Genomic DNA, 57671 nt, shown 5'->3' with positions numbered 1-57671 from the left:
CGCGGGTGGACCATGCGCGCGGGCTCAGCGCGCTGACGACCGTACGGGCTTCGCGTGCGGCCGGGACGCAGCGGGCGGGCCGCGCCGGACGTGAGGCGCCGGGCGCGGTGTACCGGTGCTGGGACGAGGCGGAGGACGGGCGGCTCGCGCGGTTCCCTGCCCCGGAGATCAAGGTGGCGGACCTGACGGCGTTCGCGCTGCAGGTCGCCTGCTGGGGCGATCCGCAGGCGTCCGGTCTGGCGCTGCTCGACGCGCCGCCCGGCGGGGCGATGGCCGCGGCGCGGACCGTTCTGGCGGCGGTCGGCGCGGTGGACCCCGCGTCGGGGCGGGCCACGGAGCGGGGCGCCCGGCTCGCCCGGCTCGGGCTGCATCCGCGGCTCGGGCGGGCGCTGGTCGACGCGGCGCCGGTGGTCGGCGCGCGGCGGGCGGCGGAGGTGGTCGCCCTGCTGAGCGAGGAGCCGCCGCGGGAGTACGGGGACGATCTGGGCGGGGCGTTGCGCGCCGCTCGGCCCGGCGGAGACGCCTATGGCGCGCGCTGGCGTCAGGAGGTGCGGCGACTGTCCGGCCTCGCATCCGAAGCATCCGAGGTGTCCGAACCCGCTTCCGCGGCACGGGAGTTGTCGCGTCGGCCCGCCTCTCCCCGGGTGCCGGAAGGTGACCGGGGCGCCTCCGACGACCAGGTCACCGGCCTGGTCGCCGCCCTCGCCTTCCCCGAGCGCGTCGCCCGCAAGTCCGGCGGCTCGTACCTGATGGTGTCCGGGACGCGGGCGGACATCGGGGACGGGTCCGCCCTGCGGCACGCCGACTGGGTGGCCGTCGCCGTCGCCGACCGGCCGGTGGGGGCCGGGCACGCGCGCGTGCGGCTCGGCGCGGTCGTGGACGAGGAGGTCGCGCGCCGGGCGGCCGCCTCGCTGTACTCCGAGGGCGACGAAGTGGCGTGGGCGGACGGCGAGTTGGTGGCGCGCAACGTGACCCGCCTCGGAGCCGTCGAGCTGGCCGTGCGCCCGCTCAAGAAGGCCGCGCCCGCCCTCGTACGCGCCGCTCTGCTGGAAGGGCTGCGGCGGGAGGGGCTCGGGTTGCTGCGGTGGGACCGGGACGCAGAGGCGCTGCGGCAGCGGCTTGCCTTTGTGCGGCGGCACGTCGGGGAACCGTGGCCCGACGTGAGCGACGAGGGGCTGTACGCGCGCGTGGACGACTGGCTGGAGCCCGAGTTGAGCACGGCGCGCCGCCGGGCGGATCTGGCGCGGATCGACGCGGGGCAGGCCCTCAAGCGGCTGTTGCCGTGGGCGGGCGGCGTAGCGGCACGGTTCGACGAACTGGCGCCGGAACGGATCGAGGTGCCCAGCGGTTCGCGGATCCGCGTGGACTACTCCGAGCCTCAACAGGCCGTGCTCGCGGTGAAGTTGCAGGAGATGTTCGGGCTCGAGGAGACGCCGCGGGTGGCCGGTGTGCCGGTGCTCGTACATCTCCTCTCCCCCGCCGGACGGCCCGCAGCCGTCACCGCGGACCTGGCGTCCTTCTGGCGGGACGGTTACCTGGCCGTGCGGGCCGATCTGCGCGGGCGCTATCCGAAGCATCCGTGGCCCGAGGACCCGGCCGCGGCGGAGCCGACGCGGTACACGAACGCGCGGCTCAGGCGCTGAGCGGTTCCGGTTCCCGCGCCGCCGTGGCCTCCGGCTCCCCGGGCCGCCGGCCGCGGGCCTCCAGCCACAGGGAAAGGGCGAGCAACAGCATTCCGAGGAACAAAAAGCCCCAGGGCAGGTACGCGGTGAGCAGCAGGACCAGGGTGCGCTGGGAGTTGACCAGGTCGACGGTCGACTTGATGTAGTCCTCGCGCATCTTCACGTCACCGGCGAACGCGGTGACCTTCTCCTTGCCGCCGAGCAACGTGCCGCCGCGCATCTCCTCCTTGTGTTTCTCCTCGCCGTAGACGGGGGCACCGGTCGTCGGGTCGACCAGGAACGTGCGGACCGTCGTGTACCACATCTGCGTACCGGTCTTGGCGATGGATTCGGCGGTGATGCCCTGCACCGGGAGCTTCTTGGGGAAGGGGACCTTCGTCCAGGGGATGGTCTGCTCGAAGCGGTAGATCTTGACGCCGCGGAACTTCTCGGTGCCCTTGTAGTGGATGGGGCGCGTGATGCGGGCGCGCGCGTCGAAGTACTCGTAGTCCCGCTTCTCCGTCAGGAACGGCCACTTGAACTCGATGCCCTGCCGGGTGACCGGGTCGCCGTCGACGGATTCGCCGGTGGCGTGCACGGGTTCCTGGCTGTGCGCGTCGAAGATGTAGCGCTCGGGGATCTGGGAGACGAACTTGCCGTCGGGGCCCACGATGTAGCTGAGGCCGTCCCAGACGACGACGTCGCGCCCGGCGCTCCTCTCGATCTTCTCCGAGGCCTCGACGTCACCCTTGAGGGTCTGTACGACGGTGAGCCTCGGGACCGTCTTCGCCTGCATGGTGCCGTAGTCGATGAGGGTCGCGTTCTTCGCCTCCAGGACCATCGTCTGGTACTGGCTCGGCGGGATCTTCGCCAGGCGCGGGAACGCGTACCAGCGCATCAGCGGGGACAGCGCCGTGCAGAACACGGCGAAGGCGAGCAGGATCAGGCTGGCCTTGCGGCGCATCTCGGCGGCCCTCCTCAACTACGGTGACTGCGGTCGCGCTACGGGTGCGCGGGGACGGTCGTCAGAAGCGGTTTCGGCGATGTCTCGCCCGGCGGGGCGCCGATCGCCGAGATGGTGAGGACGAGGGCGAAGGCGGCGGCGAGTCCGATCGCCGCGGCGACGAGGGCACGCATGTCCGACCTCCTTGAACCGTGCGACAGACGGAATCTGATGAGGCGTCAGGCCTCGGAGTCGGTGCACCGTAGCAATGCCGGGCCCAGATGAGAACACGTTGCGCACACGACTGAGCCCTCCGGCCCGATGGGCCGGAGGGCTCTGCGCGACGGACGTCAGGCGGAGGGGCTCGCGGACTCCGACGGCGTCCCGGAGGCGCCGCCGGACGGTGCGGCGGTCACCTTCAGTTCGACGGTGAGCGTCGCGCCGCCGGTCAGGTTGATCCGCAGCAGGAACGTGCCGGCCGCGTCGTCCGCGTACAGCTTCGGGAGCTTGAGCAGGCCGTCGGCGCCGGTCTTGAGGTCCTTGAGGGTGCGGACCTGCTTGCCGTCCTTGTCCTTGAAGTAGGGGCCCTTGTCCGCTTCGGACGGGTCGAGGGCCGACGTGATGAGGGTGGCGGTCCCGGCGACACCGTCGGCGGCGGCGCCCCGGTACGTGGCCTTCACCTCGACGGCGTCCGCGAACTCCTGGCCCGCGACGCAGCTGAGCGCCTTGTCGCTGGTGCGGGTCAGCGCGTCGGCCGCCCGCGCGGTGACGGTCGCCTTGTAGTCGAGGCCGGTCAGGGAGCGGCCGACGACGGTGGCGCGGACCGTGAAGTCGCCGGTCTTCTCGCCCGCGGTGAGTTTGGGCGCGGTGGCCACCCCCGAGCTGTTCGTGGTGACGACGGTGCTCGTGGCGCCGCCGGCGAACTCCGTGTCCGTGTCGCCGACGATCGCGAACCGTATCCGGACCTTGGCCACGCCCTTGCCCTTGGCGTCCTGGGAGCGCACGGCGACCTGCTGGTCGAAGGTGTCGCCCGCCATGGCGCTCAGCTTGCCGATGCCCGCGTTCGTGAGCTTGGTGACGGACTCGGCCGGGGTCGGCGTGGGCGTGGTGGGCGGATCCGTCGGGTCCGTGGGGTGCGTCGGGTCCGTCGGGTGCGGGCTCCCGGGGGTGCCGCTGCCGCCGGGGTTCGGCGACGGGGTGGACGAACCAGGAGTCGTCGGTGTCGGGCTCGGCGACGGGCTCGACCCGCTGCCGCTGCCGCTGGGGCTCGTGGGCCGCACACCGGTGCCGTTGGGAACCTCGTGCGTGCCCTTGCGGTAGAACTCCAGCCAGGACAGGACGGTGGCGAGGTAGTCCGAGGAGTTGTTGTAGCTGAGGATCGCCTTGTTCAGGTCCTCGGCGTTGGACAGGTCCCAGCCGTTGCGGCACAGGTAGTGGCCGGCGCCGAGAGCCGCGTCGTAGATGTTGTTCGGGTCCTTCTTGCCGTCACCGTTGCCGTCGCGGCCCGCCCACTCCCACGTCGAGGGGATGAACTGCATGGGGCCGACGGCGTGGTCGTGGACCGTGTCGCCGTCGTAGGAGCCGCCGTCGGTGTCGGTGATCTTCGCGAACCCGTTGCCGTCCAGGGGCGGGCCGAGGATCGCGCTGATCGTCGTGCCGTTCGCGTCCACGTTGCCGCCGTCGGCCTGGCCCGACTCGACCTTGCCGATCGCGGCGAGCAGTTGCCACGGCAGATTGCAGCCGGGCTTGCTGGTCGCCAGCTCGGCCTCGGCCTTCTTGTACGCGTCCAGGACGGTGGCGGGGATGCCTGCCTCCGCCGTGGCGGTGCCCGAGCCCGCGCCGGGCGAGGCGGTGGGGCTGTCGGTGGGGCTGTCGAGCGGCGGCAGGTCCGTTATGTAGTCGGGCCCCGTCGCCGTGTCGGGCGTCGGATCGTCGTCGGAGCGGTCCGCGGCGGAGTGGCCGCCGCTCGCCTGCGGGGCGGTCACGCCCGGGGCCTGTGACGCCGAGAGAGCGGCCACCGCCGCGGCGGCGACCGCTGCCGTCATCGCACCCCTGCGCAGCCTCCTGCCGAATACCGCCGCCATGCCGCGAACCCCTCCCATATAGCCCGTCAAAGCCGCTCTGCCCGGCCCGCCCCGGATCACGGGGCATTCCGGATCCCCACACTCCCCAGCGCACGGACCCAGCCGACACTACGACAACTTCCGCCGCGCAGACACCTGTTCGCGCCCGTTATTCACCGATTGCTCATGTACGCGTCGTCGTGGACTGCCACGCTCGCACATTCTCATGCCGAGGAAGACGTACCGTTCGCCCGAGACGTCCGACAGGCGCTACCGAGGCGGCAGTTCGGGATCGTACGGCGGAGCCGAGCCGTCCGAGCGCTCGCTGATCTCATCGGCCGGGGTGAGACCGCGGGCGGCGGCGCGCCCCTTGTTGAGAGCGCGGTGGACTGCCTGGGCGACGCGCTCCACCGTGCGGACCCCGTACGCCATCGACGGGTTGTCGTGGGAGAGGACGGCGATGCGGTAGGTACGGCCGCCGCCGGTGAACGCGCCGATGCTGTGGACGCGCCAGCCGTGCTCGGCCCGGGGCAGCCAGCCGTTCTTGAGGTGGACGCGCAGGCCGCGCGGCACTCCGGCGCTCACGCCCCAGCGCTGGTCCTTCCTGACCTGGCTCATCAGCTTCAGTCCGTAGGAACGGGAGCGGGACTTGAGGAACGAGTGGCGGTTCGTGAGCACGCCGAGCAGGCGCAGCTGGTCGGCGGCCGTGGTGCGGGTCAGGCCCCAGTAACCGTACGGGCCGAGGCCGGTACGGGTGGTGCCGGCCCGGCGCAGAGTGGCGGCCAGGTAGGGATGGCCCAGGTCGTTCCAGAGACGGCTCGCGGCCGCGTTGTCCGAACTGCGGATCATCGGGCGGATGTTGCGCCGCTCCCAGCCGGTGAGGGGGCGATGGCGCTGCTCGGCGCGGCGCAGGGTGGCCTCCATCGTCAGGACCTTGACGATGGACGCCGCGTCGTAGCGGGTGCCTCCGCCGAGCGTGCAGCCGGCCTTCGTGCGGTCGTCGTAGAGCGCGAGGGAGACGGTGCCGCGGCGCGGGGCGAGCGCGGCGCGCAGGTCGCGGGCGAGCGCTTTGGCCAGGGCCGGGTTCTTGGGGGCGCGACAGATGAGATGGCGCGCTGTCGCGTCCGCGGGGGGAGCGGCACCGATGAGCGCGGCGCCGGCGAGGGCGGCGCCGAGGAGGGCGGTTCGGATGCGGCGGGGTCTGTGCGGCATTGGCCCATCGTGGGGGCGGGCTCTGCGCGGGGCGCGGCGTGTCGGCTGAATGGGCGGGCGGCTGCACGCCGTGAGCTGACCGGCTTCACCGCCGGGCACGGCTGCACGCCGTGAGCTGACCGGCTTCACCGCCGGGCACGGCTGCACGCCGTGAGCTGACCGGTTTCATCGCCGGGAACGGCTGCACGCCGTGGGCTGACCGGTTTCGTCGCCGGGTACGGCTGCACGCCGTGGGCTGACCGGTTTCGTCGCCGGGTACGGCTGCACGCCGTGGGCTGACCGGCTTCATCGGCGGGTACGGCTGCACGCCGTGAGCTGACCGGTTTCATCGCCGGGCACGGCTGCACTCCGTGAGTCGGCCCCGGGTTCGGTGGTGTTGCCGAGTGCCGGCCGGTGGGGGCTGGTCGCGCAGTTCCCCGCGCCCCTGAGATGCGCACTTCGTGCGCCATCTCAGCCTGGAGATGCCGCACGCAGTGCGCGTCGCCTTCGGGAGGCGCGGCGAAGCCGCCTGCCTCCGAGGGGAAGCGCGGCGAAGCCGCTGCTTCAGGGGCGCGGGGAACTGCGCGACCAGCCACGACGAGACCCGCACCCGGCACACGCTCAACCGAACAGAGCGGGGCGGCACCCATCGGCGCCGCCCCGCTCGACATCCCGCCCGCCGGAGGCTAATGCGCCGCGGACTCCCAGTCCGTGCCGAGCCCCACCGACACATCCAGCGGAGCCCTCAGCTGAACGGCGCCGGCCATCTCGCGGCGCACCAGTTCCTCCGCGGCAGCGGCCTCCCCGGGGGCGATCTCCAGGACGATTTCGTCGTGGACCTGAAGCAGCATCCGGGAGGTCAGCTTCGCCTCGGTGAGCGCCTTGTCGACGTTGAGCATGGCGATCTTCACGATGTCGGCGGCCGTGCCCTGGATCGGCGCGTTCAACGCCATCCGCTCGGCCATCTCGCGGCGCTGCCGGTTGTCCGAGTTCAGGTCGGGCAGGTAGCGGCGGCGGCCCAGCATCGTCTCCGTGTACCCGGTGGCCCGCGCCTCGTCGACGGCCCGGCGCAGATAGTCGCGTACGCCGCCGAACCGCTCGAAGTACGTGTCCATCAAGCCGCGGGCCTCGCCCGGGTCGATGTTCAGCTGGCCGGAGAGACCGAACGCGGAAAGGCCGTACGCGAGCCCGTACGACATCGCCTTGATCTTGCGGCGCATCTCCGCGTCGACCGCGTCCCGGGGGACGCCGAAGACCTGCGAGGCCACCGTGGTGTGCAGGTCCTCGCCGGAGGAGAACGCCTCCAGGAGGCCCTCGTCCTCGGACAGGTGCGCCATGACGCGCAGTTCGATCTGGCTGTAGTCGGCCGTCATCAGCGACTCGAAGCCCTCGCCGACGACGAAGCCGCGGCGGATCGCGCGGCCCTCGTCGGTGCGGACCGGAATGTTCTGCAGGTTCGGGTCCGTCGAGGAGAGGCGGCCGGTCGCGGCGACCGTCTGGTTGAACGTCGTGTGGATGCGGCCGTCCGCCGCGATCGTCTTGATCAGGCCCTCGACGGTGACGCGCAGCTTGGCCTGCTCGCGGTGGCGCAGCATGATCACGGGCAGTTCGTGGTCGGTCTGCGTGGCGAGCCAGGCGAGCGCGTCCGCGTCCGTCGTGTACCCGGTCTTCGTCTTCTTCGTCTTGGGCAGGTCGAGCTCGCCGAAGAAGACTTCCTGGAGCTGCTTGGGCGAGCCGAGGTTGAACTCGTGGCCGACGGAGGCGTGCGCCTCCTTCACGGCCTGCTGCACGGCGCCCGCGAACATCTGCTCCATCTCTTGCAGGTGCGCGCGGTCGGCGGCGATGCCGTACCGCTCCAGGCGGGCGAGCAGCACGGAGGTGGGCAGTTCGATGTCGGTGAGCAGCTCGGCCGCGCCGACCTCCTTGAGGCGCTCACCGAACGCCCCGCCCAGGTCGAGGATGGCGCGGGCCTGGCGCATGAGCGCGTCGGCCTCGGCCTGGTCGTCCTCGTCGGTGCCGAAGGCGAGCTGCCCGTCGGCGGCGGAGGCGGGGGCGAGCTCGCGGCCCAGGTACTCCAGGGACAGCGCGTCCAGGGCGAAGGAGCGGCGTCCCGGCTTGACCAGGTAGGCGGCGAGCGCTGTGTCCATGGTGATGCCGTGCACGGTCCAGCCGTGCTCGGCGAAGACGCGCATGACCGCCTTGGCGTTGTGCAGGATCTTGGGCTTGTCCGCGTCGGCGAGCCAGCCGGCGAGGGCCTTCTCGTCGGCCTCGTCGAGCATCGAGGGGTCGAACCAGGCGGCCTCTCCCCCGGCGGCGGCGAACGCGATCTCGGTGACCGAGCCGGCGCCGAGCGTCCAGGTGTCGACGGAGGCCAGACCCAGCACCGCGTTACCGTACTCGGCCAGCCAGGGTGCGATCTCCCCGGTGGCGAGGACCTTCCCGTCGAGCTCCACGCCGGGCTCGGCCGGCGTCTCCTCGGCCTCCTCCGCGCCCGGGTCGACGGCGAACAGGCGCTCACGCAGCGACGGGTTACGGATCTCCAGGGTGTCCAGGATCATCGCGATCGCCGTGCGGTCGTACGCCGCGCGCTCCAGGTCGGTGACCTCCTTGGGCAGCTCGACGTCGCGCACCATCTCGGTGAGCCGGCGGTTGAGCTTGACGGCGTCCAGGTGCTCCCGCAGGTTCGCCCCCGCCTTGCCCTTGACCTCCTCGGCGCGCTCCACCAGCTCCGCGAACGAACCGAACTGGTTGATCCACTTCGCGGCGGTCTTCTCACCGACGCCGGGGATGCCCGGCAGGTTGTCCGACGGGTCGCCGCGCAGCGCCGCGAAGTCCGGGTACTGGGCCGGCGTCAGCCCGTACTTCTCGAAGACCTTCTCCGGCGTGAAGCGCGTCAGCTCCGAGACGCCCTTCGTCGGGTACAACACCGTCACCTGGTCCGAGACCAGCTGGAAGGAGTCGCGGTCACCGGTGACGATGAGGACGTCGAAGCCCTCGGCCTCGGCCTGCGTGGCAAGCGTGGCGATGACGTCGTCGGCCTCGAACCCGTCGACGGCGAAGCGCGGCGTGTGCATCGCGTCCAGCAGCTCGCCGATCAGCTCGACCTGCCCCTTGAACTCGTCGGGGGTCTTCGACCGGTTCGCCTTGTACTCGGTGAACTCCTCGGAACGCCACGTCTTGCGGGACACGTCGAACGCCACCGCGAAGTGCGTCGGCGACTCGTCGCGCAGCGTGTTCGCCAGCATCGAGGCGAAACCATAGATCGCGTTCGTCGGCTGGCCCGTCGCCGTCGTGAAGTTCTCCGCGGGCAGCGCGAAGAACGCCCGGTACGCCAGCGAGTGCCCGTCCATGAGCATCAGCCGGGGGCGCCCACCTGCACCGGGGCCCGTCGCCTTCGTCGCGGTTGTCTTCGCCGTCTTTGCTGCTTTCTCTGCCACGTCCCCGATCCTGCCACGCCCCACTGACAGCCCCGTCCATCCCGGACCGGGCGGAGGCCCTGTCAGTCGTACGTGCGAGGATCGGAGACGTACTTCACAGCACGTCACAGCACGCTCGCAGGACCAGCTCGAAGGGGAGCCAGCCATGGCCAGCAAGCCGCCCGCGTCCGACCCCGTCCAGGACGCACCGCAGGTCGCCGCTCCGCAGCACCATGCCGCAGGGCTCCCCGCCGTCAAACACTCCCTCAAGATCGCCCGCGAGCAGATGGGTGTGAAGCGCACCGCCCTGACCCTGCTGCGCGTCAACCAGAAGGACGGCTTCGACTGCCCCGGCTGCGCCTGGCCCGAGCCCGAGCACCGGCACGCGGCGGAGTTCTGTGAGAACGGGGCGAAGGCGGTCGCCGAGGAGGCCACCCTGCGCCGGGTGACCCCCGAGTTCTTCGCCGCGCACCCGGTCGCGGACCTCGCGACCCGCTCCGGTTACTGGCTGGGCCAGCAGGGCCGCCTCACCCACCCCATGTATCTGGCGGAGGGCGCGGACCGGTACGAGCCGGTGACGTGGGAACGGGCCTTCGACATCATCGGCGAGGAGCTGACCGCACTCTCCTCCCCGGACGAGGCCGTCTTCTACACCTCGGGCCGCACCAGTAACGAGGCGGCGTTCCTCTACCAGCTGTTCGCCCGCGAGTTCGGCACGAACAACCTGCCCGACTGCTCGAACATGTGCCACGAATCGTCCGGCTCCGCGCTCACGGAGACCATCGGCATCGGCAAGGGCAGCGTCCTCCTCGAAGACCTCTACAAGGCGGACCTGATCATCGTCGCCGGGCAGAACCCGGGCACGAACCACCCGCGCATGCTCTCCGCCCTGGAGAAGGCCAAGTCGGGCGGCGCGCGGATCATCTCCGTGAACCCGCTGCCCGAGGCGGGACTCGAGAAGTTCAAGAACCCGCAGACCCCCAAGGGCCTCACCAAGGGCGCCTCCCTGACCGACCTGTTCCTGCAGATCCGGCTCGGCGGCGACCAGGCCCTCTTCCGCCTCCTGAACAAGCTGATCCTCGATACAGAAGGCGCGACCGACGACGCCTTCATCGCCGAACACACCCACGGCTACGACGAGTTCGCCGCCACCGCCCGCGCCGCCGACTGGGACGAGACCCTCAAGGCGACCGGCCTGTCCCGCGCCGACATCGAGCGCACCCTGGAAATGGTGCTCGCCTCCAAGCGCACCGTCGTCTGCTGGGCGATGGGCCTCACCCAGCACAAGCACTCCGTGCCGACCATCCGCGAAGTGGTCAACTTCCTTCTGCTGCGCGGCAACATCGGCCGCCCCGGCGCCGGTGTCTGCCCGGTGCGCGGCCACAGCAACGTGCAGGGCGACCGCACCATGGGCATCTTCGAGCGCCCCGCCCCCGCCTTCCTCGACGCCCTGGAGAAGGAGTTCGGCTTCGCGCCACCGCGCGAGCACGGCTTCGACGTCGTACGCGCCATCCGCGCCCTGCGCGACGGCGAAGCACAGGTCTTCTTCGCGATGGGCGGGAACTTCGTGTCGGCCTCCCCCGACACCGACGTCACCGAGGCGGCCATGCGCCGCGCCACACTGACCGTCCACGTCTCCACGAAGCTCAACCGCTCACACGCCGTCACCGGCGCCCGCGCCCTCATCCTGCCCACCCTCGGCCGCACCGAGCGCGACCTGCAAGGCAGTGGCGAGCAGTTCGTCACCGTCGAGGACTCCATGGGCATGGTGCACGCCTCACGCGGACGCCTGGAACCGGCCAGCAAGCACCTGCTGTCCGAACCGGCCATCGTCGCCCGCCTCGCCCGCCGCGTCCTCGGCGCCGAATCCCCCACCCCCTGGGACGAGTTCGAGAAGGACTACGCGACGATCCGCGACCGCGTCGCCCGCGTCATCCCCGGCTTCGAGAACTTCAACGCGCGCGTCGCGGACCCCGCCGGCTTCGCCCTGCCGCACGGCCCGCGCGACGAGCGCCGCTTCGACACCCCCACCGGCAAGGCCAACTTCACGGCCGCACCCGTCGAGTACCCGCACCTGCCCGAGGGCCGCCTCCTCCTGCAGACCCTGCGCTCGCACGACCAGTACAACACCACCATCTACGGCCTCGACGACCGCTACCGAGGCATCAAGAACGGCCGCCGCGTCGTCCTCGTCAACGCCGAGGACGCCAAGGACCTCAGCCTCGCCGAGGGCTCCTACGTCGACCTCGTCAGCGAATGGAGCGACGGCGTCGAGCGCCGCGCCCCCGGATTCCGCGTCGTGCACTACCCGACGGCCCGCGGCTGCGCGGCCGCGTACTACCCGGAGACGAACGTGCTGGTCCCGCTCGACGCCACCGCCGACACCAGCAACACCCCCGCCAGCAAGTCCGTCGTCGTCCGCCTGGAACAATCCAGCACCGACTGAGCGTTTGCTCAGCCACCGAGCAGCACCCTTGTCAGCAGGCACGACGGACGGAGCCGGGCCCCATGGGCGAGCAGCACCACGTGAAGTTCCCGCAAGAAGTCATCGACGAGTACGCGACGCTCGGCGTCGACCTGCCCGCCCTCTTCTCCGCCGGACACCTCGGCACCCGGATGGGCATCGACATCAAAGAGGCGTCCGCGGACCGTGTCGTCGGCACGATGCCCGTCGAGGGCAACACCCAGCCGTACGGACTGCTGCACGGCGGCGCCTCCGCCGTCCTCGCCGAAACCCTCGGCTCCGTCGGCTCGATGCTGCACGGCGGCAGCCGCAGACTCGCCGTCGGCGTCGACCTGAACTGCACCCACCACCGCAGCGCCCGCTCCGGCCTCGTCACCGGCGTGGCCACACCGGTCCACCGCGGCCGCACCACAGCGACGTACGAGATCGTCATCACCGACGAGCAGGACAAGCGGGTCTGCACGGCCCGCCTGACCTGCGTCCTCAAGGACGCACCCACAGCTCCGCCGACAGTCTGAGAGCCTCACCCCGGCCAGCACACCCACACATCCGGCCAACCCAACTCACCCACACACCAAGGACGTTGGCGGAGCGAAGAATTCCGGCATACCGTCAGGCATGACCGGCATCGGGCCCGTCGAGCCGTACGAACCCCCGGACGACGCCGTCCGCTCGTCCGGGCTCGACACCCTCGACTCGTTCGGCCCCGACTCCCCCCGTCTGTCCGAGCGTTGGGCCGCGCTGCCCCCGAGCCGACGCCGCGCCGCCCTGGCCGGCACCCTCGCCATCGGCATCACCCTCGCCGTCGCCGCACTCCTCCTGCTGCGCCCGGCCCCGGCGACACCCGCGCCCAACCCCTGGCCCTCCCAGGTGACCGCCCTGCGCTACGACGGCCCCGGACACGGCCCCGGCCGCTTCCGCTTCACCGTGAGCGTCACCGGCACGGCCCCCGTGACCGTACGCCAACTGGACACCGGCCTCCCGGACTTGACCGTGGACGCCGCCCCCTCGCTGCCCGTGACGGTGGACCCGGGCTCCCCCTGGCACCTGACCGCACACCTCACCGCGCGCAACTGCGCGGCCCTGCCGCGCGGCCTCAACGAGCCCTACATAGAGCTGACCCTGAGCAACCGGCGCGCGCAGCAACGCCACATGTTCCTCTTCGACGGCGCCTACCGCCGCGACCTGTGGCGGTGGATCCGCGCCTCCTGCACCCCCACCCCACCCGCCCCGGCACCCACCCACGCGGCCTGAAACGACCCCACACCGATGTAACACACAGTTACCTGTGCCGTAACACAGCAATGCCTCTTTACGCCGTCGCCCTTTACACCCGCACCACCCCGGACACAACCCCTCGCACAGCACCACATCAGCCAGAAAGTAAGGACCAAGATCACCCCAAGTCCCTTAGCGGAACAGGGCGTTCTCGAAATGCGAACACGCGAGTGCGATATGCATACGCCCCAACCACCCCCACAGCACCCACCCAAGGGCAGCCCGGCATAACAAGAACGTCACATCCTCTCCCGCACCGCTCCCCACTCTTCGACCTGCGCTTATAGTCACGGCCAGTCACCGCGCCGCCGGGCGTGTCCATTGCACGGCCCTTGCACCACCAGTACGGCCCGGCGAGACACACGGTTCCCGATCCCGGGGACCGCGCCAGGGAGAGGAATGATCGTGCGACAGCGTTCTCTGCTCATACTCACCACCGTGCTCACGACCGGAGCACTCACGCTCACCGCCTGCGGATCGCGCGACGACGACGGCAAAGGCTCGGGCAGCGACAAGAAAACCACCGTCGTCATCGGCGTCGACGCCCCTCTGACCGGCGCCAACTCCGCGACAGGCCTCGGCATCCAGTACGGCGTCCAGATCGCCGTCGACGACGCCAACAAGAAGAACACCGTCCCCGGTGTCACCTTCGAGGTCAAGGCACAGGACGACAAGGCCGTCCCCGCCACCGGCCAGCAGAACGCCACCGCGCTCGTGGCCAACAAGGACGTGCTCGGAGTCGTCGGCCCCCTCAACTCGGGCGTGGCCACCTCCATGCAGCAGGTCTTCGCGACGGCAAACCTCGTCCAGATCTCCCCCTCGAACACCGCGCCCGAGCTCACCCAGGGCAAGAACTGGCAGACCTCGAAGAAGCGCGCGTACAAGACGTACTTCCGCACCGCCACCACCGACGCCCTCCAGGGCGGCTTCGCGGCCGACTACGCCTACAACACGCTCAAGAAGAAGAAGGTCTACGTCGTAGACGACAAGCAGACCTACGGCGCCGGCCTCGCCAAGCTCTTCACCGCCGGATTCAAGAAGGCAGGCGGCAAGGTCGTCGGCACCGACCACGTCACCACCATCTCCAGCGGCGGCAGCAGCGACTTCGGCACCCTCGTCACCAAGATCAAGAACTCCGGCGCCGACCTGCTCTACTACGGCGGCCAGTACGACGAGTCGCAGGTCCTCACCAAGCAGCTCAAGGACGCCGGCGCCAAGATCCCGCTCTTCGGCGGCGACGGCATGTTCACCCCGACCTACATCAAGACCGCCGGCAAGACCGCCGAAGGCGACCTCGCCACCTCCGTCGGCGTCCCCGTCACCACCCTGCCCGCCGCCAAGGAATTCATCTCCACCTACAAGGCGAAGAAGTACCCCGGCGACTACGGCACCTACGGCGGCTACTCCTACGACGCCGCCACCGCCATCATCAAGGCCGTCGGCACCGTCGTGAAGGACGGCAAGGTCCCCTCCGACGCCCGCGCCAAGGTCGTCGAAGAAGTCCAGAACAGCAAGTTCGACGGCATCGCGGGACCCGTCGCCTTCGACCAGTACGGCGACACCACCAACAAGCAGCTCACCGTCTACCAGGTCAGCAACGGCGAATGGAAGGCCGTCAAGAGCGGCACCTACAACGCCGGCTGACCCACCCGCACCGCACGTACCACCGGGCCGCGCGGCCACGACGACCCGTCACCGCGCGGCCCCACCCATATACCCGCCCCACACTCCCCACCCATGGAGGCCACGCGGTGAACACGCTGCCGCAGCAGCTGGCCAACGGGCTGTTCCTCGGCTCGATGTACGGGCTGATCGCCATCGGTTACACGATGGTGTACGGCATCGTCCAGCTCATCAACTTCGCCCACGGCGAGATCTTCATGACCGGCGCCTTCGGCGCCCTCACGGTCTTCCTCGCCCTCCCCGACGGCATATCCATGTGGATAGCCCTCCCCGCCATGCTCATCGGCGGCGCACTCGTCGCCACCCTCATCGCCGTCGGCGCGGAACGCTTCGCCTACCGCCCCCTACGCGGCGCCCCACGACTCGCACCACTCATCACCGCCATCGGCCTCTCCCTCGCCATCCAGCAGCTCGTCTTCAACCTCTACCCCGACGCCAAGAGCGCCCGCGTCTTCCCCCAACTCCCCTTCGGCCCCTACCACTTGGGATCCATCCGGATCCAGAGCGGCGACATCTTCCTGCTCATCGCCGCCCCCCTGTGCATGGCCATCCTCGCCTTCTTCGTCCGCCTCTCCCGCACCGGCCGCGCCATGCAGGCCACCGCCCAGGACCCGGACACCGCCCAACTCATGGGCATCGACACCAACCGCATCATCGTCATCGCCTTCGCCATCGGCGGCGTCTTCGCCGCCGTCGCCGGCGTCGCCTACGGCGTCAAATACGGCTCCGTCCAATACGACATGGGCTTCGCCGCAGGACTCAAAGCCTTCACCGCCGCCGTACTCGGCGGCATCGGCAACATCTACGGCGCCATGCTCGGCGGCGTCGTCCTCGGCCTCGCCGAAGCCATGGCCACCGCCTACATCTCCGACGTACCCGGCATGGAACAGTTCGGCGGCCAAGGCTGGGCCTCCGTATGGGCCTTCGTCCTCCTCATCCTCGTACTGCTGCTGAGGCCACAAGGCCTACTCGGCGAACGCGTCGCGGACAGGGCGTGACCACCATGACCACACCGGACACGACCACACCACAGAAGACCGACACCCCCCGCGGCCTCATCAACCTCCCCCAAGGCACCCCGCGCATCCTGGTCGCCGCCGGCGCCATCGGCACCATCGCCAGCACCTTCATGTCCTGGACCTGGACCTCCGACTTCCCCGGCGACCTCACCGTCTACGGCTACCCCGCAGGCCTCCAGATCGTCGCCCTCGTCGCCGGAGCCATCACCCTCCTCTTCGGCCTCCGCCTCTGGGACATCCGCGGCCTGCGCTGGCTCAACCCCGCCGCCGCCACCTCCCCGATCCTCCTGGCCGCCCTCGCCGCCTTCACCGTCTGCTGGTTCACGGCCATCGCCATCGCCGTCGACCTCGGCGGACTCGCCAACCTCGACCCCGGCGCCTACGTCGCCGCGATCGCCTCGGCACTCCCCGTCGTCGGCGCCCTCGCCCTGCCCCACCCCGGCCACACCGTCAAGGACTACCTCACCAAACCCGACCAGCCCGCCCCCACCCACGAACTCGCCCCCTGGGTACAGCGCCTGGTCATCACCGCCGGCATCGCCCTCGCCCTCATCGCCTTCACCTACGGCATCGGCATCCCCGACGAAGAAAGCGAAACCTTCGTCGGCTTCGCCCTCCTCATCCTCTTCGGCGCCTGGGCCCTCGTCCACGCCGGACAACTCGACCGGTTCTCCACCCTCAGCGCCCGCCACAAAGGCTTCGCCGCCGGCATGGCCTTCCTCGCCGCCGCGATCTTCCCCTTCACCCAGAGCGACGACCACAACGCCAACCTCGGCGTCAACATCCTGATCTTCGCCACCGTCGCCCTCGGCCTCAACATCGTCGTCGGCCTCACCGGACTCCTCGACCTCGGATACGTCGCCTTCCTCGGCGTCGGCGCCTACGCCGCCGCCCTCGTCTCCGGCTCCGAGTTCTCCCGCTTCTCCGGCGTCCAATTCCCCTTCTGGGCCGCCGCGTTGACCGGCATGGCCGCCTCCCTCGTCTTCGGCGTCCTCATCGGCGCACCCACCCTGCGACTACGCGGCGACTACCTCGCCATCGTCACCCTCGGCTTCGGAGAAATCTTCCGCATCGCCGTCAACAACATGGACGGCTCCTCCGGCCCGGACATCACCAACGGCCCGGACGGCATCCCCTCCATCCCCGACCTCGAAATCTTCGGATTCAACCTCGGCGCCAGCCACGACATCGCCGGATTCACCCTCGGCCGATTCGCCAACTACTTCTTCCTGATGCTCCTCATCACCGCACTGGTGGTCCTCGTCTTCACCCGCGCCGCCGACTCCCGCATCGGCCGCTCCTGGATCGCCATCCGCGAGGACGAAACCGCCGCCACCGCCATGGGCATCAACGGCTTCCGCGTCAAACTCATCGCCTTCGCACTCGGCGCCACCCTCGCCGGACTCGCCGGCACGGTCAGCGCCCACGTCACCTACAGCGTCGTCCCGAGCCCCTACCAGTTCGCGGGCGCCGCACCCCCCAACTCCGCATTCCTGCTCGCCGCCGTCGTCCTCGGCGGCATGGGCACCGTCAGCGGCCCCCTCCTCGGCGCGTCCTTCCTCTACCTCATCCCCGAGAAGCTCACCTTCCTCAAGGAATACGAACTCCTCGCCTTCGGCATCGCACTCGTCCTCCTCATGCGATTCCGCCCCGAAGGAATCATCGCCAACCGCCGCCGCCAACTCGAATTCCACGAAACCGGCCAACTCGACATCCCCGAACAACAGAGCCTGCCCGACAGCACCACCGGCGCCTCCAAGGCGACCAAGGCAGGAGCGTGACCACCATGACTGAGACCACCACCCAGACCACCCGGACCGTGCTGGAAGCCAGCAACGTCACCATGCGGTTCGGCGGCCTCACCGCCGTACGCTCCGTCGACCTCACCGTCAACGAAGGCGAGATCGTCGGCCTCATCGGCCCCAACGGCGCCGGAAAGACAACGTTCTTCAACTGCCTCACCGGCCTTTACATCCCCACCGAGGGCAAGGTCTCCTACAAGGGCACCGTCCTGCCGCCCAAGCCCCACCTCGTCACCAAAGCCGGCATGGCCCGCACCTTCCAGAACATCCGGCTCTTCGCCAACATGACCGTCCTGGAAAACGTCCTCGTAGGCCGCCACACCAGAACAAAAGAAGGCCTCTGGTCCGCACTCCTCCGCGGCCCCGGATTCAAAAAAGCCGAAGCGCACTCCGAAGAACGCGCCATGGAACTCCTCGAGTTCATCGGCCTCGCCCACAAACGCGACCACCTCGCCCGCAGCCTCCCCTACGGAGAACAGCGGAAACTGGAGATCGCGCGGGCCATGGCCAGCGAACCCGGCCTCCTGCTCCTCGACGAGCCCACCGCCGGCATGAACCCGCAAGAAACCCGCGCCACCGAAGAACTCGTCTTCGCCATCCGCGACAAGGGCATCGCCGTCCTCGTCATCGAGCACGACATGCGCTTCATCTTCAACCTCTGCGACCGCGTCGCCGTCCTCGTCCAAGGCGAGAAACTCGTCGAAGGCACCAGCGACGTAGTCCAGGGCGACGAACGCGTCATCGCCGCCTACCTCGGCACCCCCTTCGAAGGCGCCCCCGAGGACACCGCACTCGAAGACGTACAAGCAGCCGAAGCCCACGCCGCGGAAAGTGCGCCGGACAGCGCGTCGGCAGGCTCTTCGGAAGGAACCGACCAGTGACCGCCCTGCTGGAAGTCGAAGACCTCAAGGTCGCCTACGGCAAGATCGAAGCCGTCAAAGGCATCTCCTTCACCGTCGAAGAAGGCCAGGTCGTCACCCTCATCGGCACCAACGGCGCCGGAAAAACCACCACCCTGCGCACCCTCTCGGGCCTCCTCAAGCCCCTCAGCGGCAACATCACCTTCAACGGTCAACCGCTGACCGGCGTCCCCGCCCACAAGATCGTCGCCATGGGCCTCGCCCACTCCCCCGAGGGACGCCGCATCTTCCCGCGCCTCTCCATCCTCGAAAACCTCCAACTCGGCGCCTTCCTCCGCAAGGACACCGCAGGCATCGAAAAGGACCTCCAGCGCGCCTACGAACTCTTCCCCATCCTCGGCGAACGCCGAAAACAAGCCGCCGGAACCCTCTCCGGCGGCGAACAACAAATGCTCGCCATGGGCCGCGCCCTCATGTCCCAGCCCAAACTCCTGATGCTCGACGAGCCCTCCATGGGCCTCTCCCCGATCATGATGCAGAAAATCATGTCGACCATCATCGAGCTCAAGAACCAGGGCACAACGATCCTCCTCGTCGAACAGAACGCCCAGGCCGCACTCTCCCTCGCCGACCAGGGCCACGTCATGGAAGTCGGCTCCATCGCCCTCTCCGGAACCGGCCAGGACCTCCTCCACGACGAATCCGTACGCAAGGCGTACCTCGGCGAGGACTAGGCCCTCTCCGTGGGCCCGTACGCGAATGAGGCCCGCGCCCCGATACAGATCGGGACGCGGGCCTCGCCGCTCGACACCACTCGGGGCTATCAGCCCTTCGACGCCTTCTTCTCCGCCGCATCCTCGATGACCGCCTCGGCCACCTGCTGCATCGAAAGCCGCCGGTCCATCGACGTCTTCTGAATCCACCGGAACGCCGCCGGCTCCGTCAGGCCGTACTCCGTCTGCAGCACCGACTTCGCCCGGTCCACCAGCTTCCGCGTCTCCAACCGCTGCGTGAGGTCCGCGACCTCCTGCTCCAGCGTCTTCAACTCCGTGAACCGGGACACGGCCATCTCGATCGCCGGCACCACATCGCTCTTGCTGAACGGCTTCACGAGGTACGCCATCGCACCCGCGTCCCTGGCCCGCTCCACGAGGTCGCGCTGCGAGAACGCCGTCAGCATCAGCACCGGGGCGATCGACTCCTCCGCGATCTTCTCCGCCGCGCTGATGCCATCCATCTTCGGCATCTTCACATCGAGGATCACGAGGTCCGGCCTGTGCTCACGGGCCAGCTCGACGGCCTGCTCACCGTCGCCGGCCTCGCCCACGACGGTGTAGCCCTCTTCTTCGAGCATCTCTTTGAGGTCGAGGCGGATCAGGGCCTCGTCCTCGGCGATGACGACGCGGGTCGTCAGCGGCGGGACGTGCGACTTGTCGTCGTCGGCGGCGTCTACGGGCTGGGGCGACTCGGGGGCGGTCACGGGGGCGCTCCTTGGTTGAGCAGGGCGGGGGTACTGCTCCCAAGAGCGTACCTAGCTGCGGTATGGTGGTGCGCCATGGGGGTGCTCGTCGCCCTTCCTTTCTAAGGCCCCAGTACTCCAACTGGTTAGAGAGGCCGCTCTCAAACAGCGGACAGTGTGGGTTCGAATCCCACCTGGGGCACTTTTCCTTGCTTTCCAAGGTCGCAACCGGAAGCGGATGCTCACGTTCTCGTGAACATCCGCTTTTTGCTGCGTGTCGCGCCCCCCGATCTCACAGATTGCCCACATGTAAACACGGGCACACGCAAGCGGACGCTGGCACTGGTAGCAGAGGGCCGCAGCCTGAACTCAGTGAGCCGAGAAACCGGGATCTCCCGCGCCGCTATCCGGTCGTGGCAGACGCGGATCGAGCCGCTCGCGCCGACAGCCCCGTGCCCTCGCTGCCAGCGAGTAGTCCCCAGCCTCCCCGAGGACCCGGCCGCGTACTCGTACCTGCTCGGGCTCTACCTCGGCGACGGCAGCATCAGTCGCATGCGCCGACAGCTGGCCCTGTCTGATCGACGCCTGCGTGGAGGCGAGGCAAGCAGTGCGCCCATCCAACAAGGTCTTCCGGGTACAGCAGCAGGGCTGTCAGCAGGTGACCTGCTTCAGCAACCGCTGGCCCTGTCTGCTCCCCCAGCACGGTCCCGGCAAGAAGCACGACCGCAAGATCGTTCTCGCCCCCTGGCAGCAGGAGATCGTCGATGCCCACCCGTGGGAGTTCATCCGCGGCCTGATCCACTCCGACGGCTGTCGGATCGCGAACTGGACCGAGAAAATCATCGGCGGCGAGCGCAAGCACTACGAGTACCCCCGGTACTTCTTCACCAACAAGTCCGACTGCATCAGGCAGCTCTACACCGACACTCTCGACCAGGTCGGCATCAGCTGGACCCACTGCACTCGCCACGGGAACCCGTACAACATCTCGGTCGCCCGCAAGGCGGATGTCGCTCTCCTGGACCTGCACGTAGGGCCCAAGCACTGACCCGCAATATGACCCGTCACACCGTTCCCACCCGGCCCCAGGGACTCGCCCCAAATCAGCGGCGAAGCCTCGACCGGCTCACCCCCTCGCACGATGTTCGGGATCACACCCACCCCGTCGTCGAAGAGGTACGCATGAGCCCGATCAACCGGCGCCGTTTCGGCCGCCGTGGCCGTGAGCCCGGAGTCCGCTTTCGCCGCGCGTAAGAGCGATGACAGCAGCGCGACGGACGAGGGCGACCTGGACTACGACGACACCGCCGACTTCGACAACGCCGACAAGGGATTCGTCGCGGCGCTCACTCCGGGCGTCATCAAGAACGCCGACGGCAAGGTCGTCTGGGACAACGACGCGTACGGCTTCCTGAAGAAGGACGCTCCGGCCACCGCCGACAAGAGCCTGTGGCGTCAGTCCCAACTGGCAAGCAGGCAGGGCCTGTACAAGGTGACCGACCGGATCTATCAGGTCCGCGGGCTCGATCTCTCCAACATGACGATCGTCGAGGGCGACATGGGCCTCATCGTCATCGACCCGCTGATCTCCGCGGAGACGGCGGCCGCCGCGCTCAAGCTGTACCGGAACCACCGTGACGCCGCCGACAAGAAGGTCACGGCGCTGATCTACACGCACCCGCACGTCGATCACTTCGGCGGCGCGTACGGCGTCCTGCCGGGCGGGGCGGGCGACGTGCCGGTCATCGCGCCGGAGGGGTTCCTGGAGCACGCGGTCTCGGAGAACGTGTACGCGGGTACGGCGATGACGCGCCGGACGTCGTACATGTACGGCGCGCAGCTCCCCAAGTCGGCGAAGGGTCAGATCGGTTGTGGGCTCGGGCAGAACGTGTCGCCGGGCGGGTCGATGTGGCGTTCGCGTCGCATCACTGGCCGACGTGGGGTGGCAGTGAGATCACCGAACTGCTCACGGAGCAGCGGGACTTGTATGCGTACATGCATGACCAGACCTTGCGGATGATCAACCTCGGGATGACGGTTTCCCGGCTTTGAAGGTGGTGTACCACTTGACCTTGCAGAACGGTGTGTTGACGTGCAGGAGCGATGGCGAGGCCGATGGGGAGGCCGGGGTCACGTTGACCATGACGAAGGCGCAGTTGCTCGCGTTGCTCGGTGGGAAGGGGCTGGGTGATAGCGGGGTGTCGGGTGACGTGTCGCTGTTGCGGAAGCTGTTGGCCGTGGTGGGCAAGCCGGATCCGAATTTCGCGATCGTGACGCCGTAGTCTTCCGGGCGTGTGCGAGGGGCCGCACCCTTGCCGTTCCGGATGTGGCCCCCAACTACCTATATGCGAACGCCTACTTGGGGCTGTCGTCCTCGCCGATGTGGTGGATGCGGACGAGGTTGGTGGAGCCGGCGACGCCGGGCGGGGAGCCGGCTGTGATGACGACGACGTCGCCCTTCTGGCAGCGGCCGATCTTCAGGAGTTCTTCGTCGACCTGGGCGACCATGGCGTCGGTGGAGTCGACGTGCGGGCCGAGGAAGGTCTCGACGCCCCAGGTGAGGTTGAGCTGGGCGCGGGTGGCGGCGTCGGGGGTGAAGGCGAGGAGTGGGATCGGGGAGCGGTAGCGGGAGAGGCGCTTGACGGTGTCGCCGGACTGGGTGAAGGCGACGAGGAATTTGGCGCCGACGAAGTCGCCCATTTCGGCTGCGGCTCGGGCGACGGCGCCGCCTTGGGTACGGGGTTTGTTGCGGTCGGTGAGGGGCGGGAGGCCCTTGGCGAGGATGTCTTCCTCTGCCGCTTCGACGATGCGGCTCATGGTCTTGACGGTTTCGATGGGGTATTTGCCGACGCTGGTCTCGCCGGAGAGCATGACGGCGTCGGTGCCGTCGATGACGGCGTTGGCCACGTCGCTGGCTTCGGCCCTGGTGGGGCGCGAGTTGTCGATCATCGAGTCGAGCATTTGGGTGGCGACGATGACGGGCTTCGCGTTGCGCTTGGCGAGTTTGATGGCGCGCTTCTGGACCATCGGGACTTGTTCGAGGGGCATTTCGACGCCGAGGTCGCCGCGGGCGACCATGATGCCGTCGAATGCGGCGACGATGTCGTCGATGTTGTCGACGGCTTGCGGCTTTTCCACCTTGGCGATGACGGGGAGGCGGCGGCCTTCTTCGGTCATGATGCGGTGGACGTCTTCGATGTCGCGTCCGCTGCGTACGAAGGAGAGGGCGATGATGTCGGCGCCGATGTTCAGGGCCCAGCGGAGGTCTGCTTCGTCCTTGTCGGAGAGTGCGGGGACGGAGACGGCGACGCCGGGGAGGTTGAGGCCTTTGTGGTCGGAGACCATGCCGCCTTCGACGACTTCGGTGTGGACGCGGGGGCCGTCGACTCCGGTGACTTCGAGGCTGACTTTGCCGTCGTCGACGAGGATGAGTTCGCCGGGGGTGACGTCTTCGGCGAGGCCGCTGTAGGTGGTGCCGCAGCGCCGGCGGTCGCCTTCGATGCCGTCTTCGACGGTGATGGTAAAAGTGTCGCCGCGTTCAAGGAGTACGGGGCCTTCGGTGAAGCGGCCGAGTCGGATCTTCGGGCCTTGAAGGTCGGCGAGGATTCCGACGCTGCGGCCGGTCTCTTCCGAGGCCTTTCGCACGCGCTGGTAACGCTCCTCGTGCTCGGCGTAGGTGCCGTGGCTGAGGTTGAAGCGGGCTACGTCCATTCCGGCTTCGACGAGTGCCTTGATCTGCTCGTACGAGTCGGTGGCGGGGCCCAGGGTACAGACGATCTTTGCTCGGCGCATGGTTCGAGCCTAGGCCTTACCGGTGGGTAGGGAATTGGCCGGGGGTGACTACTCAACAACGTTCATATGAAGGGTTATTGACAAGCTTCGCTATGTTTTGAATATGCGCGGGGTGCTGCTCTGATGAGCGAATCGGGCGCTTTTTTTGGGGGCTCTCGGAGTTGTGGGAGGGGGGAGGGTGAGGCGGGCCGGCGTCTGGTCATCCGATCGCAACCTGCGGGGGGTGTTGCGGGAGGTGTGTTCTGGGCCAGAATCTACGCGCGTTACATGTGTGTTGACCGCGTTGACTCTCAGCCAGTGGTGCCCCGAGGAGTACAGAGATGCCGTTGAACCGCAGGAAGTTTCTGGGACAGTCCGCCGCGACGGGTGTGGGGGTGGCGTTGACCGGTGCCGTGGCCGCGCCCGGCGCCGAGGCCGCGGAGCGGGGCCATGGGCACGGGCATGGGCACGCCCACGGGCACGAGCACGGTCATGGGAAGCGGAAGCGGTACTCGTTCACCGTCATGGGGACGACCGACCTGCATGGTCACGCGTTCAACTGGGACTACTACAAGGACGCCGAGTACACGGACGCGGCGGGCAACGCGCAGGGCCTGTCGCGGATCTCGACGCTGGTGAAGCAGGTGCGCGAGGAGAAGGGGCGTGGCAACACGCTGCTGATCGACGCGGGCGACACGATCCAGGGCACGCCGTTGACGTACTACTTCGCGCGGGTGGAGCCGATCACCGCGAAGGGTGGTCCGGTGCACCCGATGGCGCAGGCGATGAACGCGATCGGTTATGACGCGGCGGTGCTGGGCAACCACGAGTTCAATTACGGCATCGACACGCTCCGTAAGTTCGAGTCGCAGTTGAAGTTCCCGTTGCTGGGGGCGAACGCGGTGGACGCGAAGACGGAGAAGCCGGCATTCGCGCCGTATGTCATAAAGAAGCTGCGGACGCCGCACGGCAAGGACGTGAAGGTGGCGATCCTGGGGCTGACGAACCCGGGGATCGCGATCTGGGACAAGGCGTATGTGCAGGGTGTGTTGAAGTTCCCCGGTATCGAGGAGCAGGCCGCGCTGTGGGTGCCGAAGTTGCGTTCGATGGGTGCGGACGTGGTGATCGTGTCGGCGCACACGGGGGCGTCGGGCACGTCGTCGTGGGGTGATCAGCTGCCGTATGTGGAGAACGCGGCGGCGAACATGGCGGCGAAGGTGCCGGGGATCGACGCCATCCTGGTCGGGCACGCGCATGTGGAGATCGAGCAGCAGGTGGTGAAGAACGAGAAGACGGGGAAGCCGGTCGTCCTGTCGGAGCCGTTGTGTTACGCGGAGCGGTTGGCTCTCTTCGACTTCGAGTTGGAGTGGGAGAAGGGCCGGTGGGCGGTGGCGTCGGTGTCGTCGAAGCTGCTGAACTCGAATGCGGTGGCCGATGACCCGAAGATCACTCGGCTGTTGAAGGACGAGCACGCGCTGGTCGTGAAGTACGTGAACCAGGTGGTGGGTCAGGCGAAGACGACGCTGACCACGGTGGATGCCCGGTACAAGGACGCGCCGATCATCGATCTGATCAACAAGGTGCAGGCGGATGTGGTGACGGAGGCGCTGAAGTCGACGCAGTACGCGTCGCTGCCGGTGTTGTCGCAGGCGTCGCCGTTCTCGCGTACGTCGGAGATTCCGGCGGGTGATGTCACGATCCGCGATCTGTCGGGCCTGTATGTGTACGACAACACGCTGGTGGCGAAGTTGCTGACGGGTGCGCAGGTGCGGGCGTACCTGGAGTTCTCGGCGCAGTACTTCGTGCAGACGGCGGCGGGTGCGGTGGTGGACGTGGAGAAGCTGACGAATGCCGGGGACCGTCCGGACTACAACTACGACTATGTGTCGGGGCTGACGTACGACATCGACATCGCGCAGGCGGCGGGTGCGCGGATCAAGAACGTGAAGTTCGATGGCGCGGACCTGGATGATGCGGCGCAGTTCGTGTTCGCGGTGAACAACTACCGGGCGAACGGTGGTGGGGCGTTCCCGCATGTGGCGTCGGCGCAGGAGTTGTGGTCGGAGTCGACGGAGATCCGGACGCGGATCGCGGAGTGGGTGACGGCGAAGGGTGTTCTGGATCCGGCTGATTTCGCGTCGGTGGACTGGAGGCTGACGCGGGACGGGACGCCGGTGTTCTAGTCGTTGGGGTTCATCCCTGGAGTTCGATCAGTTGGCCGCGTTCTCCTGCCCGGTGTCCGGGTCGGGGGGCGCGGTTTTCGTGTCCGGTGAGGCCGAAGGTGGTGAAGGCGGTGCGTGCGGGCTGGGGGTAGGGGTCCCTGCCGGTGAGGGAGTTGAGGATGGTGGCGCTGCGCCAGGCGGCGAGGCCGAGGTCGGGGGCGCCGACGCCGTGGGTGTGGCGTTCGGCGTTCTGTACGTAGACCGCTCCGCGTACGGATTCGTCGAGGACGAGGCGGAACTGTTCGTCGATGCGCGGGCGTTCGGCGCGGTCGCGGCGGATGTAGGGGTCGAGGCCGGTGAGGAGGGGGGCGAGGGAGCGTTCCTGGTAGCCGGTGGCGAGGATGACGGCGTCGGTGGTGAGGCGGGAGCGGGTGCCCTGTCGGCGGTGTTCGAGGTGGAGTTCGACTTTGGTGGTGGCGACGCGGCCTGCGGTGCGGACGCTGACGCCGGGGGTGAGAGTGGCGTCGGGCCAGCCGCCGTCGAGGGTGCGCCGGTAGAGCTCTTCGTGGATGGCGGCGATGGTGTCGGCGTCGATGCCTTTGTGGAGCTGCCATTGGGCGGGGACGAGGTGGTCGCGCTCGGCTTCGGGGAGTTGGTGGAAGTAGTGGGTGTAGTCGGGGGTGAAGTGTTCGAGGCCGAGTTTGGAGTACTCCATGGGGGCGAAGGCGTCGGTGCGGGTGAGCCAGTGGATTTTTTCGTGTCCTGCGGGGCGGGCGCGGAGGAGGTCGAGGAAGATTTCGGCGCCGGACTGTCCTGAGCCGATGACGGTGATGTGTTCGGCGGCGAGGACGCGGTCGCGGTGGGTGAGGTAGTCGGCGGAGTGGATGACGGGCACGGTGGGTGCGTCGGCGAGGGGCCTGAGCGGTTCGGGGATGTGGGGTTCGGTGCCGACTCCGAGTACGACGTTCTTGGTGTAGGTGCGGCCGAGGGCTTCGGCTTCTCCGTCGGCGTCGAGCTGGGTGTAGTCGACTTCGAAGAGGGCGCGTTCGCTGTTCCAGCGGACGGCGTCGACCTGGTGGGAGAAGTGCAGGCCGGGGAGGTTCTCGCTGACCCAGCGGCAGTAGGTGTCGTAGGCGGCGCGCTGGATGTGGAATTGCTCGGCGAGGTAGAAGGGGAAGAGGCGCTGGTGGGTTTTGAGGTAGTTGAGGAAGGTCCAGTGGCTGGTGGGGTCGGCGAGGGTGACCAGGTCAGCGAGGAAGGGGACTTGGAGGGTGGCGCCGTCGATGAGCAGGCCGGGGTGCCAGTGGAAGGCGGGGCGCTGGTCGTAGAAGGCGGTGTCGAGTTCGGTGAGGGGGTGGGCGAGGGCGGCAAGGGAGAGGTTGAAGGGGCCGATGCCGACGCCGACGAGGTCGCGGGGTGCTTCGGTGGGCTGGGTGGGGTGCGGGGTGGGCGCGGCTGGCACGGCGTTCATCGGGTCGTGTGTCCTTCCACCAGTTTCAGGAGGGCGGTGAGGTCGCCCGGTTCGGTGTGCGGGTTGAGCAGGGTGGCTTTGAGCCAGAGGGTGCCGTCGTCGGTGCGGGCCCGGCCGAGGACGGCGCGGCCTTCGGTGAGGAGGCCGCGGCGGATGTCGGCGATGGTCGTGTCGTCGGCGCCGCGGGGTCGGAACAGGACGGTGGAGAGGGTGGGGGTGTCGTAGAGCTCGAAGCCGGGGTGGGTGTCGACGAGGTGGGCCAGGTGGTGGGCGAGGTCGATGACCTGGTCGGTGAGGGCGCCGAGTCCGGTGCGGCCGAGTGCTTTGAGGGTGACGGCGATCTTGAGGATGTCCGGGCGGCGGGTGGTGCGCAGGGAGCGGCCGAGGAGGTCGGGGAGGCCGGCTTCGGTGTCGTCGTCGGCGTTGAGGTAGTCGGCCTGGTAGGTGAGGGCGGCTACGTCGGCGGGGTCGCGTACGGCGAGGAATCCTGCGGCTACGGGCTGCCAGCCGAGTTTGTGCAGGTCGAGGGTGACGGTGTGGGCGCGGGCGAGGCCGTCGAGCCGGGCGCGGTGGCGGGCGCTGAGGAGGAGGCCGGCTCCGTAGGCGGCGTCGATGTGCAGGCGGGCGCCGTGTCGTTCGCAGATGTCGGCGATCTCGGGGAGTGGGTCGATGAGGCCGGCGTCGGTGGTGCCCGCGGTGGCGGTGACGAGTTTGGGGCCCGGCAGGTCGGCGAGGGCTTCGTCGAGGGCGGCGGGGTCGAGGGTGCCGGTGGGGGCGGGCACGGTGAGGGGGTCGGGCAGGCCGAGCAGCCAGGCGGCGCGGGCGAGGCTGTGGTGGGCGTTGGCTCCGACGAGGAGGCGTACGGGTTCGGGGTGGCGGGTCGTTTCTCTTGCGAGGAGGACGGCGAGTTGGTTGGCCTCGGTGCCGCCGGTGGTGACGAGGGCGTCGGCGGGGGCTTCTTCGCTGTGTGCCTCGCCGTGTACCGGGCCGTATACCTCGCGGGCGAGGGTTGCGGTCACGAGGTCTTCGAGGGCGGAGGCGGCGGGGGCCTGGTCCCAGGAGTCCATGGAGGGGTTGAGGGCGCTCGCGGCGAGGTCGGCGGCGGTGGCGACGGCGAGCGGCGGGCAGTGCAGGTGGGCGGCGCACAGGGGGTCCGCGGGGTCGGCGGCGCCTTCGGTGAGTGCGGTGACGAGGGTGCGCAGGGCGTCGTCGGCGCCGGTCCCCTGCTCGGGCAGTACGGTTCCGGCCTGCTCGCGCAGTCGGGCGGCGACGGCGTCGGGTCCGCCTGCGGGGAGGGGGCCGCCGCGGCGGGTGGCGCCTTCGTGGAGGGCGTCGAGGACGGTGGTGAGCAGCGGCCGCAGGGCGTCGGGGCCCTGGATGCCTCCGGCGAGGGGCGGGGTGCTGCTCATGCGGGGTCCTTCGGGTGTGTGACCGGTGGGTGGGCACGGGCGTGAGGCCGTGCCGCACCAGTCTTGGACCTTTGGGAAGGGCACCCTTGGCGAATGGGGGAGGACGACCCGAAAGGGGTACTCCTGTGCGGGGAAAGCGTGTTGGTGGTGTATAGGGCGGCCCACGCCTCGGGGCCCGGTGGAGCTCGGGTCCTGGGGCGTGGGCCTGGCCTACTTCAGCGGTGCTGGCCTGCGCTTGGGGAGTGCTGGGTCGCGTGCTAGGACTGCTGGGCGGTCCGCACCTTCAACGCCCGTGCCAGGTCGTCGAGTTGGTCGGCGAGTTTGCGGCGCAGGGCCGGTGAGGGGTTGCTTTCGGTCAGACACTGGTCGCCGAGGCGCAGGGTGTCCTCGTCGATGGCGTGGGCGGGGAACGCGTGGCGTCCGGCGGCCTCGGCGATGGCGGGGCCGCGGCGGTCGGCGAGGGCGGTGGCGTCGGTGAAGTAGCGGGGTACGTAGCGGCGCAGGAGGTCGGTCTGTTCGGGTTGCCAGAAGCCTTGGGCGGTGGCGGTGAACAGGTAGTTGGAGAGTTCCTGGTCGGGGTCGGTGGTGAACAGGGCGGTCCAGGCGGCTTCTTTGGCCTGGGGGTCGGGGAGGGCGGCGCGGCAGCGGGCGGCGCCTTCTTGTCCGGTGGCGCTGGGGTCGTGGGCGAGTTCGGCGTCGATGACGGCGTCGTCGATGGTGCCGAGGACGCTGAGGCGGCCGAGGATGCGCCAGCGCAGTTCGGGGTCGAGGTCGGGGCCGCCGGGGACGGCGCCGGAGTCGAGCCAGTCGCGGATGGTGTCGGGGTGCTGGGCGGTGTCGATGAAGTGGCGTACGGCGGTGAGGCGCAGGCCGGGGTTGTCGCCGCCCTCGGTGCGGTGCAGGAGGTCCTGGCACAGGGTGCTGAGGAGGGTGAGGGCGGCGGGGCGTTCGGCGGGGGTGCTGAACCGGTCGGCGACCTGGGCGTGGGCGAAGGTGAGGACGCCCTGGACGAGGGCGAGGTCGGTCTCGGCGGGGAGGTGGGCGGCGACGGTGGTCAGGTAGGCGGCGGGTTCGAGTTCGCCGTCGCGGACCATGTCGCGCAGGGTGTTCCACAGGACGGCGCGGGTGAGGGGGTCGGGGACGCCGGAGAGGTGGCGCAGGGCGGCTTCCTGTGAGGCGGGGTCGAGGCGGATCTTGGCGTAGGTGAGGTCGCCGTCGTTGAGGACGAAGAGGGCGGGTCGGGGTCCGTGGGCGGAGAGCCCGGTGCCGCCGGTGGCTTTGATGTCGGCGTCCAGGCGGCTGCGCGGGGTCAGTCGGCGCGGGTCGCCGGGGTCCGTGTCGTAGAGGCCGATGGTGATGCGGTGCGGGCGCCTGGCGGGCGGGGAGGTGAGCGAGGTCAGGTGGGTGAGGCCGTCGCGGTCCTTGGCCGGGTCGGGGGCGGTCCACACGCCGGTGCTGCCGTCGTTGCTCAGGTCGAGGTGCCATGCCGTGTCGTCGGTGGTGACGGTGGCGGTGAGGGTGTCGACGCCGGTGGTGCGCAGCCAGGCGTCGGCCCAGGCGTGGACGTCTCGGTCGGTGTGGGAGGCGAGGGAGTCGATGAAGTCGGCGAGGGTGGCGTTGGCGAACTTGTGTCGCTTGAAGTGGGTGTTGATGCCGGCGAGGAAGTCCTTCTCGCCGAGCCAGGTGACGAGTTGGCGCAGGGCGCTGGCGCCCTTGGCATAGGAGATTCCGTCGAAGTTGAGGAGTGCGGAGGCGGTGTCCTCGACGGCTTCGGGGGCGACGGGGTGGGTGGAGGGCCGCTGGTCGGCGTCGTAGCCCCAGGCTTTTCGGGCGACGCCGAAGTCGACCCAGGTGTCGGTGAAGCGGGTCGCTTCGGTGAGGGTCTGGTAGCCCATGTACTCGGCGAACGACTCGTTCAGCCAGATGTCGTCCCACCATTGGAGGGTGACGAGGTCGCCGAACCACATGTGGGCCATTTCGTGGGCGATGACCATGGCGCGGGTCTGGCGTTCGGTGTCGGTGACGGCGGAGCGGTAGACGAACTCGTCGCGGAAGGTGACGAGGCCGGGGTTCTCCATGGCGCCGGCGTTGAATTCGGGGACGAACGCCTGGTCGTAGGAGTCGAAGGGGTAGGGCTCGTCGAACTTCTCGTGGTAGCGGTCGTAGCACGCGCGCGTGATGTCGAGGATTTCGTCGGCGTCGGCGTCCAGGTGGGGCGCGAGTGAGCGGCGGCAGTGCAGGCCGAAGGGGAGGCCGCGGTGTTCGGTGCGGACCGAGTGCCAGGGTCCGGCGGCGACGGCGACGAGGTAGGTGGGGAGCAGTGGGGTGGTGGCGGCCTGCCACGTGCCCTCCCCCAGGTGCTCGACGACGCTGTTGGTGAGCACGGTCCAGCCTTCGGGGGCGGTGACCGTGACGTCGAAGCGGGCCTTCAGGTCGGGCTGGTCGAAGGCGGCGAAGACGCGCTGGACGTCTTCCATGAACAGCTGTGTGTAGACGTACGTCTCGCCGTCGGTGGGGTCGGTGAAGCGGTGCATGCCCTCGCCGGTGTGCGAGTAGCGCATGGCGGTGTCGAGGCGCAGCTCGTGGGGGCCCTCGGTGAGGCCGGTGAGCGGCAGCCGGTTGCCGTCGAGGGCCGCGGGGTCGAGGGGGTGTCCGTCGAGGGTGACGGAGCGCAGTTCGGCGGGCTTGAGCTCGACGAAGGTGGTGCCGGCGGCGCGCGCGGTGAACCGGATCACGGTTCGGGAGTCGAAGGTGTGGCTGCCGCGGGTCAGATCGAGGTCGACGGTGTACCGCTGGACGTCGATGAGCCGGGCTCGGGTCTGCGCTTCGTCGCGCGTCAGTACGGACATGGGGACATGCTGCCGGATGCCGCTGACATCCGGCCCCGGATTCTTCGGTGGGCGAAGCGGGGCCGCCTGGTCAGCGCTTGGTGTTCTCGGCGATCTGCTCGTGGTGGCGGATCACTTCGCTGATGATGAAGTTCAGGAGCTTCTCGGCGAACGCCGGGTCGAGTTTGGCGTTCTCGGCGAGCTGGCGGAGGCGTTCGATCTGGCGGGATTCGCGGGCCGGGTCCGCCGGGGGCAGTTCGTGCTGGGCCTTGAGGTGTCCGACCTGCTGCGTGCACTTGAAGCGTTCGGCGAGCATGTGGACGACGGCGGCGTCGATGTTGTCGATGCTGTCGCGGAGCCGGCCGAGTTCGGCGCGCACCTCGGGATCGACGGCCTGTGGCTTGCTGGAGGTCATGACGGGTCAGCCTACGTGGAGCATGGGTGGGTCGTCGGGGTCGGGGATCCGGTCGGACCAGCCGCCGGGGACGGCGCGGCCCTGTTGTTCGCGGAAGCGGACGGGTGCGGTGCCGACGCGGCGGGTGAAGAGGCGGGAGAAGTAGGCGGGGTCGTCGTAGCCGACGCGGCGGGCGACGGCGGCGACGGGGAGTTCGGTGGCGGCGAGGAGTTCCTTGGCGCGGCCCAGGCGGATGCCGAGGAGGTAGTCCTTGGGGCTGCAGCCGGCGCCTCTGCGGACGGCGGTGCGCAGTTCGGCGGGGGTCATGCCGTGCCGGGAAGCGTGTTCGGCGACGGTCAGCGGCTGGAAGGCGTCGCGGGCGAGGGCCTGGAGGACGGGGTCGCCGTCGGGGGCCATGTCGGCGCGGGCGCGGCGCAGGGCGACGAGGAGTTCGTGGACGGCGGCGCCGGTCTCGACGTCGAGGAGGGGGTTGCCGCGGCGGGCGGCGCGGGCGATGCGGCCGACGGCGGCGCGGGCGGGGGCGGCGTCGGAGAGGGGTACGAGGGGGCGGTCGGGCTCTATGTAGCCGAGTTCGGTGTAGGTGGTGGTGGCGGGTCCGGTGAAGTCGACGAAGCATTCGTCCCAGCCGGTGCCGGGGTCGGCTCCGTAGTGGTGGGGGCGGCCTGGGGTGAGCCAGATGAGGGCGGGTGCGGTCACGGGGGTCCGGCGGCCGTCCGCTTCCTGGTACCAGCCGCCTCCGGCGGTGATGACGACGGCTACGTGGTGGTCGAGGGTGCGGGGTCCTACGGTCGGCAGCAGTCCGTGCTGGAGTCCCACGCCGAGGCAGACGAGGCCGAGGCGGTGGTGGACCGGGCTGGGTGTGAAGTACCGCATCCAGGTGTGGTACGTGGACATGTGTCCCCTCCCGTGGTGCTTGTCCCTGTTCCGTGGTGCTTGTTGCGTGGCGGTGTCGGGGTGTCGTCCCGCGTCCAACAACAGCCGATCTTTGTCCATGGACCCCGTTGGCCGCCAGAGGTGAAGGTGGCGGCTGGTAGGTGATGCGCCTATCGGGCACAGAGGGGCACGTCATGGCCGAGTTCAGGGTGGGCGAGGATCACTTCGAGGTGGATGGCGGGCCGGTGCGGCTGCTGTCGGGGGCCTTGCACTACTTCCGGGTGCATGAGGAGCAGTGGGCGCACCGGTTGCGGATGCTGAAGGCGATGGGCCTGAACTGTGTGGAGACGTACGTCCCGTGGAATCTGCACGAGCCGCGTCCCGGTGAGGTGCACGATGTGGCGGCGGTGGGCCGTTTCCTGGACGCGGCGCATGAAGCGGGGTTGTGGGTGATCGCCCGGCCGGGGCCCTATATGTGTGCCGAGTGGGAGAACGGGGGGCTGCCGCACTGGGTGACGGGTGCGTCCGGGGCGCTGATCCGTACCAGGGATGCCGGGTTTTTGGCGTCGGTGGAGCGCTGGTTCCGGGTGTTGTTGCCGTCCATCGTGGAGCGGCAGATCGACCGGGGCGGTCCGGTGATCATGGTGCAGGTGGAGAACGAGTACGGCAGTTACGGCTCGGATGCTCTCTACTTGCGGACTCTTGCCGACCTTCTTGTCGAACTCGGTGTGACAGTGCCGCTGTTCACCTCGGACGGGCCCGAGGATCACATGCTCACGGGTGGCTCGATCCCGGGGGTCCTGGCGACGGCGAATTTCGGCTCCCACGCGCGCGAGGGGTTCGCGACGCTGCGCAGGCATCGGCCGAAGGGGCCGCTGATGTGCATGGAGTTCTGGTGCGGCTGGTTCGATCACTGGGGGGCCGAGCATGTCGTACGGGATCCGCGGGACGCGGCTGAGGCGCTGCGGGAGATCCTGGAGTGCGGGGCATCGGTGAATCTGTACATGGCGCACGGGGGGACGAGTTTCGGGGGCTGGGCGGGGGCGAACCGGGGCGGGGAGCTGCACGACGGTCCGTTGGAGCCGGATGTCACGTCGTACGACTATGACGCGCCCATCGACGAGTTCGGCCGCCCCACCGAAAAGTTCTGGCTGTTCCGGGAGGTCCTCGGCCGGTACGCGCGGGAGCCGCTGCCGGAGGTGCCCGAGGCGCCGGCGGTGCTGGCCGGCCCGGTGACGGCCGAGCTGACCGCGTTCACGCCGCTGGAGGGCGTGCTGGAGGCGTTGGGCGGGCCGGAATCGGAGCATGCGGTGCCGCCGTCGTTCGAGGAGCTGGACGTGGACCGTGGGCTTGTCCGGTACGCGGTGACCGTGCCGGGGCCGCGTCAGCCGTATCCGTTGCGGGCGAGCGGGCTGCGGGACCTCGCTGTCGTGTACGTCGACGGGGAGCGGGCCGGGGTGCTCACGGAGGAGGAGCCGGTCCTCGCCGAGCCCGTCGCGGGGCACGCGCGCGTGGAGCTGTGGGTGGAGTCCCTCGGCCGGGTCAACTACGGGCCGCGCACGGGTGAGCCGAAGGGGATCACGGGCGGGCTGCTGCACGAACGGCAGTACCTGCATGGGGTGCGGGCGCGGGGGTTGCGGCTGGACGCGTTCACGCCTTCGGCGGTGGCGGGGCTGCCGGCCGGGGCGGCCGATGGCGGGCGGGGTCTGTACCGGGGTTCCTTCCAGGTGGCGGCCCCCGGGGACGCGGCGCTCGAACTGCCCGGGTTCACGCGGGGGTTCGTGTGGGTGAACGGGTTCTGCCTGGGCCGCTATTGGTCGGCGGGGCCGCAGCATTCCTTGTATGTGCCGGGTCCCGTGGTGCGGGAGGGGGACAACGAGGTGTGGGTGCTGGAGCTGGACAGTGCGGATGCACCGCGAGTGCGCTTGAGCTGAGGGCTCTGCCGGTTCGTGAGTCGAGTACCGGCCCGGTGGGGGCTGGTCGCGCAGTTCCCCGCGCCCCTGAAGGCCTGCGGCTCCGCCGCGCCTTCAGGGGAGATGCCGCACGCAGTGCGCATCTCAGGGGCGCACGCGAGCGCGCCTCTCATGGAGCTGCGGCGAAGCCGCATGCTCCAGGGGCGCGGGGAACTGCGCGCAGCAGGCCCACCGGCCGGCACCCGCCGCCGAAACAGGTACCCGGCAGACGGGCAGGCTCTCAGGGCCAGGGCCCCGGCCCGCTAAAGCACGGTGACCTCGAACGCGTCCAGCGTGAACTCGGCCGTGCCGTGGTCGCCGACCTTGCGCAGACCCACCCACGCATCCCCTTGCGCGGGCGCGGTGAACTCGTACACCAAGGTGGCGGGTTCCACAGCCACCGGCAGCTCCGCACGGATCAATTCCTTCGCGGCCGGGCCGTCGACCCCGGTGATCCAGGCGTACTGGCCGGCCAGCTCGCACTCGTACCGCAAGCGCACTCGATACCGCTTGCCGGGGGTGAAGCGGACGGTGTGCGGGACCGTGCGGTGGACGAGGCCGGTGTTCTCGCCGCGTGATTTCAGGGACTGGGTGCCGTCGATGACGTCGTCGATCGTCTTGCCGTTCCAGCCGCGCTGCGTGAAGGGGGCGTGGCGCTGGGCGATGTGGGTGCGCGGGTCGGTGGAGCCGCCCGCGTCGCCCTTCACGAAGGGGCCCCAGCCCTGCGGTACGTGCTCGAAGTCCTCGTGGGCAAGGGCGCCTTGGGGTGCGGCGGGCCGCTGGGCCCTGGTGATGCGGACGTTGTCGAAGCGGACGCGTGCCTGCCCGGTGTCGGCGCGCAGGGCGAGGGTGACGGGGCCGCCGCCCTCGGGGACAGTGAAGTACGTGAACATGCGCTGGAAGCGGGTGTCGTGCTTGCGGTCGGCGGCGACGTAGTTGCCGGCGGTCGAGGTGTCCGTCCAGTTGGTGGCGGTGACGCCGTCGGCGGTGCGCACGTCCAGGGAGGCCTTGCGGCGCTCGCCCGCCGTGGCGCCGACCTCGACCTGGACGGAGGCCGCGTAGGTGCCGGGAGCGAGCCTGGTGAGGCGTTGGGCGACGGTGGCGGCGGCGCCGGGGGCGATGACGAGTTCGTGGTCGCCGAGGTCGCTGCGTTCGACGGACGCGGGGCCGGAGACCTGCCAGCCCTTGAGGGTGCCGGAGTGGAAGCCGGGGTCGTGCAGCGGGGTGCCCTGTCCCCAGCCGGGGTCGCGGTCCAGGTCGGCGCGGCGGCGGTAGAGGACGTAGGGCTGGCCGGCGTCGGCCTCGAGCGTGACCTTGCCGCCCGCGACGGGTACGTAGGCGACGAAGACGCGGCCCTGGTCGGTGAGCCGGTACAGGGCGGTACGGGAGGAGCCCGCCCACGCGCGCGGGAGCTGCCAACTGCTGCTGCCGCCATCGGGGTTGTAGTGGTAGAGCTTCGCCGGGTCGGTGGCGTTGCGCGGCTCCCAGGGCAGCAGGTAAGTGCCGTCGTCGTACACGAGGCGGCCGTCGGTGGTGATGCGGCGGGCGCCGGTGGCGTCGCTGACGCTGGTCCGGGCGGCGCCGGCGAACGTGATCTCGTGCTCGCCCCACGTGGTGATGGGCTGCGCCTGGAGGTACTTGGCGGGCAGGGAGTGGGTCCAGATGAGCCGGTAGAAGGCGGTCCAGTCGGTCTTGCCGGTCCAGCCTTCGAAGTTGCCCATGCGGGCGACGCCGAGGAGGGTGGGCCATTTGTCGGCGAAGACGTCCTTCTGGTGGTGCCTGATGAAGCGGATCAGGCGGGAGTTGATGCCGCGCGAGGTGTCGGGGCCGTAGTCGGTCTCGGTGGCCCAGTGCGACCAGAGCGACGACCTTTCGAAGCCGTGGGCCCATTCGGACGTGACGTTCCAGCCCTGGTCGCGGAAGGTGCGCTGGAGGCGGTCGGAGGTCCAGCCGGACTCGCGGAACACGTCGATGTAGAGGGTGTTCAGGGCGGGGTCGGCGTCGCGGCGCAGGTCGGCGAAGCGCTTGACGATGTCACCGGAGACGAGGTCGCGGCGCTGGTCGATGCGGTAGCTCTGGTCGAGCCAGTCCCACTGCTCGTCCGTCTTGTCGACGAGGGTCTCGGAGAAGGCGTTGGCGACGGGGTAGGACTCGGTGGCGTTGACGTGCACGCCGAAGTCGCTGTTCCATTTCTTGCCCTCGCGGACCAGAGTGTTGAGGTCGTCGAGGCCGCCCGCGCGCGTGTTGTAGTTGCCCGCGTAGTCGGGGTGGGCGGAGTCGTGGCCCTCGGACTGGTAGCCCTTCAGGAGCGTGTACTGGCGCAGCCCGTCGGTGGCCAACGAGATCCGCTTGACGTTGTCGAGGGTCGTCAGGAACGGGTTGGTGGCCTGCGAGGCGAAGTTGAACGGGATGTGCGGGACGACCCGCAGGTGCTGCTCGTCGGCGCCGCGCGGGGTGACGGCGATGTCCCGGAAGGCGATCGCGGCGTCCTGCCAGTCGACGGTTCCGTCGCCGTTGCGGTCACGGGTGATGATCACCGTGGCGTACGGGAGCGGTTCGGTGGCGTCGACGGGGGCGGTGGCGGCGCGATGCGTCCACTGGCCGGGGACGAGGCGGACGGCGGTGAATCCGTCGCCCTTGACCGTCTCGCGCCACAGTCGGCCGTTCTCCCAGCTGCTGGTGGCGTCCGGCTTGTCGTAGACGGTGTTGGTCTCGACGGCGCCGCCGAGCGTGTCGTGGGCGAGCACGGCGTAGGCGCAGCCCGTGGGTTTCTCGGCGGGGCTGTCGGCTTTCGGGGTGACGAGGGTGTCGCCGCTCTGCGCCTTGTCGAGCTGGATCTTCGCGGCGAGCAGTGCGGCGCCGGGCTGGTCGCTGCGTACGGAGAGCAGGGCGAGTCCGGGGATCCGCAGGGTTCCGACGCGCAGGGCGGCCGTGTCGCGGATGCGGGTGACGCGCCAGTCGACGCGGTGGCCTTCGACGGTGATACGTATGTCGATGGTGGTGCCCCCGGTGAAGGTGAGCCGGTAATCGGCGCGGTCGGCGCCGGTCGTGGACGTCACCTTCGGTGTGTGCTCGACGCCGTCGACGACCACGGCCGTGACCGGGTCGGGCTGGGCGTGCAGGACGGCGCCGGTGGCGCGGTCGGTGTAGGAGACGACGGACGGGAAGGCCCTGGCGACGCGGACGTCGAGGTCCTTGGAGCGGAGCACGGCGGTGCCCGGCGCGTCGGTGGCGGATGCGGTGGCGGTGCCGGTGAGGCCGAGCGTCAGGCTCGCGCCGGTGGCGGCGCCGACGGCCACGACGGCCCTGCGGGTGGGTCCTTGGTGGTCGGTCGACTGGCCTGCGGGCGGCTGGGGCTGGCCTGTGGGCGGCACGGAGCACTCCTTCTCACGGCGGTTCCGGGTGCCGATCACGATGCGCCGCGCGGGGCGAGGGCGCCCATGGACAAAGGAGGGACAGGTGTTGGACTAACGGACGCGCGGCGGTGGTTGAGTCCGGCCGCGGGGGGTCTGGCGTCCGGGGCGGACGGCCTTACGCTGGATGCGCCGGGTCCGGGGGCGGGCCCCGGGGGAACACGGCCCGGCGGCCCCAGGGGGTACGCGCGTGGTGAACGGCGGACCGGTGGTGCACGGCTATCCGCATCTGGAGACGGTACGGACGGCGATCACCGCGCTGTACAGGCGCCTCTCGTACGACACGGTGCACGCGTTCGCGACGAGTGTCGCCCCGGCCGACGTGGCCTTCGGCGACGGGGACGATCTGCATCTGGGGGCGCAGCGGGTGGCGCGCGAGCTGGTGCGGCACTATCACCTGCCGGACGCGCGCATGATCATCGGGTTCCGGGAGATGGAGCACGCGGCGAGCGTCGAACTGGCCGCGGGACCCGAGTACTTCATCGAGCTGAACGACCGGTTCCGTACGCATCGCCGGGACATCGGGGCGGCCCTCGCACACGAGGTCATGCATGTGTATCTGCACCGGCTCGACCTGTCGCTCCCGGGGACGCGCGACAACGAGATCCTCACCGACACCGCCGCGACGTATCTGGGCGCGGGATGGCTGCTGCTCGACGCGTACCGGGAGGACGCGGCGTCGTCGCAGAAGCTCGGCTATCTGACGCCGGAGGAGTTCGGGTACGTACTGGCGAAGCGGTCGCTGGTGTTCGGCGAGGCGCCGGAGACGTGGTTCACCAGCGCGCAGGCGTACACGGCGTACACCAAGGGTCTGGCGCAGGCGCGCCGCGACGAGCAGCAGCCGCCGCTCACCGCGGCGGGCTGGGCGGGCCGGCGCCGGTACGCGAAGGACCGCCGTTACGCGCAGGGCCACGGCATGCGCGGGCCGGCGCCCGCGGGCCCGTACTCGTTCTCGGCGGACGGGCCGCAGGGCCGGTCAGGGCTGCGGGTGGCCTTTCCCTGTCCTACGTGTCACCAGCGGATCCGGGTGCCGGTGCGCGGGCGGGTGCGGGCGCGGTGCGGGCTGTGCCGCACGGTCCTGGAGTGCGACACGTAAGCCCCGCAATGGGCGGTATTCGCCTCGAAACACTTTGCGTTCGTGGGCCCCGGGAGCGAGGGTCGAGGCATGAACGACGAAGTGAGGGCGGATGGTGCCGCGTTGCAGGACGCGCTGTACGACGCGGTGCTCGGCGGCGACGAGGACGCGGTGGTACTGCTGCTGCGCGCCGGGGCGTCCGGCGACGCGCGCGACCGGGACGGCGAGAGCGTGCTGTACCGGGCGGCGATGGGCGACGAGCCGGGCATCGTACGGCTGCTGCTCGCGGCCGGGGCGGATCCGGACGGGCTCAGCCAGGGCACCGATCTGCCGCTGTGCGGGGCGGCGTGCGGCGGGCACACCGAGGTGGTGCGGGCGCTGCTCGCGGCGGGGGCGCGGGTGGACGCGGTCGAGGAGCTCGGCTTCCGGGCGTTGACCTGGGCGGTGCAGTTGGGGCGCGAGGCGGTGGTGCGGGCGCTGCTCGACGGCGGGGCCGATCCGCGCCTTCCGGCGGCGAAGGGCGAGTTGCCGCTGGTGGCGGCCGTGCGGCGCGGGTCGACCGGATGTGTGCGGGCGCTCCTCGAACACGGGGCGGCCGGGCGGAAGGAGGCGCTGGCGGAGGCCAGGCGATGGTTCGGGGTCGATGTGGAGGGGCGGCTGCGGGCCGGGCTCGTCGAGTCGACGGTCGGCGGTGACCGCCAGGAAGCGGTGACGCAGCGGTTCGCGGAGGACGGCGGGGTCACGGTCGTCGTGCAGCTGCTCGACGCGGCGGGCCGACCGAGGAACGGCAACGAGCAGCAGACCGGCCACGCCGCCATCGCCACGCTCCTGGAGGCCGGCCTCGGTATCGCGACACCGCCGGACGAGCTCGCCGACCGGGCGGTGCGCTGCGGCGACCCCGGCAACGACGACTGGGTCGAGGCGATGCGGGTGCTGCGCCGCCGCGGCGACGACGCGACGTTCCGCGCGGCGGCGGCGTGGTGCGTGGACCGGGATCCGTTGCGGCGGGCGTTCGGCGCGGAGGTGCTGGGTCAGTTGGGCACGCCCGGCGCGCAGGGGCTCCGCCCGTTCGCCCGGCGCGTTCTTCCGGTGCTGAGAGGGCAGGCGCGGGCCGCGGGTCTGCGGAGGTCCGCTGTCGATGAGTTCGACGCCCGGCGAGCGGCCACGGGGCTCCGCTCCCCGCACACCGGGACTGCCGGGCCCACCGGGTCCGAGCTGGTAGAACTCCGCGCTCTGATAACGGCGTCGGGCCACCAGCACGAGCCCGCCGTCCTGCCGGACATCACCGCCTACGCCACACATCCAGACCCCGGTGTACGCCGATCCGTGGCCCTGGCCCTGCGCTCGCTCGCACCCGGCGACCGCCCCGAGGCCCTCACCGCGCTGATCGGCCTCACTCGCGACACCGACCCGGACGCCCGGACCCGGGCGGCGGCCGCGCTCGCCGGATCCGGCGTCGACACGGAGTCCGTCCGCGCGGCGCTGGCCGCCCTGCTCGACGACCCGCGCGACGACGTGGCGGCGGAGGCGGCGCGCGGGCTCGCCGGGCGGCAGGACCCGCGTGCCGTGGACACCCTCGCGCGGCTGCTCGCCCAGTCGCCGGTCGGCGGGTACGCGAGGGACGTGGCCCAGGACGCGGCCCGTGCCTTCGTCGACGTACGTGTCAGAAACCGGCTGGAGTGGACGTGGCCGCGCGAGGCGTGACGGCCACCTTGCGATCAGGAGGCGGCCCTTGGGCCGCTTGTTCACTGCGCCCCGTACACGCCCCCGGGGACCGCGGCACGCTCCAGCAGCTCCCGCACGGCTCCCCCCGCGCCCGCCGGGGTCCACCGCTCCGCCTTGTCGACGGTCGGGCCGGCGCGCCACCCTTCCATCACCGTGATCCGGCCGCCCTCCACCTCGAAGACCCGTCCGGTCACCTCGTCGCCGGCCGCGGCGGATCCGAGCCACACCACCAGCGGCGACACGTTCTCCGGCGCCATCGCGTCGAACCCGCCGCTCCCCGGGGCGGCCATCGTCTCGGCGAACGTGGCCTCGGTCATCCGGGTCCGCGCGGCCGGTGCGATCGCGTTGACCCGCACCCCGTACCGGCCCATCTCCGCGGCGGCCACCAGGGTCAGGGCGAGGATCCCGGCCTTGGCCGCGCTGTAGTTGCCCTGCCCGACCGACCCCAACAGGCCCGCGCCGGAGGAGGTGTTGACGACGCGGGCCGTCACCGGGCGGCCCGCTTTCGCCTCCGCCCGCCAGTACGCCGCGGCGTGCTTCAGTGGCAGGAAATGGCCTGTGAGGTGGACCCGCATCACGGCGTCCCAGTCGTCCTCTTCCAGGTTCACCAGCATCCGGTCCCGCAGGAACCCCGCGTTGTTCACCAGCGTGTCGAGCCGCCCGAACGTGTCGACGGCCGCGGCGACGAGTGACGCGGCGCCTTCCGAGGTGGCGATGTCACCCCCGTGGGCCGTCGCCTCGCCACCCGACTGCCTTATTTCTTCGGCCACTTGCGCTGCCGGGCTGTCCGGCGCGGGCACGCCGTCGAGGCCCACCCCGAGGTCGTTGACGACGACCTTCGCGCCTTCGGCCGCGTAGGCGAGGGCATGCGCCCGCCCCAGTCCCCGCCCGGCCCCGGTGACGGCCACCACGCGCCCCGCGCACAGCCCGCCGCCGACCGGAACCGCCTCGGTCGCATCCGTCATCTCACGCCTCCTTGTTGGCCGTTGCCGCGTCCAGGAACGCGGGGCGTTCCCCGCCGCCGTGCACGAGCAGGCTCGCCCCGGTGATGTACGACGCCGCGTCCGACGCCAGGAACACGGCGGCCTCGCCGATCTCGCGCGGCTCGGCGAGGCGGCCCAGCGGTACCGTCGCGCCCACCGCGGCGATGCCCTCCTCGTCCCCGTAGTGCAGCGCGGAGAGTTCCGTGCGCACCATGCCGAGCACCAGGGTGTTGACGCGGATGTCCGGCGCCCATTCCACGGCCATGGACCGCGCCAGATTCTCCAGGCCCGCCTTCGCCGCTCCGTACGCCGCCGAGCCCGGCGAGGGACGTGTCCCGCTGACGCTGCCGATCATCACGATGGAGCCGCGGGCCGCCTCGAGCTGTGCGCGGGCGGCGAGCGAGGCGGTCAACGGGGCCGTCAGATTGAGGTCGATCACGCGCGCGTGCCGCTCGGCTTCGGTGTCGCCGAGCAACCGGTACGGTGTGCCGCCCGCGTTGTTCACCAGCACGTCCACCCGGTCGAGCCCCGCGAACAGTCCCCGCACGGCCACCGCGTCACGTAGGTCGACCGGCGCGAACTCACAGCCTCCCAGCAGGAGTTCGGGTGGCCGGCGAGCACAGACCACCACCCGCGCGCCGGCCCGCGCGAACGCGGCCGCGATGCCCGCGCCCACTCCCCTGGTGCCACCCGTGACGACGGCGACCCGCCCGCTCAGATCCATCCCGCTCCCCATGCCGTCCGGTCCTCCCGACCCGTTCCGCCCGCCTCCGTCGCCTGCTAGCGTCGAGCTTGATGCGCGTACCAAACAAACGTTAGGTGGAAAGGTAGTCGAACACCGGCCTCTCCGCCACCATCCGCACTCCTGAAGAGCACTGCTGAAGAGCACTTCTCTGGGCCACAGAGCCTGTGAACAAAGGGAGTTCACGTATGCCAGGCACGCACAGCAACGCCCTGCCCCGCCGCACCCTGCTCGGCGCCACACTCGGCACCGTCACGGTGGCGGCCCTCGCCCCGATGGCCACCGCGGCGCCCCGCACCCGGGGGATCCAGCACATTCCGCTGCAGGGCGCGGTGAACGTCCGCGACATCGGCGGCCTTCGCGCGTCCGGCGGCCGGGTCCGGCACGGGCTCGTCTACCGCGCCGACGCGCTGAGCAGGCTCACGGACGCCGATCTGGCCACGCTGGGCGACCTGAGGCTGCGTCAAGTCGTCGACAATCGCGTGCCGTTGGAAGTCCGGATCGACGGTGCTGACCGACTGCCGTCGGGCGTGGCCGGCGTCGCGCGGCCGGTCACCGACAACGGCCTGTACGCGCGGATCCTCACCGCCATCGGCTCCGGGGACCCGGTCGAGCAGGAGAAGATTCTGGGGAGCGGCAGAGCGGCCGCGTTCATGCGGAGCGTGTATCCGATGTTCGTCACCAGCTCCGACAACCGGTCGCAGTTCGCGGCCACCCTGCACGACATCGCATACGGCGGACGCGGCGCCCTCCTCTACCACTGCACGTCCGGCAAGGACCGCACCGGCTGGACGACGTACGTCCTGCTGCGCCTGCTCGGTGTGTCCGAACACGCCGCCGTCGCGGACTACTTGGCGTCCAACACCTTCCGGGCGGCTTACGACGCGAAGCTCCGCGAGAGCCTGAAGCAGTCCGGCGCGATGCCCCACCCCGAACTGCTGATCCCGCTCCAGGAAGTGCGTGCCGAGTACCTCGCGGCGGCACTCGCCCAGGTGCGCGACGACTACGGCAGCCTCCGGCGGTACGTGGCCGAGGGCCTCGGCATCGACCGGCGCACGGCGGCACTGCTGCGGGCCCGGCTCGTGGACTGACCCACGCGACAGCAGACCCCTGCGCGCGTTTGCCCTCGTGTGCGCTCCACCATCTACCGTCCCGGGCATGACCAGCACCACGCAACAGCACAGGATCGGCAGCGGGTTCGGGGCGCACAGTACGGCGGCCGAGGTGGTCGCCGGTGTCGACCTCGCCGGGCGGACGGCCCTCGTCACGGGCGGCTACTCGGGCCTCGGCCTGGAGACGACCCGCGCGCTCGCCACGGCGGGAGCGCGGGTGATCGTGCCCGCGCGCCGTCCCGAACAGGCGCGTCGAGCCCTTGCGGGCATCGCGGGTACGGAGGTGGACGCGCTCGACCTGGCCGACCTGGAGAGCGTGCGCGCCTTCGCCGGCCGCTTCCTCGACTCGGGCCGCGCCCTGGACCTCGTCGTCGCCAACGCGGGGGTGATGGCGGCCCCGGAGACCCGGGTCGGGCCCGGCTGGGAGTACCAGTTCGCCACGAACCACCTCGGCCACTTCGCCCTGGTGAACCGGCTGTGCCCGGCGCTGTCACCGCACGGGGCCCGGGTCGTCGCTCTCACGTCCTCCGGTCATTTCCTGACCGGCGTCCGCTGGGACGACATCAACTTCCGTACCGGGTACGACCGTTGGCTCGCCTACGGTCAGGCCAAGACGGCGAACGCCCTGTTCGCGCTGCACCTGGACCGGCTCGGCGCGGCCGGCGGTCTGCGCGCGTACGCCGTGCACCCCGGCTCGATCCTGACGCCGCTGCAACGGCACATCCCGCGCGAGGAGTGGGCCGGGCGCGGCTGGGTCACGGAGACGGGAGAGCCGCGGCCCGGTTTCAAGACGCCGGAGCAGGGCGCGGCGACCACGGTCTGGGCGGCCACCGCACCGGTGCTCGACGCGTACGGCGGCGCGTACTGCCAGGACTGCGATCTGGCCGAGTCGGTGCCGGACGACGCCGAGGACATGCTCGCCGGCGGGGTCAAGACGTGGGCCCGTGACCCGGTGGCGGCGGCCCGGCTGTGGTCGCTGTCGGCGGAGCTGACGGGCGTGGACGCCTTCGCCTGACCCGGGAGACACCCCGCCCGCGCCAGGGCGGGGTGCGGGGTGTGACCAGGGCCTAGGCCGCGGCCTTGCGGGGGCCGTGGCCGCGCCGGTTGCCACCGGTCGCCGCACCGTTCGCGGCGCCGGCGCCGGTGCCCGAGCGGCGTCGGCCGCCTCCGGCCGCACCCTGGCCGGAACGCTGGCCGCCCTGCGCGGAACGCTGACCGCCCTGCGCGGAACGCTGGCCGCCCTGCGCGGAACGCTGGCCCTCGCCGCTCGCGGCGCGGCCGGAACCGGTGCCGCCGTTGCCCGAACCGGCACCGCGGGAGCGGCGCGAACGGCGCGGCTTGGCGGCGGCGGCCGGGGCGGCCTGCTCCGGGACGGAGATGGTCACGGCCACGCCGGAGGGCTCGCGCGCCCCGGTGATCGTCACCAGCTCCTCGTCCGTGGAACGGACCTGGGTCGTACGGGCCTGCACCTTGGCGTCGCGCATCAGCCGCTGCACGTCGCGCTTCTGCTCGGGCAGCACGAGCGTGACGACGCTGCCGGACTCACCGGCACGGGCGGTCCGGCCGCCGCGGTGCAGGTAGTCCTTGTGCTCGGTGGGCGGGTCGACGTTCACGACCAGGCCGAGGTCGTCGACGTGGATGCCGCGGGCGGCGACGTTCGTGGCGACCAGCGCGGTGACCCGGCCGTCCTTGAACTGCTCCAGGGTGCGGTTGCGCTGCGGCTGGCTGCGGCCGCCGTGCAGCGGCGCCGCGAACACTCCGCTGGCCAGGAGCCGCTTGGCGAGCCGGTCGGCGGAGCGCTTGGTGTCGACGAAGAGGATGACGCGGCCTTCGCGGGCGGCGATGCGCGCGGTGACGGCCTTCTTCTCGGTCTCGTCCAGGACGTGCAGGACGTGGTGCTCCATCGTCGTGACGGCGCCCGCGGACGGGTCGACCGAGTGCACGACGGGGTCGGTGAGGAACTGCTTGACGAGCCGGTCCACGTTCCGGTCCAGCGTCGCCGAGAAGAGCATGGTCTGGCCGCCCGGCGCGACCTGCTTGAGCAGGGCGGTGACCTGCGGCATGAAGCCCATGTCGGCCATCTGGTCGGCCTCGTCGAGGACCGTGATCCGGACCTGTCCGAGGGCGCAGTCGCCACGCTCGATGAGGTCCTTCAGACGCCCGGGGGTGGCGACGACGACCTCGGCACCGCGGCGCAGCTGGCCGGCCTGGCGGGAGATCGACATGCCGCCGACGACGGTGGTCATGCGCAGATGGAGCGAGGTGGCGTACGGGGTGAGGGCGTCGGTGACCTGCTGGGCGAGCTCGCGCGTGGGGACGAGGACGAGCGCCAGCGGGGTCTTCGGCTCGGCCTTGGCACCGGCGGTGCGGGCGAGCAGCGAAAGTCCGAAAGCGAGGGTCTTGCCGGAGCCGGTGCGGCCGCGGCCGAGGAGGTCCCGTCCGGCGAGCGAGTTGGGCAGCGTCGCGGCCTGGATCGGGAAGGGCGCGGTGACGCCCTGCGCCGTCAGCGTCTTCAACAGGGCTGCGGGCATGTCGAGTTCGGCGAAGGTGTCGACCGGGGGCAGCGCGGGAGTGGTGTTCTCCGGCATGGTGAACTCGCGGGGCGGCGTGGGCTGCTGCCTGCGCTGCTGCTCGGGGGCGCGCCGCTTTCCGGCTGCTGCGGGGCGGGGACTGCGACGGCTGGACGGGCGGGCTGAGCTGGCCATGCGGCATGCCTTCCGGGTACTCCGGGGGTGGGGACAGCATGAGCCGGGGCCCGCACCGTGATGGTGCGGACCCCGGCCCGGTGATGCTGAGATCAGGCGGGGAGGATGTTCTCCGCCTGGGGGCCCTTCTGGCCCTGGGTGACGTCGAAGGTCACCTTCTGGCCTTCCTGGAGCTCGCGGAAGCCCGAGGTGGCGATGTTCGAGTAGTGGGCGAAGACATCAGCGCCGCCGCCGTCCTGCTCGATAAAGCCGAAGCCCTTTTCCGAGTTGAACCACTTCACGGTACCGGTGGCCATGTAATTCTCCTTGAAACAGGTAGCAGCCCCCCATTCCGAGAACGCCCCGGCAAAACAATAATGCGCCTGAGGAGGTTTCCGTCAGGCGCACATAAAGTCTATGGGTACCAAAACTGCAACGCTGCTGATCTTAGCACGCTTCCTCACCGCTCCGCGATCCCGTCGAGGACCATGGCCAGATACTGGCGGGCGATCTCCTCCGGACGGTGGTGTCCGCCCGGTCGATACCAGGACGCGGCCACCCAAACCGTGTCGCGCACGAACCGGTAGGTGAGCCGGATGTCGAGGTCCGCGCGGAACACCTGGCCCGCGACCCCGCGCTCCAGCGTGGTCAGCCAGGTCTCCTCGAAGCGGCGCTGGGAGTCGGCGAGGAACTCGAACCGCTGCTGCGCGGCCAGCTGCCTGGCCTCCTTCTGGTAGATCGCGACGGCGGCGCGGTGCCGGTCGATCTCCCGGAAGGACTCGGTGACGAGGGCCTCCAGGGTCTGCCGGGGGCCGAGCTCCGCGTCGAGCACGGCGTCGTAGCCCGACCACAGCTCGTCGAGGAAGGTCCGCAGGATCTCCTCCAGCATCGATTCCTTGGAATCGAAGTGGTAGTAGAGGCTGCCGGCGAGCATGCCCGCCTCGTCGGCGATCTTGCGCACCGTGGTGGCGTTGTACCCCTGGGCGGCGAAGACCTCGGCGGCGGTCCCCAGGATCTCGCGGCGCCGCTCGGCCGGGGCGGCCTGGGGCTTCTTCTTCGTAGGCACGTCCCCATTGTGGTCCACGCGCCCGGCCGCCCGGTGGCCGGGCATGCCCTGCGTCACACCCCGGTGACGACGGCGACGGGCCCCTTCGCGTGCAGCTCTGCCGGACCTTCCATGAGTACGGCGTCGTAGCGGCCGAGGGCGTGTCCCGCCACCTCCGCGCCTTCGTCGGCGAGCGCGACGACGAGGGCTGCGCCCGGCGCGAGGGGCAGCCGTCCGAGGACGACGGCGACGGACGGTGGCTGGGCGAGTCCTTCGCGCCGCCACATCACGTTGAAGTTGACGACGCGGCCGCCGAGCAGTCGGCAGTCGGTGGCCACGTCGCCCGCGAAGTCCCTTGGCTGGTATGGGGTGTTGACGAGGGCTGGGATGCCGCCGACGGTCAGTTCCATCCCGTCGCCCTCGACCATGGTGAGCGTCCGGTCGACGCCGGGGAACGCGGAGAACGGTCCGTCGGCGGCCACTTCGGCAAGGCTGACCCGCCACAGGAAATCGGCCGTGCTCGCGCCCGGGGGCGATCCGGCGATCTCGCGGGTGACGCCGCCGCCGTTCTTCCAGGCGACGGGGGTGCGGTCGGCGGCGGGCAGCGGGCGTACGACGGGGTCGATCATGAACGCCGAGGGTACGCCGGGCGCACCCGCTCCGACCAGGCGCGCGGGATGTGGCTATGTTGTTCGCCGCCCCACGTCGATGACCTCAGGAGCAGGCCGTGGAACCCACCCCTCAGTCCGCCACGACGCCCACGTGCTACCGCCACGCCGACACCGAGACCCATGTCGGCTGCGTCCGCTGTGAGCGGCCCATATGCCCTGCTTGTATGCGCGAGGCGTCCGTCGGGTTCCAGTGCCCCGAGTGCGTGCGTGCGGGGAGCCGGTCGGTGCGCACGGCCCGCACCGTGGCCGGTGGCCGGATCTCGGCCGTGCCGCTGGCGACGTACGCGCTGATGGCCGTGAACGTCCTCGTCTACCTCGGCGAGGTGATCCGGCCGGGCATCGTCGAGCGGCTCCAGATGATCGGCCAGGGGCTGGTCGGCCCGGACGGGGCGGGCTACGTCTACCAGGACCACTACCCCGCGGACTTTCACGCCGAAGGGGTGGCCGAGGGCGAGTGGTACCGGCTGCTGACCGGCGCCTTCCTTCATATGCCGCCCACCGAGGGCGCGTTCGGGATTCTGCACATCGTGCTGAACATGGTCTCGCTGTGGAACCTCGGCCGGATCGTCGAGTCCCAGCTGGGCCGGGTCCGCTATCTGGCGCTCTACCTCGTGTCCGCGCTCGGCAGCTCGGTCCTGGTGCTGCTGATCGCACCGGAGACCCCGACGCTCGGGGCGTCCGGCGCGGTCTTCGGGCTCGGTGCCGCGTACTGGGTGATCGCGCGGCGGCTCGGGGCGGACATGCGCCAGGTCAACCGCTTCATGGCGTACTTCCTGCTGTGGATGCTGATCTCCGCCGGGTTCACGTCGTGGCAGGGGCATCTGGGCGGGCTGCTGACGGGCGGCGTGGTGGCGGTCGGCCTTGTGTACGCGCCGCGGGAGCGCAGGAATCTGGTGCAGGGCGTGGTGTGCGGGGTGCTGGTTCTGCTGCTGGTGGTGCTGGCCGCGGTGAAGGTGGCGGCGCTGTAGGTCCGGGCGGCGAAATGGCGGGCGGGGGCATCCATCCGTGCCGCGCAGCCGCTTACTCTGTCCCGCATGAAGCGTGCAGGCTGCCTGGCCCTCTCGTTCCTCGCCGTGGCCCCCGTCGCCACGGCGGTGGTCTTCTTCCTGTCCCCCGATGGCAGGACCGACGACTCACCCGCCTCCGGGACGTCGGCGACCGCCTCCGCGCGGGCGTACGAGGACGGCAGGTCGGCCGCTGAGCGCAAGGCCGACGACGAGCTGATCGCCGATCTGCCGCCGGGTCTCGCCGCCCCCGACAAGAAGGACCTCGCGCAGCAGATCGTCGCCAGCGCCGAGAATTCCACGCTCGACTGGCGCGGCCAGTACGGCTACATCGAGGACATCGCCGACGGCCAGGGGTACACGGCGGGCATCATCGGCTTCTGCACCGGTACCCACGACCTCCTCACGCTGGTGGAGCGCTATACGAAGGGCCGCCCCGACAACGGTCTGGCCCGCTACCTCCCCGCCCTGCGCAAGGTCGACGGCTCGGATTCGCACGAGGGCCTCGACCCCGGTTTCCCGGCGGCGTGGAAGGCGGAGGCGAAGGTGGCGGCCTTCCGCACGGCGCAGGACGAGGAGCGCGACCGCGTCTACTTCGACCCGGCGGTCCGGCTCGCGAAACTCGACGGTCTGGGGACGCTGGGCCAGTTCATCTACTACGACGCGATGGTCCTGCACGGCCCCGGCACCGGCCCGAACGGTTTCTACGGTCTGCGCGAGCTGGCCATGAAGCAGGCAGACACCCCGTCGCAGGGCGGCAGCGAGAAGGCGTATCTCGACATCTACCTGGACATCCGCCGCAAGGCGATGAAGGCGAAGGACCCGGACCGGGACACGACCCGTATCGACACCGCGCAGCGGCGCTTCTTGTACGACGGGAACCTGTCGCTGAAGACGCCGCTGACGTGGAAGGTGTACGGGGAGACGTTTCACGTGGCCTGAAGGCCGCTCTCGAAGGCAGGCTCTCGGGAAGTCAGGGTCTCAGTCCGACCACTTCTCGCGCAGCACCTCCTCGGCGGGTTTGCCGCGCGGGGAGTACGCGAGCCGCTCCGGGGTCTCGCCGCTGTCGGGCCAGTCGTCCCACATCCACCAGCACACGCCGGCCCACCAGCTCCGGCCGTCGAAGGTGTCGAGCAACGCCCGGTAGGCGGCGGCCTGTTCGGCGGGGGCGGGGTCGCGGCTGACGGTCCAGGAGTAGGGGGCCGTCGTGGTCCCCCGCTGGCTGGCGTATCCGGCTTCGGTGAACAGGATCCGCCGGTCCTGCTCGTGTGCGTACGCGGCGAGGCGTTCGCGGATGGGTGCCCAGGCGCGGCGCAGCCGGGCGGCGTCCCTGGTGGCTGTCTCGGCCAAGGGCCAGTAGGCGTCGATGCCGATGACGTCGAGGTCCTGCCAGAAGTGGATCTTCTGGTACTCGTCGTAGTTGGCCGCGTAGGTGAGCGGCCGGGCGTAGCGGTCGCGGACCGCCGCGATGACGTCCTGCCAGGCGGCGCGGTCGCCGGAGACGCCGGCGAGTTCGGTGCCCACGGCGAACTGCTCGGCCCCGGTGTCCGTGGCCAGTTCCGCGTAGTGGGTGATGAAGCGCCGGTACGCGGTGAACCAGGCGCGGCGGTCGCGGGGCCGGATGTCGGCGCGGTCGCCGCCGCCGGTCAGGTCGACGTGCGGCTTGATCATCACCTTGAGTCCGAGGGTGTGCGCCCGGAGTGTGATGTTGCGCAGGCTCGCGTCGGCGGCACTCTCCTCGGTGGGGTGCATGGCGGAGTCGGTGCGGCGCCGCTGGTACCAGGTCGGGGTGAGGGTGATCCAGCGGGCGCCGGTGGCCCGGATGCCGCGCAGGTAGCGGTCGGCGGCCGGGCTGTCGTAGTCGCTGTGGTACCAGGAGGGCAGGGCGATGCCGCGCAGGACGGCTCGGCTCGCCGGGGCGGAGCCGGAGGGTGCGTTGGTGGCGTGGTGTCCCCCGCCGCCGGAGGTCGTGCATGCCCCGGCGGCGAGGAGGGCCGCCACCGTGGCGACGACGGCGGCCCTCCTCTTGAGGGCGGTTCCCCTCACAGGCTCGTCGGGCTGACGAAGGTGTAGCCCAGGGCCTTGATGCCGTCGACCGTTTCCTTCAACGGCTGGGTCGGCAGGTACGGGTGGTAGAAGAAGCTGGCGACGCCGTCGCGGACGGCCAGGTTGGCCTTGGCCGCGGCGATCAGATCGGCCGGCAGCCGCGGCGGGTGGTTGTTGAAGGGGTCCGGTTCGTAGTTGCCGATGTTCTCGGGCAGCACCTTGGTGCCGTACACGTCCTTCACCGTGTAGGGGAAGAACTGCCCGATGAAGACGTTGGGTCCGGCGGAGTTCCCGCCGAGCGTTCCGGAGAAGTACAGCGAACGCTCCAGGCGTGCGGCGTAGTTGATGGCGAACACCTTGTAGTCGGCGGCGGAGGCCGCGTAGTGCGGGGTGGTCCACAGCGTCGGTTTCGGCAGACCCGCGGCGTTGAACTCGGCCAGTGAGCCGGCCACCCGCCCCTGTGTCCAGGCGGTGGAGTCCTCGGCTACCGGGCCGTCGTAGACCACGTTGTCCGCCGCGTCGACGTGCGCGCGGTAGAACTCGAAGTCGTCGGCGCTGACCCCGCTGTAGGGGTTGGCGGCGGCCTCGTACTGGTGGGTGTAACCGTGGTTCATCAGGACCGCGCCCCGGGCCAGCATGTACTTCAGGGCGCTGACGACGTCCGGCCGCTGCGCGAGGGTGACCGTCTGCGCGACCCCGTTGTTGTAGGTGCCGTTCGGGTCCTTGTAGACCGGAATCACGTTGATGCCGTACGGGATGTGCTGTGAGTACAGGTAGTCCGCCATGGTCCGCAGTTCGGCCGGGTCCGAGTCGGGGCTGATGTCCTCCAGGCGCAGCAGCGCGCGGTGCCGTTCGGGTGTGGTGGGCGCGAGGGCGTCGAAGAGCAGGTCCTCGATGACGATGACCCGGTCGCTCTCGGACACGTAGGCGAAGGGGATCTCGCCGATGTAGGTGAGGTTCGACGACCGGACCGCCCACCCGAAGGTGTGTCCGTTGGAGCTGTCGAGGCCCTCCGCGAGCTGGGCGACCGCTGGATGACCGGTGCCCGTGAGGATGTGGGGGCGCAGTACGCCGGCGTCCTGGCCCGCCGGGATCTTCCGCGTGAGGGTTTGGTTCTTGTACGTCACCTGCGTCACGGTGCCGACGGATCCGCCGTCCTCGTAGTACGACGTCGTCGGGTCCCAGCCGTACTTCTGTGTGAACTGCGCTACGCCGACGGAGTTCGCCATGTTCCAGATGTTGGCGCCCATCCAGATCACGGGCGTGGCCGTGGTGGAGACGTCCCGGTAGAAGGCGGCGGGGATGTCGTCGGGGGTGGTGCAGCAGTAGTACGTCGAGCCGATGTAGATCACGGCTCCGTACGATCCGGCGAGGCCCGCGGTGTACTCCTTGACCGGCTTGGTCGTCACGTCACCGAAGTGGCCCGCGAGGTTGGCGGCGGCCATGGCGTACAGCTCGCCCAGGTGACCGTAGGCGCCGGCCGTGTCGTAGAGCACGAGGGTGGTCGGGGAGGCGGCGGCCGCGGCGGGGGCGGCCATGGCCGCGGGTGTGGTGGCCGTGGGCTTCTGGCGCGGCTTCTCCGGCTGCTTCTTGTGCGGCCTCTTGTGGCGGGCCTTGTCGGCCCTGACCTGCGCCTTCACCCAGCCCTTGAGGTCGATGCCGCTCAGGCCCGGCCGGTTCACGACGGTTTCGTTGACGTGGCGTGGTGCGTTGTCGGCGCCGGCGCCGCCCGCGGCCATGAAAGTGCCGCTCAGGAGCGCTGCGACGAGCAGTAACAGGAAAGTGAACCCGGAGATTCCGCGTCTGCGCCGGCGTATCACTGGCCTCAACGTTATTTTCCTCCACTCTGCCATCATCAGCAAAGATTTTCACCGAACAGGAATTAGCGATTCTTGTGAGCGATCAAGAAAAATGTCAAGAGCGTCCTTTTCGGGTTCCGTTCTGAGCCCGGCCGGGCGTCTGCTACGTTCCTTTTGCGCATTGGGGATGCGCGGGGTGCGCGGGATGCGCTGTGAAATATGGGGGGACAATGTACGGAAGACCCGCTCTGGGGGCGATGCTGCCCCTGGCAGGGGCGATCGCGGCGCCGGAAGCACTGCCGGGACTGCCCCTGGCCAGGGGGTTACAGGCCGCGGCCGGGGCCGGATTCATGCTCTATTGCCTTACGGCTTGTCTGGTAATGGTGGCCCGAATACGACTGCGTCGCCGTACACGCATCCTGCGCACCACGGCCGGGAGCAGTCGTGATCAGTGATTTACTGCTCTGGTCGAGCGTGACGTTGATCGTGATGGCCGGTTTCTACAACACCACTCTCTTCACGCTTTCACGGCGCAGATCCCGCCATTCCGACGACAGGCGGAGAGAGCGATTCTACGTATTTCTGCTGGCCTGCCTCAACGAGGAGAAAGTTCTTTCGGAAAGCCTGGCGCGAATCATTTCCCTGCCGGCCCGAAATTTCATGGCGCTCGTCATCGACGACGGATCGGACGACCGCACCTCTCAGATAGCGCTGGCCGCCGACCCGGCCCTGGTCCGGCTGCACCGGCGCAACCCGCCGCACGCGCGGCAGGGCAAGGGCGCCGCCCTCAACGACGGGGTGCGCCACCTCCGGGAGTCCGGGCTGTTGGACGGGCACGCCCCCGAGGACGTGGTGGTCTGCGTGGTCGACGCGGACGGCAGGCTCGACGCGCACGTCGTGGAGTCCGTCGACCCGTACTTCGACGACCCGCGCACCGGCGCGGTGCAGGTGTGCGTCCGTATGTACAACCGGCATCTCGGGCTGCTCGCCCGCATGCAGGACATGGAGTTCGTCGTCTACGGCGACGTCTACCAGAGCGCGCGCCGCTTCATCGGCAGCGTCGGCATGGGCGGCAACGGCCAGTTCATGCGGCTCGCCGCGCTCGACACGCTGGACGGTGACGGCCCGTGGAGCGACAGCCTCACCGAGGACCTCGACCTCGGCGTCCGGCTGATCGCCAAGGGGTGGACCAACCAGCACTGCACCACCGCCGCGGTCTCCCAGCAGGCGGTGCTCAGCCTCAGGCGTCTGATCCGCCAGCGATCCCGGTGGTTCCAGGGCCACTTGCAGTCGGCCGATCTGGTACCGCTCATCCTGCGGGACGTGCCGACCCGGGCCGCGCTCGATCTGCTCTACCACCTCTCCAGCCCGGTGCTCATCCTGCTCACCTCGCTGCTGCCGATGTCCTTCCTCGTCGCGCTCGCCGCCACCACCGTGGCCTCGTTCCGCGTCGGGCACCCGCTCGTCTCGCCCATGTGGCTGATCGGCCCGTACGTGCTCTCGTTCACGGTCGCCTACGCGTACGGCTTCGTGTACGCCAAGCGTGAGCGCGATCTCGGCCTCGTCCGTTCCGTGCTCATCGCGCACGTCTTCGTGTTCTACGGCTACATCTGGTTCGCGGCCGGCTGGTGGGGTTTCTGGCGCATGCTCACCGGTCAGCGGGCCTGGCTGAAGACCGCGCGCACTTAGGGCCCTTCTGACGGATCTCCGCGGCGTCACGACGCCCGGCACGCACCGGCCACTTCACCGTTCGCTCCACCTTTCTCGCACTCTCACCTTCGCCTTCACCTTCGCGGGAGCTCGCATGTCCACTCACCCGTCAGCCGTGCCCGTACGCGCCATGCTCGTACTCGGCACGCGGCCGGAAGCCATCAAACTGGCCCCGGTGGCACGGGAAATGACGCTCGGCGCACACTTCGAGCCGATCGTCGTCACCACCGGTCAGCACCGGGAGATGCTGTATCAGATGCTCGACATGCTGGGCGTCGACACGCGCATCGCCCTGGATGTCATGCGCACCAGGCAGCAACTCTCCGATCTCACCGCCCGGTTGGTGCGTGAACTGGGCGAGGTCATGCGCGAGCACCGGCCCGACCTGGTGCTGGTGCAAGGGGACACCACGACTGCTCTCGCGGGGGCCCTGGCCGCCTTCTACGAGAAGATCCCGGTCGCCCACGTCGAGGCCGGACTGCGGACCGGGGTGCCCGACAACCCGTTTCCGGAAGAGCTCAACCGCAGACTCATCAGCCGCATCGCCCGCTGGCACTTCGCCCCGACGGCTGCGGCGGCCCGACACCTGACCGATGAGGGGATCCCCCCGGAGCAGGTGTTCACCACCGGCAACACGGTGATCGACAACCTGCTGTGGGTGCTTGCCGAGGGCACCGGCATCTCCGCGTTCCGCACCGGCGACCGGCGGATCCTGGCCACCCTGCACCGCCGGGAGAACCAGGGCGAGCGGATGCGTGACATGGGCCGGGCACTGGCCCGGCTCGCCGGGCGGGGTGACGTGGAGATCGTGCTGCCACTGCACAAGAGCCCGGCCGTGCGGGACGCGCTGCTGCCCGAACTGGCGGGCGTGCGGGGCATCTCGCTGGTGGAGCCGCTCGGCTACCTCGACTTCGCGGCGACGCTCGCCGCGTGCGACCTCGTCCTGACGGACTCCGGCGGCGTCCAGGAGGAGGCTCCGAGTCTGGGCAAGCCTGCGCTCGTCCTGCGCACCACCACGGAGCGGCCCGAGGCCGTCGAGGCCGGCGCGGCCCGGCTGATCGGGACCGACCCGGAAGCCCTGGTGACCTGGGCGGCGAGACTGCTCGACGATCCGGCGGAGTACCAGCGGATGAGGCGGGCGGGCAATCCGTTCGGCGACGGCAAGGCCGCTCTGCGCGTGCTGGCCCAGCTGGCCGAGGATTTCGCGGCCGATGTGCCCGTGGGCCTGACCGCGCCGGGCCCGTACTCGACCGCATGACGCCGCTGTCCCCGCGCTCCCGCTTTCGGATCCCGCCGGTGCTGCGGGAGCGGATCCCGCCGGCTCCGCGGGGGCGCAGGGGGCGCCTGTTCACCGGCCTTGCCGTGGCGCTGGTGCTGACCGCGGCTTTCGCGGGAGCCTTGAGCCGGTGCGGGGCCGGTGATCCCGAGCCGCCGACCGTGCCGTGGAAGGACGGCTCCACGCACGGCCGGTGGCTCTCGGTCTTCAACGGCCACGGCACGAACATCGGCGACGACGACGCCCTCTCGCTGTCGCCGAGGCCCGCAGAGGACCCCGGCACCACGCACGCGGGCCTGGTCGTCAGCACCGCCTCGTACACCGACGTGCGGTACGAGGCGCGGATGCGGACCGAGAAGCAGCTGCGCGAACCCACCCCGAATCCGTGGGAAGTCCCCTGGCTGGTCTGGGCGTACACCGACCCGGAGCACTTCTACTACATCACCCTCAAGCCGAACGGCTGGGAGCTCGGCAAACGCGATCCCGCCTATCCGGGCGGCCAGCGCTTCCTGGCCACGCGGCACGGGACGTATCCGGTGGGCGACTGGTCCGACGTGCGGGTGGAGCAGCGCGGCGCGACCATGAAGGTGACGGTGGACGACAAGCCTCTGGTGACGTTCACCGACCCCGAACGGCCTTACGGCGCGGGCCGGGTGGGGGCGTACAGCGAGGACGCGGCGGTCACGTTCGAGGAGCTGAAGGCGAGTTCAGGCTGACAGCCGGCAACGACATAGGAGGGTCCGGACGCACCGCGACGCCCACCCAGTCGTCCGGTCGGGGACAGTGGGGCAGGCGTCGCGCTCAGTTCCGTACGCCGTTGTACGGGACGTTCAGGGACGGATCGTCACACCATGAGGGAGCGGTCCGTCGGGCGGATGGGCGCCGGGAGTTCCGAGACGCCGGTCAGGAAGTGGTCCACGCCGCGGGCGGCCGAGCGGCCCTCCGCGATGGCCCACACGATCAGGGACTGGCCGCGGCCCGCGTCGCCGGCGACGAAGACGCCGGGGACGTTGGTCTGGAACTCGGCGTCGCGGTCGATGTTGCCGCGGGCGTCGAGGTCCAGGCCGAACTGGGAGACGAGGCCGTTCTCCTGATCCGTGCCGGTGAAGCCCATCGCGAGCGTGACCAACTGTGCGGGGATCTTGCGCTCGGTGCCGGGCTTCGGAGTGAGCTTGCCGTCGATGAACTCGACCTCGGTGAGGTGCAGCGCCTGGACGTTGCCGTCCTCGTCGCCCTCGAAGTGGGTCGTCGAGACGGAGTAGACCCGCTCGCCGCCCTCCTCGTGCGCGGAGGTGACCTTGTAGAGCATCGGGAAGGTCGGCCACGGCTGCGAGAGCGGGTCCCGGTCGTCGCCGGGACGCGGCATGATCTCCAGCTGCGTGACCGAGGCCGCGCCCTGGCGGTGGGCGGTGCCCACGCAGTCCGCGCCGGTGTCGCCGCCGCCGATGACGACGACGTGCTTGCCCTCGGCGGTGATGGGGGGCTGCACGAAGTCGCCCTCCTGCACCTTGTTGGAGAGCGGCAGGTACTCCATCGCGAAGTGGACGCCGTTCAGCTCGCGGCCCGGGGCGGGCAGGTCGCGGGAGACCGTGGCGCCCGCGGCGATCACCACGGCGTCGTGGCGCTTGCGCAGCTTCTTGGCGTCGATGTCGCGGCCGATCTCCAC

43 protein-coding genes, 1 tRNA gene and 2 pseudogenes (2 of these 46 running past the window's edge) are annotated in these 57671 nt (G+C 70.2%); 24 read left to right on the top strand and 22 right to left on the bottom strand.

Annotated features, from left to right (window positions below):
- Positions 1-1643, top strand: the 3' portion of a protein-coding gene (gene hrpB / locus ACIREE_RS16535; protein WP_404151746.1) for an ATP-dependent helicase HrpB. The gene continues 940 nt to the left of window position 1, outside the view; 1643 of the gene's 2583 nt are visible here — the last part of the coding sequence; its start codon lies beyond the left edge, outside the window; it ends in the stop codon at positions 1641-1643.
- Here the strand turns inward: hrpB and ACIREE_RS16530 are convergent.
- From ACIREE_RS16530 to polA, 5 genes are all read right to left on the bottom strand, one after another.
- A complete protein-coding gene (locus ACIREE_RS16530) occupies positions 1633-2625 on the bottom strand; it encodes a DUF3068 domain-containing protein (RefSeq protein WP_404151743.1) in 993 nt (330 codons plus the stop codon). The two genes, hrpB and ACIREE_RS16530, sit on opposite strands and share 11 nt — an antisense overlap.
- A 38-nt stretch (positions 2626-2663) precedes the next feature.
- The gene (locus ACIREE_RS16525) at positions 2664-2798 is read right to left on the bottom strand and encodes an SPW_0924 family protein (RefSeq protein ID WP_404151741.1); all 135 of its coding nucleotides are present in this window, start codon (positions 2796-2798) and stop codon (positions 2664-2666) included.
- 156 nt (positions 2799-2954) lie between these two features.
- Positions 2955-4688, bottom strand: a complete 1734-nt coding sequence (locus ACIREE_RS16520; protein WP_404151738.1) for a lytic transglycosylase domain-containing protein — start codon at positions 4686-4688, stop codon at positions 2955-2957.
- Between the two features lie 249 nt (positions 4689-4937).
- The gene (locus ACIREE_RS16515; protein WP_404151735.1) at positions 4938-5879 is read right to left on the bottom strand and encodes a serine hydrolase; all 942 of its coding nucleotides are present in this window, start codon (positions 5877-5879) and stop codon (positions 4938-4940) included.
- A 665-nt stretch (positions 5880-6544) separates the two neighbouring features.
- A complete protein-coding gene (gene polA, locus ACIREE_RS16510; protein WP_404152318.1) occupies positions 6545-9214 on the bottom strand; it encodes a DNA polymerase I in 2670 nt (889 codons plus the stop codon).
- Positions 9215-9440: 226 nt separating this feature from the next.
- Here polA and ACIREE_RS16505 point away from each other — a divergent pair, with 226 nt between their 5' ends.
- The 8 genes from ACIREE_RS16505 (at position 9441) to ACIREE_RS16470 (ending at position 19114) form a co-directional block, all read left to right on the top strand.
- Complete coding sequence (locus tag ACIREE_RS16505) at positions 9441-11720, top strand: FdhF/YdeP family oxidoreductase (RefSeq protein ID WP_404151732.1); 2280 nt, start codon at positions 9441-9443, stop codon at positions 11718-11720.
- A 62-nt stretch (positions 11721-11782) separates the two neighbouring features.
- Entirely contained in the window at positions 11783-12256 is a 474-nt protein-coding gene (locus tag ACIREE_RS16500) for a PaaI family thioesterase (RefSeq protein WP_404151729.1), read from the top strand.
- 100 nt (positions 12257-12356) lie between these two features.
- Complete coding sequence (locus tag ACIREE_RS16495) at positions 12357-12992, top strand: hypothetical protein (protein WP_404151726.1); 636 nt, start codon at positions 12357-12359, stop codon at positions 12990-12992.
- A 423-nt stretch (positions 12993-13415) separates the two neighbouring features.
- Positions 13416-14660: a branched-chain amino acid ABC transporter substrate-binding protein gene (locus ACIREE_RS16490; protein WP_404151723.1), complete on the top strand. Its 1245-nt coding sequence runs from the start codon at positions 13416-13418 to the stop codon at positions 14658-14660.
- Positions 14661-14767: 107 nt separating this feature from the next.
- Positions 14768-15697 (top strand): branched-chain amino acid ABC transporter permease, encoded by a 930-nt coding sequence (locus ACIREE_RS16485; RefSeq protein WP_404151720.1) that lies wholly within the window; start codon positions 14768-14770, stop codon positions 15695-15697.
- A 5-nt stretch (positions 15698-15702) separates the two neighbouring features.
- Complete coding sequence (locus tag ACIREE_RS16480; protein ID WP_404152316.1) at positions 15703-17499, top strand: branched-chain amino acid ABC transporter permease; 1797 nt, start codon at positions 15703-15705, stop codon at positions 17497-17499.
- 5 nt (positions 17500-17504) lie between these two features.
- Complete coding sequence (locus ACIREE_RS16475; RefSeq protein ID WP_404151717.1) at positions 17505-18401, top strand: ABC transporter ATP-binding protein; 897 nt, start codon at positions 17505-17507, stop codon at positions 18399-18401.
- Entirely contained in the window at positions 18398-19114 is a 717-nt protein-coding gene (locus ACIREE_RS16470) for an ABC transporter ATP-binding protein (RefSeq protein WP_404151714.1), read from the top strand. Before ACIREE_RS16475 ends, ACIREE_RS16470 begins: the two co-directional genes overlap by 4 nt.
- Positions 19115-19203: 89 nt before the next feature.
- Here the strand turns inward: ACIREE_RS16470 and ACIREE_RS16465 are convergent, their stop codons facing one another.
- Positions 19204-19860, bottom strand: a complete 657-nt coding sequence (locus ACIREE_RS16465) for an ANTAR domain-containing response regulator (protein WP_404151711.1) — start codon at positions 19858-19860, stop codon at positions 19204-19206.
- A gap of 106 nt (positions 19861-19966) precedes the next feature.
- On the opposite strand from ACIREE_RS16465, the gene ACIREE_RS16460 reads away from it, so the two are divergent.
- From ACIREE_RS16460 to ACIREE_RS16445, 4 genes and pseudogenes are all read left to right on the top strand, one after another.
- A tRNA-Leu gene (locus tag ACIREE_RS16460) sits at positions 19967-20041 on the top strand.
- Between the two features lie 68 nt (positions 20042-20109).
- Positions 20110-20887: pseudogene (locus ACIREE_RS16455) on the top strand (helix-turn-helix domain-containing protein).
- Between the two features lie 168 nt (positions 20888-21055).
- A pseudogene (locus ACIREE_RS16450) lies at positions 21056-21876 on the top strand (MBL fold metallo-hydrolase); the annotation flags it as partial.
- A gap of 29 nt (positions 21877-21905) precedes the next feature.
- On the top strand, positions 21906-22121 hold the full coding sequence (locus ACIREE_RS16445; protein WP_404151708.1) for an alkyl sulfatase C-terminal domain-containing protein: 216 nt from the start codon (positions 21906-21908) through the stop codon (positions 22119-22121).
- Between the two features lie 73 nt (positions 22122-22194).
- Here the strand turns inward: ACIREE_RS16445 and pyk are convergent, their stop codons facing one another.
- A complete protein-coding gene (gene pyk / locus ACIREE_RS16440) occupies positions 22195-23631 on the bottom strand; it encodes a pyruvate kinase (RefSeq protein WP_404151705.1) in 1437 nt (478 codons plus the stop codon).
- Between the two features lie 320 nt (positions 23632-23951).
- Between pyk and ACIREE_RS16435 the strand changes: the two genes are divergently transcribed.
- Positions 23952-25793, top strand: coding sequence for a bifunctional metallophosphatase/5'-nucleotidase (locus ACIREE_RS16435; protein ID WP_404151702.1), 1842 nt, complete (start codon positions 23952-23954; stop codon positions 25791-25793).
- A 10-nt stretch (positions 25794-25803) separates the two neighbouring features.
- Here the strand turns inward: ACIREE_RS16435 and ACIREE_RS16430 are convergent, their stop codons facing one another.
- The 5 genes from ACIREE_RS16430 to ACIREE_RS16410 form a co-directional block, all read right to left on the bottom strand.
- A complete protein-coding gene (locus tag ACIREE_RS16430; RefSeq protein WP_404151700.1) occupies positions 25804-27243 on the bottom strand; it encodes a lysine N(6)-hydroxylase/L-ornithine N(5)-oxygenase family protein in 1440 nt (479 codons plus the stop codon).
- A complete protein-coding gene (locus ACIREE_RS16425) occupies positions 27240-28652 on the bottom strand; it encodes a pyridoxal phosphate-dependent decarboxylase family protein (RefSeq protein WP_404151697.1) in 1413 nt (470 codons plus the stop codon). The genes ACIREE_RS16430 and ACIREE_RS16425 overlap by 4 nt, the downstream gene beginning before the upstream one ends.
- A 257-nt stretch (positions 28653-28909) precedes the next feature.
- The gene (gene pepN / locus ACIREE_RS16420; RefSeq protein WP_404151694.1) at positions 28910-31501 is read right to left on the bottom strand and encodes an aminopeptidase N; all 2592 of its coding nucleotides are present in this window, start codon (positions 31499-31501) and stop codon (positions 28910-28912) included.
- A gap of 70 nt (positions 31502-31571) precedes the next feature.
- On the bottom strand, positions 31572-31895 hold the full coding sequence (locus ACIREE_RS16415) for a chorismate mutase (RefSeq protein ID WP_404151691.1): 324 nt from the start codon (positions 31893-31895) through the stop codon (positions 31572-31574).
- Positions 31896-31901: 6 nt separating this feature from the next.
- Positions 31902-32789 carry a helix-turn-helix domain-containing protein gene (locus tag ACIREE_RS16410; RefSeq protein ID WP_404151688.1) on the bottom strand — a complete coding sequence of 296 codons (888 nt, stop codon included), beginning with the start codon at positions 32787-32789 and terminating at the stop codon, positions 31902-31904.
- Positions 32790-32962: 173 nt separating this feature from the next.
- On the opposite strand from ACIREE_RS16410, the gene ACIREE_RS16405 reads away from it, so the two are divergent.
- The gene (locus ACIREE_RS16405; protein WP_404151685.1) at positions 32963-34702 is read left to right on the top strand and encodes a beta-galactosidase; all 1740 of its coding nucleotides are present in this window, start codon (positions 32963-32965) and stop codon (positions 34700-34702) included.
- A gap of 281 nt (positions 34703-34983) precedes the next feature.
- Here the strand turns inward: ACIREE_RS16405 and ACIREE_RS16400 are convergent, their stop codons facing one another.
- Positions 34984-38094, bottom strand: a complete 3111-nt coding sequence (locus ACIREE_RS16400) for an endo-alpha-N-acetylgalactosaminidase family protein (protein ID WP_404151682.1) — start codon at positions 38092-38094, stop codon at positions 34984-34986.
- Positions 38095-38323: 229 nt separating this feature from the next.
- Here ACIREE_RS16400 and ACIREE_RS16395 point away from each other — a divergent pair, with 229 nt between their 5' ends.
- On the top strand, positions 38324-39229 hold the full coding sequence (locus ACIREE_RS16395) for a hypothetical protein (RefSeq protein WP_404151679.1): 906 nt from the start codon (positions 38324-38326) through the stop codon (positions 39227-39229).
- Positions 39230-39298: 69 nt separating this feature from the next.
- Positions 39299-40912, top strand: a complete 1614-nt coding sequence (locus ACIREE_RS16390; RefSeq protein ID WP_404151676.1) for an ankyrin repeat domain-containing protein — start codon at positions 39299-39301, stop codon at positions 40910-40912.
- Between the two features lie 41 nt (positions 40913-40953).
- Here the strand turns inward: ACIREE_RS16390 and ACIREE_RS16385 are convergent, their stop codons facing one another.
- Positions 40954-41898 (bottom strand): SDR family oxidoreductase, encoded by a 945-nt coding sequence (locus ACIREE_RS16385; RefSeq protein ID WP_404151673.1) that lies wholly within the window; start codon positions 41896-41898, stop codon positions 40954-40956.
- A gap of 1 nt (position 41899) precedes the next feature.
- The gene (locus ACIREE_RS16380) at positions 41900-42640 is read right to left on the bottom strand and encodes an SDR family oxidoreductase (RefSeq protein WP_404152314.1); all 741 of its coding nucleotides are present in this window, start codon (positions 42638-42640) and stop codon (positions 41900-41902) included.
- Between the two features lie 206 nt (positions 42641-42846).
- Between ACIREE_RS16380 and ACIREE_RS16375 the strand changes: the two genes are divergently transcribed.
- Positions 42847-43749: a tyrosine-protein phosphatase gene (locus tag ACIREE_RS16375; RefSeq protein WP_404151670.1), complete on the top strand. Its 903-nt coding sequence runs from the start codon at positions 42847-42849 to the stop codon at positions 43747-43749.
- Positions 43750-43816: 67 nt separating this feature from the next.
- Positions 43817-44785 (top strand): oxidoreductase, encoded by a 969-nt coding sequence (locus ACIREE_RS16370; protein WP_404151668.1) that lies wholly within the window; start codon positions 43817-43819, stop codon positions 44783-44785.
- Between the two features lie 52 nt (positions 44786-44837).
- Here the strand turns inward: ACIREE_RS16370 and ACIREE_RS16365 are convergent, their stop codons facing one another.
- The 4 genes from ACIREE_RS16365 to ACIREE_RS16350 form a co-directional block, all read right to left on the bottom strand.
- Entirely contained in the window at positions 44838-46475 is a 1638-nt protein-coding gene (locus ACIREE_RS16365; RefSeq protein WP_404151665.1) for a DEAD/DEAH box helicase, read from the bottom strand.
- 92 nt (positions 46476-46567) lie between these two features.
- A complete protein-coding gene (locus tag ACIREE_RS16360) occupies positions 46568-46771 on the bottom strand; it encodes a cold-shock protein (RefSeq protein ID WP_005318814.1) in 204 nt (67 codons plus the stop codon).
- A 143-nt stretch (positions 46772-46914) separates the two neighbouring features.
- A complete protein-coding gene (locus ACIREE_RS16355) occupies positions 46915-47520 on the bottom strand; it encodes a TetR/AcrR family transcriptional regulator (protein ID WP_404151662.1) in 606 nt (201 codons plus the stop codon).
- A gap of 53 nt (positions 47521-47573) precedes the next feature.
- Complete coding sequence (locus tag ACIREE_RS16350) at positions 47574-48128, bottom strand: HutD family protein (RefSeq protein ID WP_404151659.1); 555 nt, start codon at positions 48126-48128, stop codon at positions 47574-47576.
- Positions 48129-48226: 98 nt separating this feature from the next.
- Here ACIREE_RS16350 and ACIREE_RS16345 point away from each other — a divergent pair, with 98 nt between their 5' ends.
- Together ACIREE_RS16345 and ACIREE_RS16340 are read left to right on the top strand one after the other, a co-directional pair.
- The gene (locus ACIREE_RS16345; RefSeq protein WP_404151657.1) at positions 48227-49138 is read left to right on the top strand and encodes a rhomboid family intramembrane serine protease; all 912 of its coding nucleotides are present in this window, start codon (positions 48227-48229) and stop codon (positions 49136-49138) included.
- Between the two features lie 66 nt (positions 49139-49204).
- The gene (locus ACIREE_RS16340) at positions 49205-50116 is read left to right on the top strand and encodes a chitosanase (RefSeq protein WP_404151654.1); all 912 of its coding nucleotides are present in this window, start codon (positions 49205-49207) and stop codon (positions 50114-50116) included.
- 39 nt (positions 50117-50155) lie between these two features.
- On the opposite strand, the gene ACIREE_RS16335 is transcribed toward ACIREE_RS16340, so the two are convergent.
- Both ACIREE_RS16335 and ACIREE_RS16330 read right to left on the bottom strand, forming a co-directional pair.
- Positions 50156-51220, bottom strand: a complete 1065-nt coding sequence (locus ACIREE_RS16335; RefSeq protein ID WP_404151651.1) for a glycoside hydrolase family 113 — start codon at positions 51218-51220, stop codon at positions 50156-50158.
- On the bottom strand, positions 51217-53040 hold the full coding sequence (locus ACIREE_RS16330) for a DUF2334 domain-containing protein (protein ID WP_404152311.1): 1824 nt from the start codon (positions 53038-53040) through the stop codon (positions 51217-51219). Before ACIREE_RS16330 ends, ACIREE_RS16335 begins: the two co-directional genes overlap by 4 nt.
- 468 nt (positions 53041-53508) lie before the next feature.
- On the opposite strand from ACIREE_RS16330, the gene ACIREE_RS16325 reads away from it, so the two are divergent.
- From ACIREE_RS16325 to ACIREE_RS16315, 3 genes are all read left to right on the top strand, one after another.
- A complete protein-coding gene (locus tag ACIREE_RS16325) occupies positions 53509-54708 on the top strand; it encodes a glycosyltransferase (protein ID WP_404152308.1) in 1200 nt (399 codons plus the stop codon).
- A gap of 115 nt (positions 54709-54823) precedes the next feature.
- A complete protein-coding gene (gene wecB / locus ACIREE_RS16320) occupies positions 54824-55987 on the top strand; it encodes a non-hydrolyzing UDP-N-acetylglucosamine 2-epimerase (protein WP_404151648.1) in 1164 nt (387 codons plus the stop codon).
- The gene (locus ACIREE_RS16315; RefSeq protein ID WP_404151645.1) at positions 55984-56721 is read left to right on the top strand and encodes a family 16 glycoside hydrolase; all 738 of its coding nucleotides are present in this window, start codon (positions 55984-55986) and stop codon (positions 56719-56721) included. The genes wecB and ACIREE_RS16315 overlap by 4 nt, the downstream gene beginning before the upstream one ends.
- Positions 56722-56849: 128 nt before the next feature.
- Here the strand turns inward: ACIREE_RS16315 and ACIREE_RS16310 are convergent, their stop codons facing one another.
- Positions 56850-57671, bottom strand: partial view of a glutamate synthase subunit beta gene (locus ACIREE_RS16310; protein ID WP_404151642.1) — the 3' portion only. It continues 642 nt past the right edge of the window; the window shows 822 of its 1464 coding nt (coding positions 643-1464); its start codon lies beyond the right edge, outside the window — the gene reads right to left on this strand; it ends in the stop codon at positions 56850-56852.

The organism is Streptomyces sp. NPDC102467, assembly GCF_044765445.1.
GTDB lineage: Bacteria > Actinomycetota > Actinomycetes > Streptomycetales > Streptomycetaceae > Streptomyces.
This window is presented reverse-complemented; position numbering and strand designations above follow the sequence as displayed.

Excerpts from the sequence above, each read along its gene's own strand:
- ACIREE_RS16390 (WP_404151676.1), top strand. The coding sequence starts at position 39,299 with ATGAACGACGAAGTGAGGGCGGATGGTGCCGCGTTGCAGGACGCGCTG.
- ACIREE_RS16500 (WP_404151729.1), top strand. The coding sequence starts at position 11,783 with ATGGGCGAGCAGCACCACGTGAAGTTCCCGCAAGAAGTCATCGACGAG.
- ACIREE_RS16315 (WP_404151645.1), top strand. The coding sequence starts at position 55,984 with ATGACGCCGCTGTCCCCGCGCTCCCGCTTTCGGATCCCGCCGGTGCTG.
- ACIREE_RS16380 (WP_404152314.1), bottom strand. The coding sequence starts at position 42,640 with ATGGATCTGAGCGGGCGGGTCGCCGTCGTCACGGGTGGCACCAGGGGA.
- ACIREE_RS16325 (WP_404152308.1), top strand. The coding sequence starts at position 53,509 with ATGGCCGGTTTCTACAACACCACTCTCTTCACGCTTTCACGGCGCAGA.
- ACIREE_RS16515 (WP_404151735.1), bottom strand. The coding sequence starts at position 5,879 with ATGCCGCACAGACCCCGCCGCATCCGAACCGCCCTCCTCGGCGCCGCC.
- ACIREE_RS16350 (WP_404151659.1), bottom strand. The coding sequence starts at position 48,128 with ATGATCGACCCCGTCGTACGCCCGCTGCCCGCCGCCGACCGCACCCCC.
- polA (WP_404152318.1), bottom strand. The coding sequence starts at position 9,214 with ATGCTCATGGACGGGCACTCGCTGGCGTACCGGGCGTTCTTCGCGCTG.
- ACIREE_RS16415 (WP_404151691.1), bottom strand. The coding sequence starts at position 31,895 with ATGACCTCCAGCAAGCCACAGGCCGTCGATCCCGAGGTGCGCGCCGAA.
- ACIREE_RS16530 (WP_404151743.1), bottom strand. The coding sequence starts at position 2,625 with ATGCGCCGCAAGGCCAGCCTGATCCTGCTCGCCTTCGCCGTGTTCTGC.
- ACIREE_RS16430 (WP_404151700.1), bottom strand. The coding sequence starts at position 27,243 with ATGAACGCCGTGCCAGCCGCGCCCACCCCGCACCCCACCCAGCCCACC.
- ACIREE_RS16520 (WP_404151738.1), bottom strand. The coding sequence starts at position 4,688 with ATGGCGGCGGTATTCGGCAGGAGGCTGCGCAGGGGTGCGATGACGGCA.
- ACIREE_RS16340 (WP_404151654.1), top strand. The coding sequence starts at position 49,205 with ATGAAGCGTGCAGGCTGCCTGGCCCTCTCGTTCCTCGCCGTGGCCCCC.
- pepN (WP_404151694.1), bottom strand. The coding sequence starts at position 31,501 with ATGTCCGTACTGACGCGCGACGAAGCGCAGACCCGAGCCCGGCTCATC.
- ACIREE_RS16370 (WP_404151668.1), top strand. The coding sequence starts at position 43,817 with ATGACCAGCACCACGCAACAGCACAGGATCGGCAGCGGGTTCGGGGCG.
- ACIREE_RS16525 (WP_404151741.1), bottom strand. The coding sequence starts at position 2,798 with ATGCGTGCCCTCGTCGCCGCGGCGATCGGACTCGCCGCCGCCTTCGCC.
- ACIREE_RS16425 (WP_404151697.1), bottom strand. The coding sequence starts at position 28,652 with ATGAGCAGCACCCCGCCCCTCGCCGGAGGCATCCAGGGCCCCGACGCC.
- ACIREE_RS16375 (WP_404151670.1), top strand. The coding sequence starts at position 42,847 with ATGCCAGGCACGCACAGCAACGCCCTGCCCCGCCGCACCCTGCTCGGC.
- ACIREE_RS16475 (WP_404151717.1), top strand. The coding sequence starts at position 17,505 with ATGACTGAGACCACCACCCAGACCACCCGGACCGTGCTGGAAGCCAGC.
- ACIREE_RS16410 (WP_404151688.1), bottom strand. The coding sequence starts at position 32,789 with ATGTCCACGTACCACACCTGGATGCGGTACTTCACACCCAGCCCGGTC.
- ACIREE_RS16385 (WP_404151673.1), bottom strand. The coding sequence starts at position 41,898 with ATGACGGATGCGACCGAGGCGGTTCCGGTCGGCGGCGGGCTGTGCGCG.
- ACIREE_RS16360 (WP_005318814.1), bottom strand. The coding sequence starts at position 46,771 with ATGGCCACCGGTACCGTGAAGTGGTTCAACTCGGAAAAGGGCTTCGGC.
- ACIREE_RS16495 (WP_404151726.1), top strand. The coding sequence starts at position 12,357 with ATGACCGGCATCGGGCCCGTCGAGCCGTACGAACCCCCGGACGACGCC.
- ACIREE_RS16505 (WP_404151732.1), top strand. The coding sequence starts at position 9,441 with ATGGCCAGCAAGCCGCCCGCGTCCGACCCCGTCCAGGACGCACCGCAG.
- wecB (WP_404151648.1), top strand. The coding sequence starts at position 54,824 with ATGTCCACTCACCCGTCAGCCGTGCCCGTACGCGCCATGCTCGTACTC.
- ACIREE_RS16365 (WP_404151665.1), bottom strand. The coding sequence starts at position 46,475 with ATGGCCAGCTCAGCCCGCCCGTCCAGCCGTCGCAGTCCCCGCCCCGCA.
- ACIREE_RS16490 (WP_404151723.1), top strand. The coding sequence starts at position 13,416 with ATGATCGTGCGACAGCGTTCTCTGCTCATACTCACCACCGTGCTCACG.
- ACIREE_RS16405 (WP_404151685.1), top strand. The coding sequence starts at position 32,963 with ATGGCCGAGTTCAGGGTGGGCGAGGATCACTTCGAGGTGGATGGCGGG.
- ACIREE_RS16480 (WP_404152316.1), top strand. The coding sequence starts at position 15,703 with ATGACCACACCGGACACGACCACACCACAGAAGACCGACACCCCCCGC.
- pyk (WP_404151705.1), bottom strand. The coding sequence starts at position 23,631 with ATGCGCCGAGCAAAGATCGTCTGTACCCTGGGCCCCGCCACCGACTCG.
- ACIREE_RS16435 (WP_404151702.1), top strand. The coding sequence starts at position 23,952 with ATGCCGTTGAACCGCAGGAAGTTTCTGGGACAGTCCGCCGCGACGGGT.